The sequence below is a fragment of the Flavivirga sp. 57AJ16 genome, assembly GCF_028736925.1.
GTDB lineage: Bacteria > Bacteroidota > Bacteroidia > Flavobacteriales > Flavobacteriaceae > Flavivirga.
Genome location: NZ_JAQZAT010000012.1, coordinates 57,672 through 115,342, shown reverse-complemented (window position 1 = coordinate 115,342; position 57,671 = coordinate 57,672). Strand labels below are relative to the sequence as shown.

General features: G+C 34.1%; 48 protein-coding genes and 2 tRNA genes (2 of these 50 cut by a window edge). 29 read left to right on the top strand and 21 right to left on the bottom strand.

All coding sequences use genetic code 11. The annotated features are described in order from the left end of the window. The 4 genes from PQO00_RS14375 to PQO00_RS14360 form a co-directional block, all read right to left on the bottom strand. A protein-coding gene (locus PQO00_RS14375; protein WP_274185540.1) for an acyl-ACP desaturase crosses the window boundary here: on the bottom strand, positions 1 to 949 show its 5' portion. 44 nt of this gene lie to the left of the window's left edge; 949 of the gene's 993 nt are visible here — the first part of the coding sequence; the start codon lies at positions 947 to 949; its stop codon lies beyond the left edge, outside the window. 10 nt (positions 950 to 959) lie between these two features. Beyond that, positions 960 to 1,697, bottom strand: a complete 738-nt coding sequence (locus PQO00_RS14370) for a 1-acyl-sn-glycerol-3-phosphate acyltransferase (RefSeq protein ID WP_274185539.1) — start codon at positions 1,695 to 1,697, stop codon at positions 960 to 962. A 26-nt stretch (positions 1,698 to 1,723) separates the two neighbouring features. Next, on the bottom strand, positions 1,724 to 2,125 hold the full coding sequence (locus tag PQO00_RS14365) for a hypothetical protein (protein WP_274185538.1): 402 nt from the start codon (positions 2,123 to 2,125) through the stop codon (positions 1,724 to 1,726). A gap of 124 nt (positions 2,126 to 2,249) precedes the next feature. Further along, on the bottom strand, positions 2,250 to 2,660 hold the full coding sequence (locus PQO00_RS14360; RefSeq protein ID WP_274185537.1) for a BrxA/BrxB family bacilliredoxin: 411 nt from the start codon (positions 2,658 to 2,660) through the stop codon (positions 2,250 to 2,252). 212 nt (positions 2,661 to 2,872) lie between these two features. Here PQO00_RS14360 and PQO00_RS14355 point away from each other — a divergent pair, with 212 nt between their 5' ends. Then, positions 2,873 to 3,652, top strand: a complete 780-nt coding sequence (locus tag PQO00_RS14355; protein WP_274185536.1) for a DnaJ domain-containing protein — start codon at positions 2,873 to 2,875, stop codon at positions 3,650 to 3,652. Positions 3,653 to 3,927: 275 nt separating this feature from the next. Here the strand turns inward: PQO00_RS14355 and PQO00_RS14350 are convergent, their stop codons facing one another. Continuing rightward, on the bottom strand, positions 3,928 to 4,776 hold the full coding sequence (locus PQO00_RS14350) for a helix-turn-helix domain-containing protein (protein ID WP_274185535.1): 849 nt from the start codon (positions 4,774 to 4,776) through the stop codon (positions 3,928 to 3,930). A gap of 125 nt (positions 4,777 to 4,901) precedes the next feature. Here PQO00_RS14350 and PQO00_RS14345 point away from each other — a divergent pair, with 125 nt between their 5' ends. After that, positions 4,902 to 5,480, top strand: coding sequence for a YceI family protein (locus PQO00_RS14345; protein WP_274185534.1), 579 nt, complete (start codon positions 4,902 to 4,904; stop codon positions 5,478 to 5,480). Positions 5,481 to 5,488: 8 nt separating this feature from the next. Here the strand turns inward: PQO00_RS14345 and PQO00_RS14340 are convergent, their stop codons facing one another. Beyond that, entirely contained in the window at positions 5,489 to 6,505 is a 1,017-nt protein-coding gene (locus PQO00_RS14340; protein WP_274185533.1) for an LD-carboxypeptidase, read from the bottom strand. Positions 6,506 to 6,685: 180 nt separating this feature from the next. Here PQO00_RS14340 and metG point away from each other — a divergent pair, with 180 nt between their 5' ends. The 14 genes from metG to PQO00_RS14270 all read left to right on the top strand — a co-directional run bounded on the left by metG (position 6,686) and on the right by PQO00_RS14270 (position 23,008). Continuing rightward, positions 6,686 to 8,785: a methionine--tRNA ligase gene (gene metG, locus PQO00_RS14335; RefSeq protein WP_274185532.1), complete on the top strand. Its 2,100-nt coding sequence runs from the start codon at positions 6,686 to 6,688 to the stop codon at positions 8,783 to 8,785. Positions 8,786 to 8,805: 20 nt separating this feature from the next. Continuing rightward, complete coding sequence (locus PQO00_RS14330) at positions 8,806 to 9,693, top strand: DUF488 family protein (RefSeq protein ID WP_274185531.1); 888 nt, start codon at positions 8,806 to 8,808, stop codon at positions 9,691 to 9,693. A gap of 3 nt (positions 9,694 to 9,696) precedes the next feature. Beyond that, the gene (locus PQO00_RS14325; protein ID WP_274185530.1) at positions 9,697 to 10,515 is read left to right on the top strand and encodes a hypothetical protein; all 819 of its coding nucleotides are present in this window, start codon (positions 9,697 to 9,699) and stop codon (positions 10,513 to 10,515) included. Between the two features lie 56 nt (positions 10,516 to 10,571). Beyond that, on the top strand, positions 10,572 to 11,090 hold the full coding sequence (locus PQO00_RS14320) for a ferritin (protein ID WP_274185529.1): 519 nt from the start codon (positions 10,572 to 10,574) through the stop codon (positions 11,088 to 11,090). Between the two features lie 429 nt (positions 11,091 to 11,519). Beyond that, positions 11,520 to 11,990 carry a lipocalin family protein gene (locus PQO00_RS14315; RefSeq protein WP_274185528.1) on the top strand — a complete coding sequence of 157 codons (471 nt, stop codon included), beginning with the start codon at positions 11,520 to 11,522 and terminating at the stop codon, positions 11,988 to 11,990. Between the two features lie 4 nt (positions 11,991 to 11,994). Next, a complete protein-coding gene (locus PQO00_RS14310; RefSeq protein WP_274185527.1) occupies positions 11,995 to 12,699 on the top strand; it encodes an OmpA family protein in 705 nt (234 codons plus the stop codon). 200 nt (positions 12,700 to 12,899) lie between these two features. Further along, the gene (locus tag PQO00_RS14305; RefSeq protein WP_274185526.1) at positions 12,900 to 15,026 is read left to right on the top strand and encodes a Tex family protein; all 2,127 of its coding nucleotides are present in this window, start codon (positions 12,900 to 12,902) and stop codon (positions 15,024 to 15,026) included. Positions 15,027 to 15,078: 52 nt separating this feature from the next. After that, entirely contained in the window at positions 15,079 to 15,930 is an 852-nt protein-coding gene (locus PQO00_RS14300) for an AraC family transcriptional regulator (protein ID WP_274185525.1), read from the top strand. Between the two features lie 711 nt (positions 15,931 to 16,641). Continuing rightward, a complete protein-coding gene (locus tag PQO00_RS14295; protein WP_274185524.1) occupies positions 16,642 to 17,190 on the top strand; it encodes a carboxymuconolactone decarboxylase family protein in 549 nt (182 codons plus the stop codon). 47 nt (positions 17,191 to 17,237) lie between these two features. Further along, complete coding sequence (locus PQO00_RS14290) at positions 17,238 to 17,618, top strand: cupredoxin domain-containing protein (RefSeq protein WP_274185523.1); 381 nt, start codon at positions 17,238 to 17,240, stop codon at positions 17,616 to 17,618. 134 nt (positions 17,619 to 17,752) lie between these two features. Then, the gene (locus PQO00_RS14285) at positions 17,753 to 18,349 is read left to right on the top strand and encodes a TetR/AcrR family transcriptional regulator (RefSeq protein ID WP_274185522.1); all 597 of its coding nucleotides are present in this window, start codon (positions 17,753 to 17,755) and stop codon (positions 18,347 to 18,349) included. Between the two features lie 159 nt (positions 18,350 to 18,508). Next, the gene (locus PQO00_RS14280) at positions 18,509 to 20,887 is read left to right on the top strand and encodes an RND family transporter (protein WP_274185521.1); all 2,379 of its coding nucleotides are present in this window, start codon (positions 18,509 to 18,511) and stop codon (positions 20,885 to 20,887) included. A gap of 21 nt (positions 20,888 to 20,908) precedes the next feature. Beyond that, positions 20,909 to 21,679, top strand: a complete 771-nt coding sequence (locus PQO00_RS14275) for an outer membrane lipoprotein-sorting protein (RefSeq protein WP_274185520.1) — start codon at positions 20,909 to 20,911, stop codon at positions 21,677 to 21,679. A gap of 117 nt (positions 21,680 to 21,796) precedes the next feature. Beyond that, positions 21,797 to 23,008 (top strand): hypothetical protein, encoded by a 1,212-nt coding sequence (locus PQO00_RS14270; protein ID WP_274185519.1) that lies wholly within the window; start codon positions 21,797 to 21,799, stop codon positions 23,006 to 23,008. Between the two features lie 276 nt (positions 23,009 to 23,284). Here PQO00_RS14270 and PQO00_RS14265 read toward each other — a convergent pair whose 3' ends face one another. Then, positions 23,285 to 23,716 (bottom strand): TerB family tellurite resistance protein, encoded by a 432-nt coding sequence (locus tag PQO00_RS14265; RefSeq protein WP_274185518.1) that lies wholly within the window; start codon positions 23,714 to 23,716, stop codon positions 23,285 to 23,287. A gap of 447 nt (positions 23,717 to 24,163) precedes the next feature. Between PQO00_RS14265 and mfd the strand changes: the two genes are divergently transcribed. After that, entirely contained in the window at positions 24,164 to 27,571 is a 3,408-nt protein-coding gene (gene mfd, locus PQO00_RS14260) for a transcription-repair coupling factor (protein WP_274185517.1), read from the top strand. A 146-nt stretch (positions 27,572 to 27,717) separates the two neighbouring features. Beyond that, positions 27,718 to 29,049, top strand: a complete 1,332-nt coding sequence (locus tag PQO00_RS14255) for a TlpA disulfide reductase family protein (RefSeq protein ID WP_274185516.1) — start codon at positions 27,718 to 27,720, stop codon at positions 29,047 to 29,049. A gap of 170 nt (positions 29,050 to 29,219) precedes the next feature. On the opposite strand, the gene PQO00_RS14250 is transcribed toward PQO00_RS14255, so the two are convergent. From PQO00_RS14250 to PQO00_RS14215, 8 genes are all read right to left on the bottom strand, one after another. Then, positions 29,220 to 29,579, bottom strand: a complete 360-nt coding sequence (locus PQO00_RS14250; RefSeq protein WP_274185597.1) for a YraN family protein — start codon at positions 29,577 to 29,579, stop codon at positions 29,220 to 29,222. A gap of 209 nt (positions 29,580 to 29,788) precedes the next feature. Next, positions 29,789 to 30,022: a GIY-YIG nuclease family protein gene (locus PQO00_RS14245; RefSeq protein WP_337992850.1), complete on the bottom strand. Its 234-nt coding sequence runs from the start codon at positions 30,020 to 30,022 to the stop codon at positions 29,789 to 29,791. A 1,111-nt stretch (positions 30,023 to 31,133) separates the two neighbouring features. Next, complete coding sequence (locus PQO00_RS14240) at positions 31,134 to 32,294, bottom strand: metal ABC transporter permease (protein ID WP_274185515.1); 1,161 nt, start codon at positions 32,292 to 32,294, stop codon at positions 31,134 to 31,136. Further along, positions 32,287 to 33,414: a metal ABC transporter permease gene (locus tag PQO00_RS14235; RefSeq protein WP_274185596.1), complete on the bottom strand. Its 1,128-nt coding sequence runs from the start codon at positions 33,412 to 33,414 to the stop codon at positions 32,287 to 32,289. Before PQO00_RS14235 ends, PQO00_RS14240 begins: the two co-directional genes overlap by 8 nt. Positions 33,415 to 33,422: 8 nt before the next feature. Continuing rightward, positions 33,423 to 35,024, bottom strand: a complete 1,602-nt coding sequence (locus tag PQO00_RS14230) for a DUF3843 family protein (protein ID WP_274185514.1) — start codon at positions 35,022 to 35,024, stop codon at positions 33,423 to 33,425. A 55-nt stretch (positions 35,025 to 35,079) separates the two neighbouring features. After that, positions 35,080 to 35,853: a metal ABC transporter ATP-binding protein gene (locus tag PQO00_RS14225; protein WP_274185595.1), complete on the bottom strand. Its 774-nt coding sequence runs from the start codon at positions 35,851 to 35,853 to the stop codon at positions 35,080 to 35,082. Positions 35,854 to 35,857: 4 nt separating this feature from the next. Continuing rightward, the gene (locus PQO00_RS14220; protein ID WP_274185513.1) at positions 35,858 to 36,769 is read right to left on the bottom strand and encodes a metal ABC transporter solute-binding protein, Zn/Mn family; all 912 of its coding nucleotides are present in this window, start codon (positions 36,767 to 36,769) and stop codon (positions 35,858 to 35,860) included. A 39-nt stretch (positions 36,770 to 36,808) separates the two neighbouring features. Then, positions 36,809 to 39,025 carry a TonB-dependent receptor gene (locus PQO00_RS14215; RefSeq protein ID WP_274185512.1) on the bottom strand — a complete coding sequence of 739 codons (2,217 nt, stop codon included), beginning with the start codon at positions 39,023 to 39,025 and terminating at the stop codon, positions 36,809 to 36,811. A 261-nt stretch (positions 39,026 to 39,286) separates the two neighbouring features. On the opposite strand from PQO00_RS14215, the gene PQO00_RS14210 reads away from it, so the two are divergent. Next, positions 39,287 to 39,943, top strand: coding sequence for a metal-dependent transcriptional regulator (locus PQO00_RS14210; protein WP_274185511.1), 657 nt, complete (start codon positions 39,287 to 39,289; stop codon positions 39,941 to 39,943). A gap of 198 nt (positions 39,944 to 40,141) precedes the next feature. Here PQO00_RS14210 and feoB read toward each other — a convergent pair whose 3' ends face one another. From feoB to PQO00_RS14190, 3 genes are all read right to left on the bottom strand, one after another. Then, positions 40,142 to 42,379, bottom strand: coding sequence for a ferrous iron transport protein B (gene feoB, locus PQO00_RS14200; RefSeq protein ID WP_274185509.1), 2,238 nt, complete (start codon positions 42,377 to 42,379; stop codon positions 40,142 to 40,144). After that, positions 42,372 to 42,608, bottom strand: a complete 237-nt coding sequence (locus tag PQO00_RS14195; protein ID WP_274185508.1) for a FeoA family protein — start codon at positions 42,606 to 42,608, stop codon at positions 42,372 to 42,374. Before PQO00_RS14195 ends, feoB begins: the two co-directional genes overlap by 8 nt. 71 nt (positions 42,609 to 42,679) lie before the next feature. Beyond that, positions 42,680 to 43,354, bottom strand: coding sequence for an SCO family protein (locus PQO00_RS14190; protein ID WP_274185507.1), 675 nt, complete (start codon positions 43,352 to 43,354; stop codon positions 42,680 to 42,682). A 282-nt stretch (positions 43,355 to 43,636) separates the two neighbouring features. On the opposite strand from PQO00_RS14190, the gene rseP reads away from it, so the two are divergent. The 3 genes from rseP (at position 43,637) to PQO00_RS14175 (ending at position 45,254) form a co-directional block, all read left to right on the top strand. Next, positions 43,637 to 44,983 carry an RIP metalloprotease RseP gene (rseP, locus tag PQO00_RS14185; RefSeq protein WP_274185506.1) on the top strand — a complete coding sequence of 449 codons (1,347 nt, stop codon included), beginning with the start codon at positions 43,637 to 43,639 and terminating at the stop codon, positions 44,981 to 44,983. A gap of 73 nt (positions 44,984 to 45,056) precedes the next feature. Then, a tRNA-Asn gene (locus PQO00_RS14180) sits at positions 45,057 to 45,130 on the top strand. A 52-nt stretch (positions 45,131 to 45,182) separates the two neighbouring features. Further along, positions 45,183 to 45,254, top strand: a tRNA-Arg gene (locus PQO00_RS14175). A gap of 8 nt (positions 45,255 to 45,262) precedes the next feature. Here the strand turns inward: PQO00_RS14175 and PQO00_RS14170 are convergent. Next, positions 45,263 to 45,619: an arsenate reductase family protein gene (locus tag PQO00_RS14170; protein WP_274185505.1), complete on the bottom strand. Its 357-nt coding sequence runs from the start codon at positions 45,617 to 45,619 to the stop codon at positions 45,263 to 45,265. A gap of 167 nt (positions 45,620 to 45,786) precedes the next feature. On the opposite strand from PQO00_RS14170, the gene PQO00_RS14165 reads away from it, so the two are divergent. Next, positions 45,787 to 46,251, top strand: coding sequence for a DinB family protein (locus PQO00_RS14165; protein ID WP_274185504.1), 465 nt, complete (start codon positions 45,787 to 45,789; stop codon positions 46,249 to 46,251). Here PQO00_RS14165 and PQO00_RS14160 read toward each other — a convergent pair. Then, entirely contained in the window at positions 46,231 to 46,950 is a 720-nt protein-coding gene (locus PQO00_RS14160; protein WP_274185503.1) for a DUF3298 and DUF4163 domain-containing protein, read from the bottom strand. The two genes, PQO00_RS14165 and PQO00_RS14160, sit on opposite strands and share 21 nt — an antisense overlap. A gap of 300 nt (positions 46,951 to 47,250) precedes the next feature. Here PQO00_RS14160 and PQO00_RS14155 point away from each other — a divergent pair, with 300 nt between their 5' ends. After that, complete coding sequence (locus PQO00_RS14155; protein ID WP_274185502.1) at positions 47,251 to 48,390, top strand: cystathionine gamma-synthase; 1,140 nt, start codon at positions 47,251 to 47,253, stop codon at positions 48,388 to 48,390. A 4-nt stretch (positions 48,391 to 48,394) separates the two neighbouring features. Here PQO00_RS14155 and PQO00_RS14150 read toward each other — a convergent pair whose 3' ends face one another. After that, entirely contained in the window at positions 48,395 to 49,198 is an 804-nt protein-coding gene (locus tag PQO00_RS14150; RefSeq protein ID WP_274185501.1) for a glutamate dehydrogenase, read from the bottom strand. Positions 49,199 to 49,536: 338 nt separating this feature from the next. Here PQO00_RS14150 and gdhA point away from each other — a divergent pair, with 338 nt between their 5' ends. The 5 genes from gdhA to PQO00_RS14125 all read left to right on the top strand — a co-directional run. Beyond that, a complete protein-coding gene (gdhA, locus tag PQO00_RS14145; RefSeq protein ID WP_274185500.1) occupies positions 49,537 to 50,880 on the top strand; it encodes an NADP-specific glutamate dehydrogenase in 1,344 nt (447 codons plus the stop codon). 308 nt (positions 50,881 to 51,188) lie between these two features. Further along, a complete protein-coding gene (locus PQO00_RS14140) occupies positions 51,189 to 52,217 on the top strand; it encodes an acyltransferase (protein ID WP_274185499.1) in 1,029 nt (342 codons plus the stop codon). A 92-nt stretch (positions 52,218 to 52,309) separates the two neighbouring features. Next, entirely contained in the window at positions 52,310 to 54,661 is a 2,352-nt protein-coding gene (locus PQO00_RS14135) for an ABC transporter substrate-binding protein (protein WP_274185498.1), read from the top strand. Further along, positions 54,661 to 55,380, top strand: coding sequence for a DNA repair protein RecO (recO, locus tag PQO00_RS14130; protein ID WP_274185497.1), 720 nt, complete (start codon positions 54,661 to 54,663; stop codon positions 55,378 to 55,380). The genes PQO00_RS14135 and recO overlap by 1 nt, the downstream gene beginning before the upstream one ends. A 4-nt stretch (positions 55,381 to 55,384) precedes the next feature. Then, positions 55,385 to 57,671 carry the 5' portion of a TonB-dependent siderophore receptor gene (locus tag PQO00_RS14125; protein ID WP_274185496.1) on the top strand. 125 nt of this gene lie beyond the right edge of the window, so only the first 2,287 of its 2,412 coding nucleotides appear in the window; the start codon lies at positions 55,385 to 55,387; its stop codon lies beyond the right edge, outside the window.

The window sequence follows — 57,671 nt, the reverse complement described above, 5'->3', positions numbered from 1 at the left end:
TTTCTGGTATTTTAATACGATCTGCTAAACGATACATCCTATCGGGAAGTTTCATTAAGTAATCCCTGGCTTTTTCGGCTTCGTCGGTCAGGTTTGTTATTTTATCAATTTCCCAACGGGCAATTAATTTTTCTAAAATTTCAATATAGTCGTTCGATGTGTAAACACCAATACGTTGCGCGGTATTAGAAAATTCTTCAAAAGCAGTACTGATTTTATTTCCAGACTCTCTTAAAAAATGCGCGGGCATGGTTATTTTTTGTTTCATCATATAATGAAACGCCATCATCATCTGACTTGGGTCCACTTTAAAAATACGCTCGACAAATTCAGAATAAGCATTGTGGTGGCGCATTTCATCCCCAGCAACAATTTTACACATTTTGGCAAGTTGTTTATTATCACTTTTTCTAGCAATTTTAGCAACACGATTGTGTGAAACATAGGTGGCTAACTCTTGAAAGCTGGTATAGACAAAGTTTTTATAGGGGTCTCTATCGGTTCCAATATCAAAACCGTCCGCAATAAGATATTGTGTGGTCTTTTCAATTTCACGCATATTTACACGTCCGGAAAGGTATAAGTACTTATTAAGCACATCACCATGGCGATTCTCTTCGGCCGTCCAATGGCGTACCCATTTGGCCCAAGGATTTTCTCCATCTATTTGATCAACACCTTCAACGTCCATTAGCCAGGATTCGTAGGTAGGCAATGCTTCTTCTGTAATCATATCGCCAACTAAAACCACCCAAAAATCATAAGGTAGTTCTTTAGAAAGTTCTCTTATTTCACGTACTTCCTCAAAAAAAGTATCTCCTTCAGAATTTGGTAAAAAATCGGTTGGCTGCCAAATTTTTTCAATAGGAATTAAGTATTTTTCAATTAAGGATTCAATGTCTTTTTCCAAAAACTTCATCACTTCTAATCTAACATTCTTTAACGACATTTGTAGTTTTTTATGGGTGTATATGTTCTTTTATAGTGGTTTCAATACTATATATAAGCTCTTGCTTATTGGCAAAGGTACTAACTTTTAAAGGCTTGTGTACAGTAAAAGTGATATGAGTTCCCAAACCCATAGGAAATTTTCCGTAACGAACTGTTTTCCAAGAGTTATTTATAGAAACAGGAACGACCAAAGCCGACGGTGCTTTTTTGAATAGAATTTCCAGGCCTTTCGTTTGAAAGGGCTTTGGGCGACCATCTTTGCTTCTTGTTCCTTCTGGGAAAATGACTGCAGCCCGTTTGTTCTTTTCAATGTATTCTCCAAATTTCATAAGGACAGGCAAAGATTGTCGCGGGTTTTTTCTATCGATTAAAACAGAGCCTCCGTGGCGTAAATTATAAGACACGCTAGGAATACCTTTACCTAATTCTATTTTACTAATAAATTTAGGATGGCATTTTCTTAAAAAAACAGCCAGCGGGGAGATATCATACATGCTTTGATGATTGCAAACAACAATGAGTGGCTGATTTGTTTCAATATCATGTGCATTGTTAAATGTAAATCGAGTGCCTAAAATATGAAGGCATCGCATTAAACACATGTTCATTAAATCGACACTTTTTTTATGCCCTTTATAGCCGAAAACATTGAGACCTATCCATTGGATTGGATGAAATATGAGCAATGTTATTAAAAAACAAAGAAAATAAATAATGGTTAATGGGTACGACAACAATTTTTGCATGCGCAAAAATAAGTAAAAACTAAGTCTTAATACATAAGTACGCAGGTGTTATTTTCGCAACTGGCACTTACTGGTCGTAAAGTGAATGTGCAATCTGAAGTGATGCCCCATTTTAAATTAAAGGCGGCTTCCTTTGTATTGTAATCTTTAACAGCTGCTTTTAATTGTTCTACATCAATAGAAGTTGTATATAGTAAATAAGACCATGGTCCTCCACAAGGTTTGCTCCCCAATGCAATGAATTTGCATTCGGTAGTATCATTACAAACAGATGCCTTGGCCAAACCTTCAATATCTGCCTTTAATAAACTAAGTTGTTCTAATTCAATTTTGTATGTAGATGCGTCATTATCGTTAGAGGAGCAGCTAGTAGCAACTAATAAAATAAGATAGGAGAAAACCAATATCATTCTTAAATACAGATTCATATGTCTTTTTTTTATTAAGATGAAGAATTGTTGAATAGGTTGCGTAAATTAGGAATAAAAAAACCACGTATAATCCGTAGATCCGTGGTTTAATTTTAATGGTTATTTCTTGTTGTATAATATGCTAACAATGCTCGTTATAAGCATCTATTAAATTTTCTGCAATAAGCTCTGCCGGGCGGCCTTCGATATGGTGACGTTCTAGCATATGTACTAGTTCCCCATCTTTAAATAATGCCATACTTGGAGAGCTTGGAGGAAATGGTACCATATAACCACGGGCGGTATCGACTGCTTCTTTATCTACACCTGCAAAAACGGTTACAATATTTGTAGGGCGCTTTTCATTTTGCAAACTCATTCTTGCTCCTGGGCGTGCATTGGCTGCTGCACAGCCGCAAACCGAATTTACAACCACTAAAGTTGTTCCTTCTTTCGCTAAAGCAGCATCAACAGCTTCGGGAGTATGCAATTCTTCAAAACCAACATTTGTTAAATCTTCGCGCATTGGTTTTACTAATTCTGCTGGATACATATTTTTAAATTTTTATAATTAACTATTTTATAGTGCAAAGATACCAATTGTGTAACAAAATAGGGAATCAATCAACTAACAAATATTATATTTACTCGGATTATTTTTATTTTAAAAAAAATAGATCAGAGCGAACCCACTTAATATAATTTCTTCTTTCAAAAGAATGAATTTATATGTAGGTTTGGTCATAATTAAAATCTAGAACTTACATGAGTTTTTCAAAATGGATAGGTGGTGCTTTAGGTTGGGCTTTTGGTGGTCCGATAGGAGCTATTATTGGAGTAGCATTAGGGGGCGTTGTTGATTCTTTATCAAACGGAAAAAGCAGTCCTTTTATAGAAGAAGGACAGCCGCAACGCGGTAGAGGAACTACCTATAGAACAGCGTCCAGACAGCGTCCGCAAACACAATCAGGTGATTTTGAAGTGAGCTTGCTCATATTAGCATCTATCATTATAAAAGCGGATGGTATACAAGATCAAAGGGAGTTGGATTTTGTGCGGCAACAGTTTGTGAGTATGTATGGTAAAGAACGCGCCAATCATGCCTTCAAACTATTCAAAAACATTAGTAATCAAAATAATATTCCAACCAGGCAGGTTTGTTTACAGATAAAACAAATGATGGACCATCCATCACGCTTGCAGCTCATACATTTCTTGTTTGGTATTGCCAAGGCAGATGGCATGGTAACGACAGACGAGGAACGACAAATTTATACCATGGCAGGGTATTTGGGGATTAGTTCACGTGATTATGATAGTATTAAAGCCATGTTTTATAACAGTAGTGATAATGCTTATAAAGTTCTTGAGATAGATAAAAGTGCAACGGTCGACGACATTAAAAAAGCGTATCGAAAAATGGCCAAGAAGTATCACCCAGATAAAGTCATTCACTTAGGAAAAGAACACCAAAAGGGTGCAGAAGAAAAGTTTAGGCAGGTGCAAATGGCTTACGAGCAGTTGCAGAAGGAGTTGAGGTTTTAGGCTATTCATTCCTGCGACCTGTGCTGAACTTGTTTCAGTAAGAAAGGAATCTAATTGCTTACAGATAAACAGTGGTGTATCAATCATGCCTCATTATAGATATGGCGGCTTATGTAAACATTAAAATGAGTTTAAATCCACCTTTCTTGATTAGGGCTACCGTGTGTGTATCTTTAAAAAGACACGAATGACACAAATTTTCACTAATTATTCTTTCTATCGACAGATTTTAAGCCTATAAAGCATAAAGATTCAGTTTAAGAATCCCATTTTAACTAACTTCTAACTTCTAACTTATAACCCACGCCATGTACATTCTCAATGTTTATAGAGGGATCGTCTTTAAATTTTTTTCTAAGTTTTGATATAAATGTATCTAAGCTTCTATTTACAAAAACACCATGGTCCTCCCATATTTCTTTTACAAGGATCTCCCGTTTTACTACTTGATTTTGGTTTACACTAAGTATAGACATGAGCTCACATTCCTTAGTAGATAGTTTTATTTCAAGAGCTTCTTTAATGAGCTTGTTTTGGTCTTTATAGAATTTATAATCACCAATTTTTGAATAGGGAATGCCTCCTTCACTAGTTGTCTTCCTTTTTTTAAGATAGAAAAAGCCAAAAATAAATATACAGGCAAAGAGCATAAAAAGCGTCACGTACATTTTAGTGGCTAATCTCCAGTTATCCTCAAAAAACAGGACCTGGATCGTGTAACAATCTGTGGGTAGCTTTCTGCCTAAGCACGGAACAATATTCCTTTCTGTGGTTCCTTTAATCTGGAAACTGTAAAATACTTCGTCATTATTGCAATTAATAACCTCTACAATATATTGTTTTGGGAGGTTGGCCTTTTTTAAACGACTACTTATAGTGGTCACCAAACTATCGGGAGTTATAGATAGTTTATTTTGAAAAGCAAGTTCGTATCTGTTCTCACTTAATTTGGTAATTGGTAGAATCAATGATGTAGAATCATTATTAGCGGTTAAAAGTGTATGGCCTGCATCTCGCAAGGCTACTTTTACTGTTTCAGAAAAATGATTCTGGGGCATATTATCTTTACACCCTGAGTGTGTAAGGAGCCATATGGCCAATAAAGGAAAAACAAGTTTTTTCATTATGGATTTAAAAACGGTTAAATAAGTGAAAATTTTCAACTTTTTGCACCCGTTTCACACTTCTTTCACATTTTTTTTACAAAAATGACATGCCATGTGTTTAGTTTTACTGAAAAATATTAATCATGAGAAAAATCATTTTATTGGTAATAATTGGATGCTTTACGAGCCTTACAAATGCTCAAAAAAAGGTCGAGATAGATACAACTAAGAGTGTTGTAAAATGGACAGGCTCCAATCTATTTAAATTTAGCAAGCATTTTGGGACTGTGAATTTTATAAAAGGACATATCATTAAATCCAATGATGTTATTTTGGGGGGGTATTTCGAAGTAGATATGAATTCCATTATAAATACAGATGGAAAATATAACGAGCAGCTAGTATCACACTTAAAAAATGAGGACTTTTTTGATGTGGAAAAATATCCTATTGCTAAAATAAGGTTTGTTGAAGTTGTTGATAAAAATGTAAATACCATTAAGGTAAAAGCGAATCTCACTATTAAGGATATCACCAATGCCATTGAATTTGATATAACATTTAAAGTTGTGGATGGTCAATATGAAATGAATTCAAAATTTATTATTGATAGAACCAGATGGGGTATTGACTATAAATCGAAAGGTATGTTTGGAAGTGTTAAAGATGGTATTATTTCTGATGCTATTGAATTTGAGGTTGACTTGAAATTAGTAAAGTAAACTGGTTGTTAGTTTTCGAAAATGATCGAAGTCTGATTATTACCTACCGTCAATTTAACAGTTCTCCCCAAAATCATGGCCCGATTGTCCTTTTCGTGCCCTGCAGGCATATTAAATGCAATGGGGAAGCCATAATCGGATAAAGCATCTAAAATAAGCTGTTCAATAGAAGAGCCCCAAAGTGTGGTGTTCTTTCTAAGTTTGGTCATATCGCCAACAATTACCCCTTTACAGTTGTTAAAATAACCAGCACGCTTTAAACTTTGTAGCATACGATCTATATGGTATTTGTATTCGCCAATTTCTTCAATAAACAAGATTTTCCCGGAAGTATCGATGCTTGTTTTAGAGCCTAACATGGTATGTAACATGGTTAAGTTGCCGCCAACAATAGGGCCAGACGCACTACCCGTTTTATTGTATTTAGAACCTGGTAACGTATAGTTTAAAGGGGTTCCGAAAATAGCATCTTTAAATGTTGAAAGTGTCTCTTTAATCGTTCTTAAATCGTCTTGTAGACTAGTGCACATCATCGCATGAATAGATTGCACACCTTGATTATGGACCTGGTTATGGAGTGCCGTGATATCAGAATAACCAATAAGCCATTTTGGATGTTGCTTAAATTTGGTATAATCTAATTTATCCAGGATTCTAACGGTTCCGTAGCCGCCGCGGGCACACCAGATAGCACTTATTTTAGGATTGTCTAAAGCATTTTGAAAATCTTCACAACGTGCATCGTCCGTTCCGGCAAAATGATTGGCCTGATTAAATACATGTTTGCCAACAATGGCATGTAACCCCCAACTTTTTAAAAGCTGTTTGGCTTGTTCTACTTCTTTAGTTCGGTTTTTTAAAACACCCGAAGGCGCCACTATGGCAACCGTATCGCCCGCTTTTAAGTATGGTGGTTGTATCAATGTATTCGTTTTAGTTGCCAATGTATTTTGAGCTGAAAACTGTTTTTCCCAAAAGAAAAAAACAGCACAACATAATGCGGTAATTAATGAGATTTTCGACATAATGTAAATGTACATTTTTTTTCTAAATCGTAGTCAAAATGTGTACTTTTACAGCTTATTAAAAAACAAAACGTCATTCTGGACTTTTTTGGAAAAAAGCGTAAGAATCTGTAAAATTCTAATTGATATTAACAGATTGTCACGTCACTTCTCTCCTCACAATGACAAATATAAAAGCGGATGAACAAACCAAAACGATATACCATTACCACAGCGCTTCCCTATACAAATGGCCCTATTCATATTGGGCATTTGGCAGGCGTTTATGTTCCGGCAGATATTTATGCGCGTTATTTGCGATTAACGGGAAATGACGTTATACTAATTGGTGGAAGTGACGAGCATGGTGTGCCAATCACCATTAAAGCTAAAAATGAGGGCGTGACGCCACAGGATATTGTAGATAAATATCATGCCATTATTAAAAAATCGTTTGAAGATTTTGGAATTACCTTTGATAATTATTCGCGCACTTCTGCGGAGGTTCATCATAAAACAGCTTCAGAATTTTTTACCACTTTAAACGATAAAGGTGAATTTATTGAAGAGGTGACCGAGCAATTGTATGATACCGAGGCCAATCAGTTTTTAGCAGATCGCTTTGTCGTAGGGACTTGCCCTAAATGCGGCAATGAAGAAAGTTACGGCGACCAATGTGAAAACTGTGGCACAAGCCATAATGCCACAGATTTGATAAACCCGAAGTCTGCTTTAACAGGGAATAAACCTACTTTAAAACAAACAAAACACTGGTTTTTACCATTAGATAAGCACGAAGCTTTTTTAAAAGAATGGATTCTTGAAGGGCATAAAAAGGATTGGAAACCTAATGTTTACGGGCAATGTAAATCTTGGATCGACGACGGCTTACGTCCGCGTGCAGTAACCAGGGATTTAAATTGGGGCATTCCTGTACCAGCAAAAGGCGGCGAAGGGAAAGTGCTCTATGTTTGGTTTGATGCTCCCATAGGTTATATTTCATCTACCATAGAATGGGCAGAACGGGAAGGGAAAGATTGGAGGCCCTATTGGAAGGATCAAGACACTAAACTGATCCATTTTATAGGAAAAGATAATATAGTGTTTCACTGTATTATTTTTCCAGCCATGTTAAAAGCCGAAGGTTCTTATATCTTACCAGAAAACGTACCGGCCAATGAGTTTTTAAATTTGGAAGGCAATAAATTATCGACCTCAAAAAATTGGGCGGTTTGGTTACCGGAATATTTAAAGGAATTTCCAGATCAGCAAGATGTGTTACGTTACGCTTTAACAGCTAATGCCCCAGAGACTAAGGATAATGATTTTACCTGGAAAGATTTTCAGGCAAGAAACAATAATGAATTGGTAGCTATTTTTGGGAATTTCATTAATCGTGTTGTGGTACTAACAAACAAGTATTACGATGGTGTGGTTCCTACTCCAAATGCATTATCTCAAGTAGACGAAGAAACATTGGCTGCAGTAAAAGCCTACCCAGATGTCATATCTAGTTCTATTGAACGCTACCGCTTTAGAGAAGCGCAGCAAGAACTTATGAATTTAGCACGACTGGGAAATAAATATTTAGCGGACGAAGAACCTTGGAAAGTTATTAAAATAGATGAAGCACGTACACAAACTATTATGTATGTAGCCCTCCAAATAGCATCGGCCCTGGCTACTTTAAGCGAACCTTTTTTGCCGTTTACTTCTGAAAAATTAAAAAAGATGCTTTGCTTCACTCTGAATGACAAAGGCGAAAATGAATATCATGCTGAGCTTGTCGAAGCATCTCATTGGAACGAAATAACTTCAAAAGAAGTCTTACTTCCAGCTGGTCATAAAATAGGGAAAGCGGAATTGTTATTCTCTAAGATAGAAGACATAACCATCCAAGCACAACTTGATAAATTAGAAGCTAATAAAAAAGCCAATGAAACAGCCAACGCTGTTGCAGAACCACAAAAGGATACCATCACTTTTGAAGATTTTACGAAACTGGATATTCGCGTTGGGACCATTTTGGAAGCAGAAAAAATGCCAAAAGCAAAAAAACTATTAGTTTTAAAAGTCGATACAGGTATTGATGTACGAACGATAGTTTCGGGTATTGCAGAAAGTTTTACAGCCGAAGAGGTCATTGGAAAGCGTGTCACCGTTTTAGTAAATCTGGCACCAAGAGTATTAAGAGGTATTGAAAGTGAAGGTATGATTTTAATGACGGAAACACCTGATGGGAAGTTGGTATTTGTGAATCCAGATAATATTAATGTAGAAAATGGATTACAGATAAGTTAAAATTTAATTATATTTGGTTAATGTATTATAGAAGAAAAATAGTTTTGTCTCTTTTGCAGGTGTTTAATAATGAACTTGATAAAATACAGGTTCAGAAATTATTATTTCTATTTAGTAGATATAAAACAAAGAGAAAAACTTATGATTTTGTTCCTTATAAGTATGGATGCTTTTCTTTTCATGCTAATGCTGATTTATATACGTTAAAAAAATACGGAATTGTTTCAGAATCATCAAAGTCATGGAAAAAGTTAGATGAAACAAATTATTTAATTCAATTAGATAAAGAGGATAAAAAAATAATCTCTGATTTTGGCATTATTTATAAGAATAAGACAAATGACGATTTAATTGATTTGACTTATAAGCGATATCCATATTATGCTATAAATAGTATAATATCAGACAAGTATCTTTCTAATGAAGAAATGAAAAATTTGAACAATTACAGGTCTTTTGAAGATGAAACTATATTGTTTACTATTGGTTATGAAGGGATATCTTTAGAGCATTATCTAAATAAACTTATAAAGAATAACATAAAAGTTTTATGCGATGTTAGGAAGAATGCGTTAAGTATGAAATATGGTTTTAGCAAGAGTCAACTTAATAATGCATGTGAAGGAGTTGGTATTATATATATACATATTCCAGAGGTTGGTATTAATTCAGATAAACGGCGAGAATTAAATACTCAAAAAGATTATGATAAACTATTTCAAGAATATGTTTCTAATGATTTATCTAAAACAAAAAATTATCAAAAAGAGATTCTGAATTTGTTAAAACAAAATAAGCGTGTTGCATTAACTTGTTTTGAAGCAGATGAATGTCAATGTCATAGAGCACATTTAGCTAAAGCTATTTCGAATTTTAAAGAATTTGAATATAAAGTTGAACATTTATAATTTATGGCTGTTAAAAAGATTCTAATTACAGTCACTACTTATCCTCTTCCTTCTAGAAGTTATGATGAACTAGTTTGTACTGCTGGAATCTTAGAAGACGGTTCTTGGATTAGAGTTTATCCAATTCCATTAAGTTTTTTGAATCAGATTAAAAAAGACACAGGTTTTAAAAAGTATACTTGGATTGAATTAGATGTTAAGCCAAGGAATGATGATTTTAGACCAGAAAGCCATTCACCAAATAATTATAATGTTAAGATTATTAGTACTCTTGGCACAAAAGACTATTGGAAAGAGCGAAAATCAATTTGTTTAAAAAATGTTTATACAAGTAAAACTAAATTGCTCAACGACTCCAAAGACCCATTAAATGTATCGTTAGTAACATTTAAACCTACAAAGATTATAAATTTTATTGTAGAAGATGATGAAGAAGAATGGAAAGACGAATGGAAAGAGTTAAGAAAACAGACTGATTTATTTGAAGAAATAGAAAGTGATCCCGAAAAGTTAATCCCAAAAGTCCCTTATAAATTTTCTTATACTTTTGAAGATGAAGAGGGAATACCAAGTACTTTAATGATAGAGGACTGGGAAATATTTCAACTTTATTGGAATTGTCTTCGAAATGCAAAAGGAAATAAAGAAGTAGCTATTCAAAAAGTAAAGGAAAAATATTTTAATATATTTATAAGTAAACACGATGTTTATCTTTTTCTAGGAACAACTATGCAATGGCATAGAAGAAGGGCAAATAACCCTTTTGTTATAATTGGTACTTTTCATCCTTTAATCGAAGAACAATACAGTTTAAATTTATAGAGATTTCATTGACGTGGATTTTAATAATTATGTAACTTTACATAAAAAGAAACATCATGTTATCAAAAACCATAGAAGAAGCATTAAATAACCAAATAAGAATAGAAGCGGAGTCTTCTCAAATTTATTTGGCAATGGCATGTTGGGCAGAGGTGAAGGGCTTAGAAGGGGTCTCTAATTTCATGTATGCACAATCTGATGAAGAACGCGAGCATATGTTAAAATTGGTAAAATTTATTAATGAGCGTGGCGGACATGCAAAAATCTCCCAATTGGCAGCACCAAACGTCACCTTTAAATCCTTTAAGGAAATGTTCGAAAAATTATTTGAGCATGAAGTATACGTATCTCAAAGCATTAACGAATTAGTACACATTAGTTTACAGGAAAAAGATTATGCAACACATAACTTTTTACAATGGTATGTTGCCGAACAAATTGAGGAAGAAGCCGTAGCGCGTACCATTCTTGATAAAATTAATATGATTGGTGACGACAAAGGAGGTCTATATTTATTCGATAGGGATATTGAAAATTTAACCGTTACCACTGCAGCAACCAAAGCTACTGAATAATTTTAACAATTAAACTTATTTAGATTTAATAAAAATAAGCTATTTTTGCCACATTATCTAAATCTTAGATTCTGTTTTGGGCAAAAAAAAGAAGAAAAAGGCAATAAAAAAATTACAGCAACAGGGTATTATTACCACCAATAAGGTGAAAACCAGTTGTTGCAAGAAATTCAAAAAAGGCGAAAATAAGCGTTGTAAAAAATGCCCTTGTTTCGATCTGCTCAAAAAAGTGGCTTAGCTTATTTTTTAACTTCCAGTTTATCTTTTCATTTTATATTTTTATAAGATTGAATTCACTTCTTAAGTGACTCGTTCAATTAATCGGTGTCTAAATAATAACTGAAAACATTTTCAGAAAAATCACATAAAAACATCTGGATACCATAGAAATCCGTAAATACTGTTAGACATTAATTAAATTTTAATCCTATGAAACACACACTTCTTTTTTTAATTGCAATTAGTTTAATATCCTGCGGAACACCAAAAACCGTAAGGGCTTCAAAAAAAGTCATCAAAGGCAATTGGGAGCTAAATTCCATAACCTACAGTGAAAGAGGAACGTATCATGTTAATTTGCTTAATGAAGAGTCGAAAGAATGCTTTGAGGGGAGTACCTGGCAATTTGTTCCTAACAATAATACGGGGACATACAACATTAGTGGTGTAGGTTGTTCAAGTGGCATTCGTAATTTCGTTTTTACGATTCAAGAAATTGATCCACAAACTGGGCTTTATGATTTTCTACTTAAGCCAACCAATGAGAAACATAAATCTGATACCAATCAAGGTTTTAGGTTGAGGTTAACTTCATTGTCCGATACAGTGATGCAATGGGAACAAACTGTTACAGTTAACGGCAACCCTTTTACAATAACAATGAACTTTAATAAACAATAAAATAATGAGGACACTTTTAAATAAAATCGGATTAACCTTTTTAGCACTTGTATTGATTGCAAATCTAACAAATTGTAAAGCAGTGCAAAATGCAAATAACAAACAAAAAGGCGCAGTTATTGGAGCAACAGGTGGTGCTATTTTAGGTGCCATTATAGGCAATAATATAGGCAAAGGCGGTAATGGCGAATTAGGAGCTGTTATTGGTGGAGTTGTTGGAGGAACTGCAGGTGTGCTTATTGGAAATAAAATGGACAAACAGGCCCAGAAAATAGAAGAAGAAATTCCAGGAGCACAAGTAGAGCGTGTAGATGATGGCATTGTAGTGACGTTTGATGAAGGTAGTGGTGTTTATTTTGATACAAATAAATATAATATTAATGCAGCCTCACAAGAGACATTAAACAAATTAACAGGTGTTTTTAGAGAATATCCAGATACAAATATTTTGGTTGTAGGTCACACTGATAATACGGGTGATGCGGACTATAACATGACTTTATCCAAAAACAGGGCTTACGCTGTTACCAATTACCTTAAAAATAAAGGTCTTAGTTCTGGCAGGTTTACTACAAATTGGTTTGGAGAAACACAGCCAATAAACGATAACTCCACGGCAACAGGTAGAGCAAAAAACCGACGTGTTAATGTCGCTATTTTGCCAAATGAAAAAATGATCGAAGAAGCCAAAGCAGAAGCGAATAATTAATCGAAAAGAATTCCTCGACGCTTTGCGTCGGGCCTAAGAGCTGGCAAAGGCAGGGTTTCCGTTTCCGACATAAATTTGCTTATAAGGAAATTTAAATCAGAACTGGAATAAAAGAGCCATTAAACTTGCATAAATCTCGTTTTCAATGTTATTTTTGAAAACGGGATTTTTTTTGCCTCTCAATTAATTAGAACAGATAAATGATAGATATTTTAAAGTTTATAACTTCACAGACACAACTCCCAGAGCAATCTGTAAAAAACACGATAGAATTGCTCAACGAAGATTGTACTATTCCGTTTATTTCACGCTACCGAAAGGAACGAACAGGTAATTTGGATGAGGTACAAATAGGAGACATCGTAAAATATAAAGAACAATTTGAAAGCTTAGAAAAGAGAAAAGAAGCCATTTTAAAAGCTTTGGAAGAACAAGCTGTTTTAACGCCCGAATTAAAACAAAAAATAGCATCCGCCCAAGATTTAACAACGCTTGAGGATATATACTTGCCCTACAAAAAAAGCAGAAAGACCAAAGCGGAAACGGCGCGCAAAAACGGATTGGAGCCTTTGGCAAAAATCATCATGAGCCAGCAAGCAAATGATGTGGAATCGATTGCATTCAAATATATAAAAGGCGACGTTAACTCTGTTGAAGAAGCTTTAGAGGGCGCCAGGCATATTATTGCCGAATGGGTAAACGAACGTGCCGATGTTAGAAATAATATCCGTTATCAATTAGAGCGCTTTGCAATGATTTCCACGAAAGTGGTAAAAGCAAAAGCAGATGATGAAACAGCTCAAAAATTCAGGGATTATTTTGATTGGTCCGAGAGTTTAAGCAGAATCCCGTCACATAGATTATTGGCTATATTAAGAGCGGAAAAAGAAGGCTTTATTCGGGTTAAAATAGAAATTGATAACGATAGGGCTTTAGATAAAATAGAAAGTAGAATAATTCGTAGCAATAATGAGTGTGCAGATCAAATAGAGCTAGCTATTAAAGATGCTTACAAGCGTTTATTACTACCATCGTTAAGTAACGAAGCCTTACAAATAGCTAAAGACAAAGCAGACGAATCTGCTATTCATGTATTTACAAAAAATTTAAAGCAGTTATTACTAGGGTCACCATTGGGTGAAAAACGGGTTTTGGCTATCGATCCTGGATTTAGAACGGGTTGTAAAGTGGTATGCTTAGATGCACAGGGACAATTAAAATATAATGAAACCATTTATCCGCATCCACCAAAAAACGATGCAACGGGCGCTATGAAAAAAATAAGCTCATTGGCAGATGCTTATAAAATTGAAGCTATCGCCATTGGTAATGGAACAGCATCACGAGAAACGGAAGCATTGATTAGAAAGATCCATTTTAAAAATGACATTCAGGTTTTTGTAGTAAGCGAAGCAGGCGCGAGTATTTATTCGGCATCCAAAATTGCACGTGAAGAATTCCCCGATTATGATGTTACAGTAAGGGGTTCGGTGTCTATTGGCCGTCGTTTACAGGATCCCTTAGCGGAATTGGTTAAAATTGATGCAAAATCCATTGGAGTAGGACAATATCAACATGATGTCGACCAAACAAAACTTCAAAAATCGTTGGATGGTGTCGTAGAGCACTGTGTGAACTCCGTTGGCGTAAATATAAATACGGCAAGTAAAAGTTTATTGAGCTATGTGTCTGGGATCGGTCCAAAACTAGCAGAAAACATTTTTAATTTCCGTAATGAAAATGGGGTGTTTACATCAAGAAACGATATTAAAAAAGTACCGCGTTTAGGGGGCAAGGCTTTTGAGCAAGGTGCTGCTTTTTTAAGAATTAAAGGCGCAAAAAACCCGTTAGACGATTCTGCCGTGCATCCGGAAAGTTATACCGTGATTACAAAAATGGCTAAAGATTTAGGAAAAAGCATTCAAGATTTAATAGGTAATGCCGAACTTCTTAAAAAAATAGATTTAAAAAAGTACTGTACAGAATCTGTTGGATTATTAACACTTGAAGATATTATTAAAGAGCTTGAAAAACCAGGGCTGGATATTAGAGAGCAGGCCAAAGTATTCACCTTTAATCAGCATATAAAAACGATATCAGATTTAAAAACAGGTCAATTGCTTCCCGGTATTGTTAACAATATTACCAATTTTGGCTGTTTTGTAGATATTGGGATTAAAGAAAGTGGATTGATTCATGTATCAAACCTGTCGGACGCCTTTGTAAAAGACGTTAATGAGCACGTAAGTTTACATCAACAAATTATAGTCAAAGTGTTAGAGGTCGATATTACGCGAAAGCGTATTCAGTTAAAATTGCATAAATAATTATTTACAGCTCAGTTTGTAATGTTATTGTTTTCTATGAGACCTAGTAAGCATGACACATTTATTTTCTGAATTTTCTACCAATGCTATCTTAAAAGTTGGTAACGAGTCGCTTTTAGAATCCTACAAACACTCTAAACAAGTAGCATTGTTTACATTTATAAGAACCAAAGTTTCGAAAGCAGAAATTATTGTAGACAGTATGCCCTTTACCATGGCGCCCCATAGTGTTTTGGCATTGACCAACATTCAATATTTGCAATTCATTCAGGGCGAAGATTTAGTTGTATATCAATTTAACAGGGAGTTTTATTGCATTAAGGACCACGATCAGGAAGTAGGCTGTGCAGGGTTGCTTTTTTTTGGAAATGAACACCTGTCCCTTATTCATTTAGATGAAAAAGAGCAGGATAAATTTAATACACTCCACGAGGTATTTGTAGATGAATTAGAGACTAAGGATAACATTCAGGCAGAAATGTTGCGGATGCTTATGGCCAGGTTTATTATAAAGAGCACACGCATACTTAAGGCTAAAGGCCGTACAGAAGATGAGACCTTCGCTATTGCAGATTCCAAAATAGACTTATTAAGGAGTTTTAATATGCTGGTAGAATCGCATTTTAGACAAGAGCACAGTGTCCGTTTTTATGCGGATAAGCTCTTTAAATCGCCAAAAACCTTATCCAATACATTTGCCAAATTAAATACCAGTCCGTTAAAAATAATTCACGAACGTTTAGTCCTTGAATCAAAACGCCTCCTAATTTATACCGATAAGACAGCCAAAGAAATTGCTTTTGAAATTGGCTTTGAAGACGCTTCACATTTAAGCAGATTGTTTAAAAAACACACTTCCATATCTCCTTCAGATTTTAAAAAGCAGCTTAAATCCACTTCTTAAACCAAATAGATTTTAAAATAATTTAGAATATAGCGTGCATAGATGAATAATAAAATTTAAGCAAGCCTAAGCTCAATGTCATTAAGTTAAGGCCGTAATGTCAGTCTGAGCGCAGTCGAAGACCTATTGGAGTTCTAGTTTTTATTAGCATTTCGACTGCGCTCAATGTGACAAATAAAGAACAAATTTCCTTAACTTAATGACATTGGCCTAAGCTACGGTTCTATACCCAGTCAAGCTGAGCATATGGTTTTATTATGAAATATGTGCGCGATAGAAATGAATTATTAGTGTTATTTTAAAGTTTATTTGGTATGAGGCAAAATTGACAAGCTTTAGGGAAATACATTCATTTTACAATACCTTCTTGTAACGCATCTTTGTACTGTATAATTTAAACAGTAAAAGTTATGAGATTAAAGCATATATCCATTTTCAACTTAATTGAAATATTTAGGTATAATAGAAACAGGACACTTCACACCATTAGTCCTAAAACGCATTGCGAACAAAAACATATTCACGATTTCTATTGTGATGCAGAGAGACCCCATATTGATGATAATATTTTACCCTAGAAATATAAAAGGGAAAAATTGACAATCATTAAGGAAGAACCTACATGGTATAACCTTTTATATGGTCGCACCTTTGTACCAGAATTACAAACAACAAAATTTAAGAATAATAAATATTAAAAAATTTAAAATTATGAGCACATTTAATGTACCAACAAGAGAAGACGTTAGCGAAAACAATCAAACCATTTTCGATCATTTAAATAAGTCGTTAGGGTTTGTGCCAAATTTATATGCCACTTATGCGCATAGCGATACAGCATTAGAAAATTACTTAAACTTTTCGAATGCAAAAACATCACTATCAATAAAAGAAAAAGAGGTTGTTAGTTTAGCTGTAAGTGAAGTCAATGCATGTGTTTATTGTTTATCCGCACATACTGCTATTGGAAAAATGAATGGATTTACAGACGAACAAATCTTGGAATTAAGAGCTGGTCAAGCTTCATTCGACCCTAAATTAGATGCTTTGGCGCAATTAGCTAAAAATATAACAGAAAACAGAGGAAATACAGAAGAAGCTGTTTTAGAAAATTTCTTTAAGGCAGGATATACCAAAGGGAACTTAATTGATACTATTTCTTTAGTAGGAGACAAAACAATTACTAATTATATACACAAAACAACGCAAGTACCGGTAGATTTTCCAGTGGCGCAACCATTAGAAACTGTAGCTGTATAACAGGTAATAATTAATAGATAATCACAATAATAAATTTTTTAAATATCATGAAAAAAATCATTTCAATTTTAGTAATCACATTAGCATTTACATTGAACACGAATGCTCAAGATGCCATGAACCATGTAAAAACAGTATCCCTGGAGCAAACTAAAGGGGAGTTTACCCAAAAAGCATTAACATTAAGTGAAGGGTCTTATGTTTTTGAAGTAGCAAACAACCATGCTGCCAAAGAAGTAGGCTTGGTACTGGTACCTAAAGGGAAAGATGCAAGCAAGCCAGAAAACCATATTAAAACAGCATACGTAACCACAGTGGTTAAAGAAGGTAAGGTCGAAAAAACAAATGTTACCAAGTTAACAAAAGGAGCGTATGTTTATTTTTGTCCGTTAAACCCAACACCCCAATACACACTTACGGTTAAGTAAGTCGTTTTTTTGATTGATTGATGGTAAAAAAGGTTGCTCATTTGAGTAACCTTTTTTACGTTTATAAAAATTTAACATTTAAAATTTGGATTTACTAGACGAGTGGTCATATTTTTGCACTGAACTTTTAATTTATGCTTAAAACCGTAAAACATGACGCCAAAGCAGATTTCCTTTTAGAAAAGGGAATGGAGATTTTATGGAGTAAAGGGTATAATGGCACGAGTGTAAATGACATTGTTAAGGCAGCCGATGTACCAAAAGGTTCTTTTTATTTTTATTTCGAATCTAAAGAAGATTTTGCGGTAAAGGCCATAGATAAGTATTTTGAAGCACATTTTGCACCTTCTATAGCTATATTAGAAGATAAATCTATAGTGCCCAAAGAACGTCTTTTGGGTTTTTATGAATATAGAGCAGATATTTTAAAAAATGAGATGGCATGTAAACTGGGTTGTTTGGCTTCTAATCTTGGAAGTGAAATGGCAGAACACAATGAAAAGATAAGACATGCTATTTTGGTAAAAGAACAATCAGTTTTATCATTAATAACGAGTGTCATTAAAGAAGCTCAAGAATTAGGAGAAATTAAGAAAACTATAAAAGCAGAAGTTATTGCTGCTTTTATTGAGGATGCAGGAAAGGGGTCTATGATTAGTATGAAAGAAATGAAAAGCTCGGTTCCTATTGATAATTTTATGGTTATGGTTAAAGACATACTTTCATCGTAATTTTTTTTGATGTATTAATAGTTGACTGGTCAACTATTGAGACTGTTAACTTTTTGTCCCCTATATAGATATATAAATCGTCTTAATATTAAAGATCAATTATTAACCACAGACCAGTTCAATATATAATTGACCGGTCAACTTTTATTAAATTACTATATGAATGCAATTAAAAAGGCAGGAAATGCTGCCAATGTTTTTACCAGAAGTTGGGCCAACTTCGTAATTAAATTTAAATGGCCCGTACTATTGGTTACGTTAATATTAGCCATAGGATTAGGTTCTCAAGGGGGTATGGAGTTTGATGGCGACTATCATGTTTTCTTCAGTAAGTCGAATCCAGAGTTGGAAGCCTTTGATGCTTTACAAGAAAAGTATACCAAAGACGATAATGTTATTATTGTGCTTTCCCCATTAAATGGTAATATATTCACCAAAGAGAATCTTACTGCTATAGAAGAATTAACGGCAGAATCATGGAATACACCATATTCGTCTAGGGTCGATGCAGTAACTAATTTCCAACATACAAGTGCCGTTGGCGATGATTTGTATGTGGATGACCTATCTTATGAAACATCTTTAAAAACCGATGCTGAGATTTTAGAGATCAAGGAAAAAGCTTTAAAAGAACCATTGTTGGTCAACAGAATTCTTAATAAGGAAGGCAGCGTGACGGCTATAAACATAACTGTTAGGCTTCCTGGAGAGAATTTAAACGAAATTCCTGGAGAAGTGACCCCTTTTGTTAGAAATATGATTTCCGACTTTAAGGAAAAGCACCCAAATTTTGAAGTACATACTTCTGGTTTAATACCGATGAATACCGCTTTCTTTGAATCTTCAATGAACGATATGGGACTAACTATGATTATGTTGATTATAGTTATTATAACAACATTTATATTGACCAGAAACATTTGGAGTACTTTGGCAACTTTAATTATAGTGATATTTTCTATAATGAGTGCCATTGGTTTTGTTGGGTTAATGGGCATTAAATTAACACCGCCATCCTCCGTATTTCCAACCATGATTCTTACGTTAGCTGTTGCAGATAGTATTCATATACTTGTCACCATGCTTCAAAAAATGCGTAAAGATGGGCTTAATAAAATAGATGCCTTAAAAGAGGCTATACGGTTAAATTTCATGCCCGTATTTATTACAAGCTTAACAACAGTGATCGGGTTTTTAACCATGAACTTTGGAGATGTCCCGCCATTTTGGGATTTAGGAAATATTACAGCTTTTGGTATGGCCATGGCTTTCCTCTACTCTACCACAACGTTACCTGCATTAATGGCTGTTTTACCAGTGAAGTCCAAGGCCAGAAAAGAAGCCACCAAAGCAGGTAAAAATTGGTATGTCGGCTTAGGTAATTACGTCGTGGAACAACCTGTAAGATTAACAATCATCTCTTTTTTAGTTATAGGCGGGCTTACGTATCTAGCTACTAAAAATACATTTAACGATGAGTTTGTAAATTATTTTGATGAAACGGTGCCATTTAGAACAGATACCGATTATATAAGGGATAACCTAACAGGTATTTATAATATAGAATACTCCATAGGAAGTGGTGAAAGTGGCGGCATCAACAATCCAGAATACCTTAAAAATTTAAATGCCTTTGAAGACTGGCTAAATGAACAACCAGAAGTGATACATGTCAATGCCTTTAGTGAAGTAGCCCGACGCGTCAATAGATCGATGCACGGAGACAACGAAAGTTTTTATCGTGTACCGGATAATAGAGATGAGGCAGCGCAATATTTACTGCTCTATGAATTGTCTTTGCCTTTCGGGTTGGATCTAAACAATCAAATTAACGTAGATAAATCTGAAACTCGTGTAACGGTAACAGTCGATAATATTACAAGTGCCGATATGATCGCTTTTTCAAACAAGGGAGAAACCTGGTTAAGAAATAATACACCAGAGGCTATGCATGCCATTGGCGTAAGTCCAACATTAATGTTTTCTAAATTAGGATTTAGACAAGCAGATAGTATGTTTAAAGGTAATATCGTTGCCCTTATATTAATCTCTATAGTGCTCATGTTAGCTTTAAGGAATTTTAAATTGGGCTTGCTAAGTATCATCCCGAATGTTACGCCTGTTTTGGTTGGTTTCGGTATTTGGGCATTATATAAAGCACAAATAAATACGGGAATGGTCATTGTATTTGGGATGACACTAGGGATTATAGTGGACGACACCGTGCATTTTATGAGCAAGTTTTTAAGAGCCAGACGCGAGTTAGGTTACGATGCTAAACAAGCTGTGGTATATGCTTTTGAAACCGTTGGTAAAGCACTTGTAACGACAACCATTGTTTTGCTGGCTGGTTTCTCAGTGCTCTCTACATCATCATTTGCCTTGAATAGCTATATGGCCAGAATAACGGTTATCATCATTTTAGCAGCCTTAATAATAGATTTTATCTTATTACCATCATTATTGATTCTTACAAGCAAAAAAGAAGCAGTCGCAGTAGAAAAAGTAAAAGAAGCACAAATAGCCTTCGATAAATAAATCAATTAAAAACATAAAAAAATGAAAAAAACAATTTTTGTAATAACAGCATTAATCACTTTAGGTATCCAGGCACAAACGCCAGAAGAACTCGGGTTAGAAATTGCTAAAGCTGCAGAACAAGCAGATTTGGGATTTAATAGCTCTACAGTGAACTTAAAAATGACACTTAAAAATAAAAACGGACAAACCAGTGAACGTTCGCTCACAACAAAAACATTAGAACTTCATGAAGATGGTGATAAATCCCTTATCGTTTTTAATAGTCCTAAAGATGTTAAGGGAACATCCACACTCACATTTACACATAAGGTTGGTTCGGACGACCAATGGTTGTTTTTACCATCTATTAAACGAGTGAAAAGAATTTCATCTAACAATAAATCAGGGCCTTTTGTAGGGAGCGAATTCGCATATGAAGATTTATCGTCGCAAGAAGTTGAAAAATATAAATACAAGTTTATTGAAGAAAAAGGAAGCCTTGTCGTTGTTGAGCAAGACCCAGTAGATCCAAAGTCTGGATACACAAGACGCTTAGTAACCTATAATAAAGACAAAGGATATCGTTTTGAAAAAGTGGAGTTTTACGACAGAAAAAATGCACTATTAAAAACATTGGTTTACAGTAATTATAAAATTTATAAGAACAAATTTTGGAGAGCTGGTACGTTTGTTATGAAAAATCACCAAAGTAATAAAGAAACGATCCTCGAGTTTAGCGACTATGATTTTAATGTAAATCTTTCTGACGAAGATTTCACCCAGGTCGCACTAAAAAGAATAGGAGGTTAGACTAACTCAAGTAAAGCAACACCATATAGACTAACTTTTCCCAATGTTCTTTGTTAGTTAGTTGGTTAAAACAGGATTAGCGATTGTCTTTTGGTGTTGCTTTTTTAATGAAACAGAATGAATCAAAAAATAATACTCAATACCATTATTTTCATTTTTTTTACGGGCATTGATATATTACATGCTCAAAATGAAGAAAATAAAATAAATCAGGATTTCGAATTAGAAATTGAGGCAGAATACAGATACTTTTATGATGATGCAGCATTTAATGGTCAAAAACAACATTTTCCTTCTGTAGCTTTTACACCAGAATATTCATTAGATTGGAATAAAGGTTATGAGCAGTTTAATATGACTGGATTTTTTAGATTGGATGTTGATGATGAGCGAACACATTGGGACATTAGGGAACTATATTATCAAAAAGCAAAAAAATCATGGGAATTAAGTATAGGTCTTAAAAAAATATATTGGGGTGTTGCTGAGAGTAACCATTTGGTAGATATTATAAATCAAACGGATGCTGTCGAATCTTTTGATGGCGAAGATAAATTAGGACAGCCAATGGTTCAGTTTACTTATACAACCAAGAATCTAGGTAGTTTCAATTTCTTTTACTTGCCATATCATAGAAAGCGAACCTTTTCTGGAATAAAGGGACGATTAAGGTTTCCAGTAGTTATAGACAAAGATGATCTGCAATACGAAAGCAGTGCCAAGGAATGGCGTCAGGATGTGGCCCTTAGATGGAAACACTATTTTGGAGCTTTTGATGTGGGATTGACCCATTTTTATGGAAACGGAAGAGAACCTTTATTCACTTTTGACCCATTAGGTCATGTTAACGCATTTTATCCAGTAATTAATCAAACCGGGTTAGATTTACAGATTACCCACAATGCTTTTTTATGGAAATTGGAGTCTATTTACAGGTCGTCTAAAGCACAGGATTTCTTTGCCTTGGTGGCAGGTTTAGAGTTTACCTTCAGTAATATTGATGGCAATGGGCTGGATATTGGATTACTAGGAGAATATCTTTATGACGAACGCGACGAATGGGCCTTAAATGCCTTACAGAACGATGTGTTTTTTGGAAGTAGAATTGCTTTTAATGATACGCAGGACACGGCTATTTTAATCGGCGGTATTTTAGATTTAGAATCGAGCAGTAAAATTTTTAGTATCGAAGCGTCCAGACGTTTTGGAAGTAGTTGGACCGCTGAGGTAGAGGCAAGGGTTTTTAGTACTATTGATGCAAACGAATTTATACTATCTAATTTTAAAGAAGATAGTTTTTTAAGATTTAGCTTGTCTAAGTATTTTTGATAATGAGTACAATAAGGGGCCCTAAAAGAAAAACTTTGCCTCTGCGAAATTTCATAAAAAATGCGTTAGTTTTAAACTAACGCATTTTTTTATTATTGAACTCATCTTGACTTTTACTATTTCCTAAAAAATGGCTAAAATCCGTCCATATTTCGTTACTTTTCTTAACCGTAGCGATACTATGCCTTTCAAAAAGTGCCTCATCTGAACAAATTTTATCTCATTTTCGGTTAAACACAAAAAGTCAAGATGAGTTCATTGAGTAGAATAGAATTATTATCTATTCATATGTTTCATTTCATGAATAAAAGTATCTAAGTCTGTACCATTATTTACTAGGGTTAAAGCCTTGTCTATAATATATTTTACATTAACAGCATGAAAACCAAGACCTACACCAATTTTTTTCAACAGTAAATTTTCAGAATCCCCTTTAATCGTATCTACATGTACCATACGTACTAAATCATATAAACGTTCTAAACGGATATCGTAAGATACGGGCGGGTTTATAGGGTGCGATTTATAATTCTTTAAAATAGTTTTATAATCTCCTTCGCCAATCTCTAGCCTCTGTGCTAATCTATCCAAAAAAGCTTGTTCCTCTGGGGTAATAATACCATCATCCATGGCAACTCTTACAATAGCAGCGAAATGGGCCTCATTACGCTTTTTAAATCCACTATCAAATAAATCTGAAAACGACATATCTTGTTCTTTTTGTTTTAAAGTCGTGCAAACCTACATATTTTTTATATAAAATGAAATGAAAATAGCATAAAGTAGATGCTACTTTACTCAATATTAACAAATAAAAATGGACAGAGAAACTATAAATAAAACACAGGTTCTTTTTTAAATTAAAACACAGGGTTTTTTTACATGGCCTCAATATCTTTTTAAACCTTATAAAGAGGAGCGTGCAACGCGATTACCTGTCGATTTTTGGGTCTTGTTATTTCGTAGGGATCTGCAATATTTGCACTTAACTTTATATACATGACATGTGTATAATAGGTATGTGTACATTATAGTTTTTAATAGGCAAGTCCCATGCGAAATCATGATTTATAAAATCTTTTAAATTTCATTTAGATTTAACTTATAAAAAAAACAGTAAATCCTATATTTGTACTATTAAACCATAAAAATTAGGTGAGTAAAATCATGCTTGAACAAACCTACGCACAGACTTTGCAAATGCAAAATCTGCAAACCACTATTGCCCAACCCCAACCTTATGACCCAACTTATTTAGAGAAAAACCGAAAGATTGAAGATAAACCAAAGGTACATTTAACAGGACTCGTAGGATCCTCCTTTTCATTTGTAATTTCTAGCATTTTTAAACAAGCCGACAAGCCCTTTTTAATTGTTTTTAACGACAAAGAAGAAGCGGCATTTTATTTAAATGACTTAGAGCAGCTGTGTAGTGATAAGGATGTATTGTTCTACCCGGGAAGCTACCGCAGACCTTATCAAATAGAAGAAACGGATAATGCCAATGTATTACTACGTGCCGAGGTCTTAAATCGTATTAATTCACGAAAAAAACCAGCTATAATAGTTACCTATCCCGATGCCCTTTTCGAAAAAGTAGTGACTAGAAAAGAACTGGAACGTAATACCTTAAAAGTATCCATTGGCGAAAAGTTGTCTATAGATTTTGTGAACGAAGTATTGTTCGAGTACCAATTTAAACGGGTTGATTTTGTGACCGAACCAGGCGAGTTTTCAGTACGTGGTGGTATTGTAGATGTGTTTTCATTTTCGCATGACGAACCCTATAGGATAGAGTTTTTTGGAGATGAAGTAGATAGCATAAGAACCTTCGATGTAGAAACACAACTCTCGGTAGAACAGATTAAGAAAATTAGTATCATCCCTAATGTTGCCAATAAATTTTTAGAAGAAAAAAGGCAAAGTTTTCTTAAGTACATAGCCCAAAAAACAGTGGTTTGTTTAAAGAATGCCGACTTATTGTTTTCAAGAATTGATGATTTTTACCATAAAGCAGAAGACGCATTTAAAACGCTTTCAACAGCCGTTAAACATGCCGAACCAAGCGAATTGTTTTGTAATTCGGTATTATTGAAAAAGCAATTATTGGATTTTTCAATTATTGAGTTTGGTACACAGAATATCTTTTGCCATTCTGAACATAGTGAAGCCTCTCAAACCATTCAGTATAACACCACACCACAACCATCATTTAATAAACAGTTCCATCTTTTAATAGAAGATCTAAACACCAATTATAACAAAGGCTTTACTAACTATATTGCCTGTGTAAGTGAGCAACAGGCAAAACGTTTTAAGGATATTTTTGATGATGTTGAAGAAGAGGTCTCTTATAAAACTATTGTACTTTCTTTACACCAGGGATTTATTGATCATGATAATAAAATAGTATGCTATACAGACCATCAGATTTTTGAACGTTATCATAAATTTCATCTTAAAAACGGTTATGCGAAGAAGCAGGCCATTACCTTAAAAGAACTCACTAATTTAGATATTGGCGATTATGTTACACATATCGATCATGGTATTGGCCGTTTTGGCGGCTTGCAGAAAATAGATGTAGAGGGTAAAAAGCAAGAGGCTATCAAGTTGGTTTATGGAGAACGTGATGTATTATATTTAAGTATTCACTCGCTGCATAAAATTACCAAGTTTAATGGTAAAGATGGAAAGCCACCTAAAATATATAAACTTGGCAGTACGGCTTGGAAAACCTTAAAACAAAAAACCAAGGCCCGTGTAAAGCACGTGGCATTTAACCTAATAAAGCTTTACGCAAAACGTAAAACAGAAAAGGGCTATCAATACAATCCAGATAGTTATATGCAGCACGAGTTGGAAGCCTCTTTTATTTATGAAGATACGCCAGACCAAAGCACGGCAACTGCAGATATTAAGGCAGATATGGAAAGCGAACGCCCCATGGATAGATTGATCTGTGGTGATGTTGGTTTTGGAAAGACCGAAGTCGCCATTCGAGCAGCATTTAAAGCCGTAGATAATGGTAAACAAGTAGCCGTTTTAGTGCCGACTACTATTTTGGCATACCAACATTACAGAACATTTAGGGAACGATTAAAAGATTTCCCTGTTACTGTCGATTATATAAATCGTTTTAGAACAGCTAAAGAAAAACGTGAAACCCTTGAAGGCTTAGAAAAAGGACATGTAGATATTATTATAGGCACGCATCAACTTGTTAATAAAAATGTAAAATTTAACGATTTAGGGTTATTGATTGTGGATGAAGAGCAAAAATTTGGCGTCGCAGTAAAGGAAAAATTAAAAACATTAAAAGAGAATGTTGATGTATTGACGCTCACGGCAACGCCAATACCCAGAACGCTTCAGTTTAGTTTAATGGCAGCGCGTGATTTATCGGTTATTACAACACCACCACCAAATCGTTACCCTATTGAAAGCCATGTGATTCGTTTTAGTGAAGACACGATTAGGGATGCGGTGAGCTATGAAATTGAACGCGGCGGACAGATATTTTTCATTCATAACCGTATTGAAAATATTAAGGAAGTCGCGGGGATGATTCAACGTTTAGTACCAGATGCTAAAATTGGTATTGGACATGGGCAGATGGATGGAAAAAAACTAGAACAGCTTATGTTGGCATTTATGGATGGTGCGTTTGATGTTTTGGTAAGCACTACTATTGTTGAAAGTGGCCTTGATGTGCCAAATGCGAATACCATTTTTATCAATAATGCCAATAACTTTGGATTGAGTGATTTACACCAAATGCGAGGCCGCGTAGGGAGAAGTAATAAAAAAGCGTTCTGTTATTTTATTACACCGGAATATTCTGCCATGACAGATGATGCACGAAAGCGTATCACGGCCTTAGAGCAGTTTACAGAGCTAGGAAGTGGTTTTAATATAGCTATGAAAGATCTAGAAATTCGTGGTGCTGGTGATTTGTTAGGAGGGGAACAAAGTGGTTTTATAAATGAAATAGGCTTCGATACCTACCAAAAAATATTAAATGAGGCCATTGAAGAACTTAAAGAGAATGAATTTAAAGATTTGTACAGTGACCCTGGCGAAGATAAAGTTTATGTAAAAGAAGTGACTATCGATACCGATTTCGAATTGCTTTTTCCAGATAATTATGTTAATAATATTGCAGAGCGATTAAGTCTATACACACAGCTTAATAACTTAAAAACCGAAGAAGAATTAAGTGCTTTCGAGGCCGAATTATTGGATCGTTTTGGAGCATTGCCAGAACAAGTGACCGACTTGTTAAGTAGTGTCCAAGTTAAGTGGTTGGCTACCAAGATAGGTTTTGAAAAAGTGATCATGAAAAAAGGAAAATTTATTGGTTATTTTATTAACGATCAACAAAGTAATTTCTACCAAAGTAGTAACTTTACAAAAGTATTGCAGTTTGTACAAACACATTCAAATAATTGTAAAATGAAAGAAAAACAAACTCGGAACGGATTGCGTTTAATGCTTACATTCGATAATATAAAATCCGTAAAACAAGCATTAAAAGCATTGAAGCCTATTATTGTGGCTTAATTATTGTTTAATTAAAAAGAGCCTTGATGTAAAGTTTCAAGGTTTATTTAAAAATACTATTCTCGCACCTGTGCTGAGTTTGCCTGTGCTGAATTTGTTTCAGTATCTCAGTATTTCAGTAACAAGTGGAAATCTAAATAAGTATAATGTTGAACCGCTTATTCTTTTTAATAGTTTTATTACCTAGTATTCTTATTGCCCAACATGCCATTAATGGTAAGTTTTCACCAGCAGAAGATTACAATGTTGCTTTGTTGTATAAAGTGACTCCAACACTGTCTAAGTATATTGCGAATGCCGAAGTAAAAGAGGATGGGAGCTTTCAATTTAAATTAGACTCTTCTGCGACTAAAGGAATGTACCGAGTGGTGTATGCAGTACCACAAGAAGATTATAATTTTGATGTTATCTACAATGGGAAAGAAGATATAGACCTAACTTTTAATTCTGAAACAGGGGTCACTTTTCAAAACTCAATAGAGAATAAATTATTAGCAGCCTACACCAATAGTATGTCTATGGTTACTCAAAGCCTTGGGAATTATTTCAAACAAAAAAACGAAGATATATTGGCGTTAAAGGCTATTTTTAAAGCCCAAGCAGAAACCCAGTCTAGTTTTGAGGCTGCTGGAAAAAATACGATTGCACTTTCTTTTATTAAGGCCAACAAACCGTACATCCCTAAAAAATTTATAGATGTTAACACTTACGTTGATAGTTTAAAGGCCCACTATTTTGATTTTGTGGATTTTAGTAATAAAACACTTCAAAGCTCTAGCTTTTTAGAAGAGCGTATGTTAAATTACGTGTTTGGAATGTCGTTTAAATCGGAAGACGAAATAACTGGTTATAAGAATAATATTGATGTGTTTTGCGAGGCTATGAAGCATGCTCCAATAAAAGTTAAAAGAATTTTGTTGGTCGATTTATGGCAGCAGATGGTAGACTTAAACCATGAGAGTGTCGCTAATTATATTGCTGAAACCTATTTAATGGATATTGCAGTATCGTTAAATGACCAAGAACTTTTACATGGGTTAATTTTATTTAAAAATCTTTCTATAGGTAGCGTAGCTCCCGATTTTTCTCTTGAAATAGTAAAAGATAAAAAGACGATCACTAAAAAGTTAAGTAAGTTGGACGGCGCCGAGCATTATGTTGTTTTATTTTGGAGTAGTACGTGTTCGCATTGTTTAGATGAAGTGCCGCAACTATACACCTACATGCAATCTAAAGAAAAAGGTCAAGTAAAAGTTGTTGCTGTTGCCTTGGAAAAAGATGCTACTGAGTGGAAAGGCTTAATATCCAGTTATCCAGAATTCATACATGTTTATGGGGCAGGGAAATGGGATAATGAGATTGGCAATGATTATGGAGTCACTGCAACACCAACCTATTTTGTATTAGACAAAGAGAAACATATCGTTTCAAAACCCGAAAATTTTGAAGCTTTAAAGCTGTTTTTTGAAAAAGAATAGCTTATGTCATAATGAGGAGTATTACGATATGGTTGTTTGTTGAATTGATAATGCCATCTTGAATATTGCCGAGAAATAAAATATGTTTTGTTTCGAAGGTAGAAGCGAAGCTATAAAGAACCTTATCATGTTTTAAGTTTTATTTCCTAAGATTCCCTCCTTCGAGGGCATTAGAAATGATAAAAAGCATTTTCTAAATGCTCAATGTAAAAACCTTCTTTTTCTTTTACGATGGCTATAATATCAAAACGGACTTCAACATCTAAACTATTTTCATTTACGTAGTGGTCAACGGCTTTTACTAAACGCTGAATTTGTTTTGGTTTTAAAAAATCTTGCGGATTTCCAAAATCGGTTGTCGAACGGGTCTTTACTTCAATAATGGCCAGTGTCTCTTTTTGTTGCGCCATAATATCGACTTCAGCTTTATCATAACGATAATTGCGTGCTATAATGCCGTAACCGTTCTTTAGTAGAAAATCGACTGCTAGTTGTTCCCCTTTTTTTCCGAGTTCGTTATGTTTTGCCATACATACTTCCTGCACAGGCAGGAATCTTATCAGGTTAAGGTTACAATTTAATTAATCGAATTGACTTTCAAGCCAAAAAAGGAATTATTCTTCTTAACTATAGTATTATTACCTCCTAAACGAAAAGAAGTCGCTATGTCATTCAGAAGGAGGAACGACTGAAGAATCTTTATATCTTTTCATTTAAAAACGACCATGAAGTATTAAAGCTATTTATAATTTTCTTTTTTAGCTCTACTCCAACCCTTAATTTGTTCTTCTCTTGCTATCGCATCTTCAATTTCGAAAAAGTGCTCATAATAGATCAAATAATAACATCTATATTTAGCTGTAAATGTTTTAGAAAAGGGTGTCGGATTTTTATGAAAGTACAATCTTTCTTTAAGGTTATTTGTAACTCCAGTATAAAGAACGGTTTTCCCTTTATACCAAATAAACTTCAAAACAACTGGTTAAATCCGTTTAGCTCACTATCATTTATTTTTATAATAAGGAGTTCATGAATCTTCGATTACTATTTCCTTTATATTTCAATAAAAAACATAACCATAACTAGGCTATGCATATGTTTTTTATCACATCTAAAGAAAAAATAATTCAAATTTATTACCAATCATTTTAAAATTCATTTGGTATTATTGGTTAATATATAAACATAATAGTTATGATTACCAATTGATTTCACATGATGAATTTAATGAAAAAAATAAAGATAGATTCTTCGCTGCGCTCTGAATGACATGCTGCGCTCTGAATGACATGCTGCGCTCTGAATGACATGCTTCGTTTGAAGCAAAATAGACATCATGTCATTCAGAAGCCTGCCTGTCAGCAGCTACGGAGTACCCACAAATCATGATCTTCTGTCGCGGCCACAGATAAAAAGAACTCGCCCTATGTCCCTTGCTTTCAGTATAGGTTTGCCGTACCAGCCTCGCATACCGCTTTTTATAGAGCGCTCAGGTCTCTCTGCTAGCTGTTGGAAAAATACCATAGGGCTGTCCCCGACCTTTCGGAAGGGGACCGAGCGTTTAAAAATAGTCCGGGGGACTATTTTAGCGTAGGTGCCAGACTGCGCGAAGGACTAAAAAGCTTCGAGGAACAGGAGCATTGGCGTTGGACATTGCGGTGGAGCGACGCGAAGTTTTGGGCCCGGTTCTTCTCTGGCGATAGCATGAGAAGAAATCCCTCTCGAAAGGGCGTCTTTTCTCCTGCCTGCCGGCAGGCAGGTTTGTTACTTTTCTTTGGACGGGCAAAGAAATCGAAGATTCACGAACACCTATTTATCAAATAAGATCAGTGAGCTAAATCGAAGATTCACGAACACCTATTTATCAAATAAAATCAGTGAGCTAAAAGTAAGTAAAAAAGGAAATAAGCTTTTGTTCTTTATATTGAAAAAAGATGTGGGTAACACCGTAGCTGTCAGCAGACAGGCGGGAACGACAGAAGAATCTAAAAAACGTATTATTAATAAGTAAACGTCTAGTATAAATATATAGAGATTCTTCACTATAGCCTGTACTGAACGTAGGCGAAGTATTCTGAATGACACTAGCCCCTAAACAAAAAGAAGTCGTCTTTCATATGTTCTATTTTGGAATCTTCATTGGTAATAATATAATCAATAGCTTGGGAAGTGAAATCTTCTCCTTTTTCCGTTAATGACACAATCTTATTTTCAATAACGATCATATTATTTTTAAGTGCTAATTCCAAAACAGTTTTACTCCGTACTTTTTGCCAATTAATATGTTCGTTAAGGTGGTTTACATGGCGTTCTTCTTCTTCGATATGATTTCTTAAATGCAGTAAAAAGGTGAGTAACGAAACTTCTGTACGTTGTTGTTTTTCTCTGTAAAGCACTGCAATAACACCTTTGTTGGGAGCAAACAAATAAATGACTAAAAATAATAGGCCTAACATGGTCGTAATAGAGCCTGCAATGGAGGCATCTAACCAATGGGCCAGCCAATAACCGGATATGGCACTAAATACGCCAAAACAAATAGCGTATACAAGCATACGTTTTAAGTTGGTAGTAAGCAAATAAGCGGTAGCAGCAGGGGCAATCATTAAAGCGACTACTAAAATAGCGCCAACGGCATCAAAAGCGCCTACAGTGGTGATAGAAGAAACCGTCATAAGACCGTAATGAATAACGGCAGGCGAAAACCCTAAAGATGCTGCTAAACCTGCATCAAATGTGCTTATTTTCAGTTCTTTAAAAAACGCAAATAATAACCCAATCGTAATCAATAAAATACTACCAATAACCCATAACGATTTTGGGCCAACATCCACTCCTGAAATTAATAACCTATCAAAAGGCGCAAAGGCCAATTCACCCAATAAAACAGCATCTACATCTAAATGGACATCGTTGGCATTTTTAGCAATTAAGATAACACCAATACTAAACAGTATCGGGAAAACCAAACCAATGGCCGTATCTTCTTTTACTAAGCCCGTTTTTTGAATGTATTCAACCAAAATGACCGTGATAATACCTGTTATTGCTGCTAAAAGAATCAATAAAGGAGAGTTTAAGTCCTGAGTGATAAAAAAACCAATAACAATGCCAGGTAAAATAGAGTGACTTATGGCATCGCTGATCATTGCCATTTTACGAAGCACTAAAAAAGTGCCCGGAATGGCGCAAGCGATAGCAACCAAACTGGCTATAAGCTGTATTTCTATTTGAGCACTACCCATTATTTTCGGTTTGTTGGTTGTACAAATTAGAAGCCGTTTTAAAACCTTCTTCTGTTAAGCTCCACATACTACCATTAAGGTTTACGTAATTTTTTCGAACTAATTTTTGAAGGGTCCCTTTTGTATACCCTTGAAAATTATTTAAGATCTTAATAGCGTGAGGGTGCGAAATATTTTCATGTGTTTTAGCAATGTGGTACATAAACGACAATGTTTTGTGAAGCTGTAAATCACGACGGTTTTTGATGAATCGTATTTGTTTAAAAAGTAATCCGCGATTTGGAGAAAAAATAAAGGAAATGAGTACAAATATACCGGCAACGATAACGATTACCGGTCCCGTTGACAGGTTGTTCTGACTTGCACTAATGGCTGTTCCAAAAACACCTGAAAATGCTCCGAACGTGGCAGCCAGGAGAACCATAATCCCCAGGTTATTGGTCCACTGTCTTGCTGCTGCGGCAGGCGCTAATAACATAGCGCTCATAAGAACAACACCTACGGTTTGTAAACCTAGCACAATAGCTAGCACAATAAAAGTGGTAATTAAAATATCTATGAACCTCGTATTGAATCCAAGTGTTTTTGTATAGTCGGCATCAAAAAGAAGGATTTTAAACTCTTTCCAAAAAAGTAGTAAAACAATAAGGCAAATACCAGTTACAATAGCCATAAGCCAAACATCACTTTCAACTAAAGTGGCGGCCTGCCCGAATAAATATTTATCCAAACCCGCCTGATTGGCATTGGGCTGTTTTTGAATAAAAGTTAAGAGGAGCATTCCGAAACCAAAAAACAGGGACAAAATAAGGCCCAAAGCGGTATCTGATTTTAAATGTGTTTTACTAATAATGCCGCGTATCCAAAAAGTACCAATAAGCCCACTTATTAAAGCCCCTAATAATAATACATTACTGTCTTTTGCGCCTGTAATTAAAAAGGCAATGGCAATCCCAGGGAGTGCCGCATGTGAAATAGCATCGCCCAAAAGGCTTTGTTTTCGCAATACAGCAAAGCTTCCCAACATACCGGTTACAGCACCTAGAATTGCCGTACCAAGGGTGATGGTTCTTAAGGTGTAATCTGTAAAGACGAGTTGTATGTATTCCTGTAAGTCTATGATTGCCTTTATTTATCTATTAGTGTTATTGCTGATTTTGTGAAATAATTATCTTTTTTCCAAAACCTAAGAAGAAAATCTAAATCGTCTAAATAGCTTTTGTACGGTTCTTTTTTAAAAAAAGACAATTTATTTTTGTAAGTCTCCACAAAATATAAAACCAATTCTACAGAATAATCTGGAGATATTAGTAAATGCATAATGTCGTCATTATCTTCATGAGTGAAAAATGGATTGTTTTCATCTGGAAAAGCATTTATAATATCAAAATAAATTTCCACCCCTTTTTTTGAATTGAAAAAGATGATAGCTTCTTCCTCTGAATTAAAATCTTCAGGGTTATTTTTATTGTAAGAATAGCCATCATCTTTTATTCGTTGTAAAGCTTCTTTTTGTTGTTTGTTAGAAAGATTAAGGGTTTTTATATAATGAGAAATATAGTTTGATAGAAACGTTTCAACTTCATTAGCTTTTAAAAAAGCAATTGGACTATTATTGTTGAAGCTTAAAAATGCTTTTTCCTTTTTTCTTAGAATATCATCTATTTTTTTAGGGTCATTTAAAAAGTTAACTTCAGACCTTGCCTCTAATGAGTTTTTTTGATCTAAAATAACATCTGCATCAAAATCAGAAATACTAAAATTTCCAGAAAACCACCATTCTTTATTCCATTTTACTAATCCAATATATAAAATATCATTCTCGTCTAGATTTTCATAATGGTCAAAAGATTTCTTGGTCATTTCAAAAGTCATGCCCGAAGCAATATGTTCTATATTAACATTATTTTCATTCTGACTTTTATAAAAAAATAAGCCAAAAATTTTATCGGAAATACTTTCTATTCTTTCATATTCAGAATGTGTTTTTTCTAAAAGATTTTTTGCCCAGTCTTTTGCATTTAAAGCTAAAAGCGAACTGGTTGTGTTAAAGGTGAAATCTTCTGTAATTTCTCGAATATAGCCCATTACCATACTTGGGTCTTCTTCTTTGTTTTCTTCTATAATATCTAAAACATTAAGATCTAATTGCAGTTTAATATCGGTATAAAATAAGTAGGACTCGAAGAAGACAAATTGTAAAAACGTTCTTGTTTGGTAAAAATCCACATTAGTATCTTCAAATGCATATAGTTTTTTTAGTTTTTCGTTTTCTGGAGCATATTCATATTCGTCATCAAATATTTGCATGGTTGTTGTTGCAATATCTAGAATAAAATCATTGTAAGGATTTATAAATTTATCCTGCTGAATGGTGTTTAAAAAATACCAAGTTAAAAAAGCGACGTCTTCGAAATTAATTTCTTCATCAATGTAGTCATCTTCAATAATATAAAAAGGAAGCTTTTTATTATAAAGATCTTTATACATTGATTTGAAAGTGTACCATATATTGGTTTGTGAAATAACATCTTCAAAATAACAAGTTAAAAAACAGCTTAGTAATAATATATCTTCTTTTTCGATAAATTGAGAAAGCATAAAACTTGATGACGGTATGAAGTTTGAATGAACGTTATTAGCTACTTTAAGATAGTATAAATCTGTGTTTGCACTATAATTTTCAGGTTTTAATGCCAACCAATGTTTCAAATATATTTTACTTTTCATTTTAATATTTGCTTTGTTCTAAATGTAAACTGCCACTGCAAACCGTTAACTTTTTCTATTCCTGTATACTCACTTTATAATTAATACCATAGGTCTTTGTTAAATTATCATCATTAAAAATATCCTTGACCGGGCCTGTTGCGATTTTCTTTACATTTAAAAAGGTGACCCAGTCGAAATATTCTGGAACCGTTTGTAAATCGTGATGTACAACGATAACCGTTTTATTTGCTTTTCTTAATTCTTTTAAAATATTGATGATGGCAATTTCGGTAGTGGCATCAACCCCTTGAAACGGTTCGTCCATAAAATAGATGGATGCATCTTGCACCAAAGCTCTTGCCAGAAAAATACGTTGCTGCTGTCCGCCGGAAAGCTGACTTATTTGCCTATTCTTAAAAGGCAGCATGCCTACCTTCTCTAAGGCTTCAAGAGCCATTTTCTTTTCTTTTTGACCTGGGCGCTTTATCCAGCCCAGACTGCCATATGTTCCCATCATGACAACGTCTAAAGCTGTTGTTGGGAAATCCCAGTCTACACTTCCTTTTTGTGGTACGTAGGCAACTAACGCCCGTTGTTTTTCATAAGATTTACCATAAATACTAACACTGCCCGCAATGGGGTTTAAAATACCAAGAATTGATTTTATAAGGGTCGATTTTCCCGCACCATTGGGGCCAACAATAGCCATAAGGACCCCTTCGGGTATTTCTAAATCGATATCCCAAAGCACGGGTTTGTAGTTATATGCTACGGTTAAATCGTCTACTTTTACGGCAATGCTTCCTGCGAAGGCAGGAGTCTCATCGTTATTTTTATCTTGGGTCATCATTTTATTTAAGCGCATTAACAATCGTGTTTACATTATACTCAAACATACCAATATATGTGCCTTCCGCAGTACCTGCGTTTCCCAAAGCATCAGAGTATAAAGAACCTCCAATAATAACGTCATGTCCTTTAGATTTTACAGCAGCTTGTAGTGCTTCAATGGTACGTTTAGGTACTGAACTCTCTACAAAAATAGCTTTTACATTTTTCTCTATAATAAACGCCGATAATTTTTGAACATCTTGTACGCCTGCTTCTGTAGCGGTCGATAGCCCTTGTAAACCAACTACTTCGAAATGAAATGATTTTCCGAAATAATTAAAGGCGTCGTGTGCTGTTACCAAAATACGTTTTTCTTCTGGAAGGGTATCAATAATCGAGGTTAATTTGATTTTTAATGCTTCCAATTGTTTCATGTAATTTGCACCATGTGCTTCGAATGTTGTTTTTTGTTCTGGAATGGCTTCTGAAAGTTTATCAACTATAAATTGAGTGGCTTGCATCCAGTAGTCTACATTAAACCAAATATGGGGATCGTAATTGGAGGCAAAATACTCAGAGCCAATCAATGTTTTTTCATCTAAAGCATCAGAAATGGCAATCGTTTTGGTTTTTTGATTGTGCATTTTTTCGAATACTTCTACCAGTTTTCCTTCTAGATGAAGTCCGTTGTAAAAAATAATATCGGCATTGGCTAATTTAGTGACATCGCCTTCACTGGCTTTGTATAAATGTGGATCGACACCGCTTCCCATTAAGCCTTGTAAGTTAATATGCTCTCCACCTATATGCTTTACCAGATCGGTAATCATGGTCGTTGTAGTGACGACATTTAATTTGTTGTTGGCCTTTTTTTCGTTTTTACAATTTAAGAAAACTAAAGCGATAACGATTATATAGAGTTGTTTTTGCATATATTTAATTTGTTGCGAAATTACTAAAAAGCACTTAAATTATTTAAAAGAATACCTCATACCAAAAAAGGCACGAATCCCTTGGTTTGGTCCATATACATAGGATGGGTCGAATGGTAAATCTGTGGGGTCGTTCTCATCCAGAGTTTTGTCAAAGGGATCATAGGTCCTTGAAATAATAAAAGGGTTTCCTTTATTTGGGGTCCAGTTTAACAGATTTTTCACGCCTCCGTAAATTTCAAAATTGGTTAACCCATCATAGGTTAGTTGTATATTTTGTATACTCCATACGGGCGAATTTTCTTTTCGGGGGTCAAATTCCCCTAAAGTAGGTAGCCTCATGGGACCGTATATATTGCCAGTATAATCCAGGGTTAAATTGTATTTATAACTTTTATAAGAGGCAGCCCATGTCCCTGTAAAGCGCTCTGTTAAAATTTGACGCTGTTTTATACCATTTTCAGTTTGGGACACATCTTGAAACGTTCCCCCTATTAAAACTTTAACGCCGCTGGCAATAATAGCATCTAAATTTACGCTTACCCCTTTTGTAATGGCTTTGCCATTTAAATTATCGTATATAATTTGGTTGGGGTTTGTATCGTAGTCCGGTGTAATCAAATTTGTAAAATGTGTATACCAAGCAGAGGCATCCAGTCCTATAATAGCTCCAGATTTGGTATAAAACTTTTTAAGGTAATTTATGTTGACATTATAAGAGCGTTCTGGTTTTAATTTTTCTGTAATGATAACATCTCTCGCACCGGTAAGGGCTGCATGCTCTTCGGTAAAAATGTTAACCACTCTAAACCCTGTACCGGCATTTACACGAAAAATATCATCACTAGTAGGCTTGAATTTGTAGGCAATTCTTGGTGTGAATATATTGCCATGCCTTTTATCATAGTCATAGCGTGCACCTAATAGTAGGGTGTGTTTATCGTTAAGTTTAATTTCATCTTGTGCAAAAAGGGAAGGGATAACAACTTCGTCGGCTGTTACTGTGGCTGGCGTATTATCATTATAGTAATTGTATCTGGCAGCAATACCAAATAGCAAATCGTGGTTTTTAAGCGGTTTGTCCCAGGTAAGTTGCCCAAAACCAATACGTTGTTGTGCTAAGTATGGCACATTACCGTATACCGAATTTTGATCATGGTCTGTATAAGAGAATTGAAATAGAAATTTCTCGGTCACCGGTAATTGGTATTTTCCTAAAAATTCAAAACGAGAGGTGTAAATACTTTCGCCGTAAACCTGATCACCACCTCTATAAGATGGATTCCATTGCATTTCTCCGCCCCATCTATCTTCATAAAAATAGCGACCAGCCAAAGAAAACAGCCTATTTTTGTCACGTTTAAAATCCCATTTCTGAAAAACAGAAATTCTATTTTGAAGGGTCAGATCAGTAAAATTGTCTCCGTTATTATCTATCGGATTATTGTAGTTGAAATAATTAGTGCCAAAAAGTAAATTGGCTTTATTACCTATTTTGGTTTTAAAACCTAAGTCCAGATTAATCTCTCCCCAACCTGTTGCATAGCTGTCGGCAAAAAAACGGGGTGCGTTTTCTGGAAGTTTTGTTATGATATTAATTAAACCTCCAACGGCTTCACTTCCGTAAAGGGAAGAAGCAGGCCCTTTTACAATTTCAATTTGTTCGATCAAGGAGTTAGGAATTCCCGAAAGGCCATAAACGGTAGATAATCCACTTACAATGGGCATACCATCAATAAGCACAAGGGTGTATGGGCCTTCTAAACCATTAATATGAATGTCTCCCGTATTGCAAACATTACAATTAATCTGTGGACGGACACCATTTACATTTTGCAAGGCTTCAAAAATATTGGGAGTTGGATTCTTTTTTAAAAATGTAGGAGAATAAACTTCAACCGGTACTGGGCTTTCCAAACGAGATACTGCCTTTAAAGTTCCTGTAACGACAACTTCATCAAGTAATTCAGATTCAGGTAAATCAAAATCTACAACAACATCATTTGAAGAAATGGTCACTTTTTTTTTCTGGGTTTGGTATCCGGTGAACGAAGCAACAATAGTATATGTGCCAGCATCAATATTGTTTATTTTAAACGAGCCATCATCATTGGATACGGCTCCTTTTCGTGTGCTTTTTAAATAAATATTTACATAAGGCAATGCACTACCGTCCGATATTGTTTTGCCAGTTATACTTTGGGCGTTTGCTGAAAAAGATAATACACTTAACAGGAGTATTATTAGGGGTTTCATAAGATATTTTTTATGCAAATATAAAATAATTTTTAGATTAATCTAAAAATTATTTTGATATTATAATTATTCTATCTTTGTTATGAGCTCATTTAAACTTTTTGGATTGAAGCGAAAATTAGTCGTTTTGTGTCCAGTTGAAGACTTTTTTGAGTTGCATAGCATCGCTATGGAATAAAAAAAGACAAAAAATGGTTGCAAAAGGGCAATTTTTTAGCCAATTATAAAAGTTTAAATGAGTTCTATATCTAAATAATAGTTATGATAACCCTTACGGAAGAAAATTATATAAAAGCTATTTATCATCTGGGAAAGTATGGTGTTAATAATGTAAGCACGAATGCTATTGCCAAGGAAATGGAAACCAAAGCGTCGTCTGTGACCGATATGGTTAAGAAACTTTCTGAAAAGAGCTATGTCGATTATAAGAAATATCAGGGCGTTACCTTAACTGGGAAGGGAAAGGAAGTTGCTGTTAACATTGTTAGAAAACACAGGCTTTGGGAAGTGTTTTTGGTTGAGAAGCTAAATTTTTCATGGGATGAAGTCCATGAGGTAGCGGAGCAGCTAGAACATATAAAGTCTAAGAAATTAATTAGTCAGTTAGATGCCTTTTTGGAATTCCCAACGCACGATCCACACGGCGACCCTATTCCAGATAAAACAGGTAAGATTAAAAAGATTGATAAAATTTTACTTTCCGAGGCAAAAATAGGAGATGATTGTATCTGTGTTGGAGTTCAGGATTCTTCCTCGGATTTTTTAAAGTATCTAGACAAAAATAATATTGCTTTGGGAACGGAATTGAAAGTTTGTCACCGTGAACCTTTTGATAATTCTGTTACAATAAGGATAAAAACAAAGGAGCTTATTATATCTAATATGATTGCAAATAATCTATTTGTAAAGGTTTCTTAAAGTTAATTCTTTAAAAGGGCATCAAATTAATGACAACCGCAACCGTTATCTCCGCCACAAGCTTTTTTGGATTTTGATTTTTTCCAGAAGAATTTTTTAATCAAAAACATGACAGCTAAAGTTAATGCTGAAAAAACTAATATGTTTTGAATAATGGTATTCATGTCTATTTTGTCGTAACCGATCTAGTAACTTTACTTATTTTAAGAGTTGAAATGCAATTAATGCTACTATATACGCAAAGGTAGTCATAATGACCAATTGTAAAACGGGCCATTTCCAGCTATTGGTTTCTTTTTTAACAATAGCCAAGGTACTCATACATTGCATGGCGAAAGCATAAAATAACAACAAGGAAATACCAGAGGCAAAAGTGAAAACAGCTTTGTTTGTTGATTGGTGTCTTTCAGATTGCATTTTGGCACGGATTGTTTTGTTTTCGTCATCTTCAATTTCGCTTCCAACACTATAAATAGTGGATAAAGTACCAATAAATACTTCTCTTGCTGCAAACGAACTCACAATGGCGATGCCTATTTTCCAATCATAGCCTAAAGGTCTGATTGCCGGTTCAACGACTTTTCCAATATACCCTAAAACAGAGTTCTCCAATTTAAGGGATGCTATTTCGTCATTAATAACCGCTTTCTTGAAAAGGGGCGTTTTATAATTTATGGAATCAGAAATTTGAGTTTCTGTGATATTATCGTAATCTTCGATCAAACTGTTCTTATAACGTTCCTGCTTATTCTGTAAAGAAAATGCTTGAATTTTACTGAAGCCATTTTCGTTAATTTTACGATTAACGATCTCTTTTGCATTGCTATAGTTCGAGTTAAGACCTATAGAACCTAATACCCAAATGACTATAGATATGGCTAGAATAATTTTCCCGGCACCAAAAATAAAAGCTTTTGTTTTTTCAATAACCGTAAAGATTACGTTTTTGAATAGGGGAAGTTTGTAGTTGGGCATTTCGACCACAAAAAAAGTTTTGCTTCTTATTTTTAGGACTTTGTTGAGTAAATAAGCTGAAAAAACGGCGGATCCAAATCCAATTAAGTAAAGTAACATGAGTGTTAAAGGCTGGTATCCAAGGCCAAAGAAACGTTCTTTGGGGATTACTAATTCTATGATGATCAAATAAACAGGAAGCCTGGCAGAGCAGGTTGTGAAGGGTGTCACTAAAATAGTGATTAAGCGTTCTTTCCAACTTTCAATATTCCTTGTGGCCATAATTGCAGGAATAGCACAAGCAGTACCGGAAATTAATGGGACAACACTTTTACCGCTTAAACCAAAACGCCGCATCACCCGATCCATTAAAAATACCACACGGCTCATATAGCCACTTTCTTCAAGTACAGCTATAAATAAGAACAAAAAAGCGATTTGTGGAATGAAAATAATGATACCACCAAGACCGGGAATAATACCTTCTGCCAATAAATTAGTGAAAGCACCATTTGGTAGTATGTTTTTAATCCCTTCGCTTAAGGATGCAAAAACGTTATCGATAAAATCCATTGGCACACTGGACCAGTCATAAATTGCCTGGAAGATAGTGAGCAGAATAATAAAGAAAATAGCATACCCCCATACTTTATGAGTTAAAATACGATCTAGTTTTGTTCGTAAATCCTTGGCCTGCGAAACATCGATGGTTTGTCCTTTTTTAAGAGCATTATTTATAAATTGGTAGCGTTTAATGGTTTCTCTTTGCTGTAAACGCTTTAAATCGCCTTTGCTTTTAGTTTTAAAATCGGCAACAGCATCAATTTCATTTCTATCTGTTTTTCCGAAGTTAACATCTTGGGTAATTACCAACCAAAGTTTATATAAAAGTTGATTGGGAAATGCTTTACGTAAATTATCAAAATAGTCCTTGTCTATATCTGAAGCATTTAAGCAAGGAGATATGGGAAGATCTTTAAAGTTAGCAATGAGGTTTTTTAAGTTGTCGATACCTTCATTCTTTCTTGTGCTAATTAAAGCGATTTTGGTTTGAAGGTGTTTTTCTAAGTAATCAATATCTAATGAAATACCCTTGTAGCTCATCCTATCTGCCATATTAATAACAAGAAGTGTAGGGATTTCTAAATCTTTAATTTGTGTAAACAATAAAAGATTTCGTTTTAAGTTCTCTACATCACTTACAACAACGGCTATATCTGGAAAATCTTTATCGTTTTTATTTAAGAGGAGCTCTATGACCACATTTTCATCAAGAGAAGAAGCATTCAAGCTGTAAGTTCCAGGTAAATCGATAATATGGGCTTTAACACCTCGCGGGAGTTTACATATGCCTTCTTTTTTTTCGACCGTAATCCCTGGATAATTACCAACTTTTTGATTTAACCCCGTTAATGCATTGAAAACGGATGTTTTTCCTGTATTTGGATTACCTATTAAGGCGACGTTTATTTGCTTACCCATGCGTTATTTTTTCAATTAAGATATGAGAAGCCGTTTCCTTTCTAATGGCTAAATGGGTGCCATTAATATTTAAATACATGGGATCTTGAAAGGGAGCAAGTTGCAGAAGTTGCACCAAATTACCCGGTAAGCATCCCATTTCTAAGAGTTTTAATGGGATATGAATAGATGAAACATCGGTAATAATGCCCTTTTCACCACGTTTAAGATGTGCTAAAGTATCTTGCAAGCTTATTTAGATTGATTTTAAAGAAGCAAAAGTAGTATAAAAAAGTAGCCTAAAAAAATGGTTGATAAAAACTATTTTAGATATTCTTCTTTTAGGATTTTAATATCGTTAAGTAAACGGTCGATTTCTTCTTTATCTGTACCATCATAAAAGCCTCTTATTTGACGCTTTTTATCAATAAGCATAAAGTTTTCGGTATGCACCATATCAAAAGGACCGCCATCTCCATGGTCCTTAACTGCCAGATAGCTTTTTCTTGCAAGTTGATATATTTGTTTTTTATCCCCGGTAACTAAATGCCATTTATTATCATTTACTCCTTTTTGTTTCGCATAACGTTTTAGTTGGGCAACCGTATCGATCTCGGGAGTTACCGAGTGTGAAAGTAGCATGACATCGTTGTCATTAATAATTTCTTGTTGTATTAGCTCCATATGACCGGTCATAATAGGGCAAATGGTCTGACACGTAGTAAAAAAGAAATCGGCCACGTATATTTTGTCTTTATAATCGTTTTGTGTGATCGTTTTACCGTTTTGATCGATGAGCGAAAAATCGGCTATTTTATGGTACTTTTTTTTATATTGAATAGTGCTGTCTACCAGTTCGGTACTTACCATAGCGGGTTGATAAATGGGTAAGGGTTGGTAAACATTTAAAGTGTTATAGATTATTGAGACTATAATAATAGAAATAATGGCAAAAACAATGGCGAACCCTCTATAATTCTTGAAAAATGATAACATTTTTATTGGTTAAATTGAATATATGCAAAAATACAATGAAACATCGATGACGAAAAATTTAATCGAAAAGAATTCCTCGACGCTTTACGTCGGACCTGCCGGCAAGGACAGGGTTCGTTTCAAGGAATTCTTTATTTAAAGAAAGAAATGACCTTATAGGTGTTATATTCGATCTTTTTTAAGTTTAAATTCTTGTTAAAAAAACCTACATCTTATAATTGTCTTTTTAAAGTTGGTTTAAAAGCGTACTTTTGTGCGATTAAAAAATCTGATTGAAGTTATATGGAGTTTGTTATTAAAATATCTCAGTTTTTATTAAGTCTTTCGTTGCTTATTATTTTGCACGAATTAGGGCATTTTATCCCTGCCAAGGCTTTTAAAACACGAGTAGAAAAGTTTTATTTATTTTTTGATGTTAAATTTTCATTGTTCAAGAAGAAAATAGGAGAAACTGTTTACGGCATAGGTTGGTTGCCATTAGGGGGCTATGTGAAGATTGCCGGAATGATAGATGAGAGTATGGATACCGAGCAAATGGCCAAAGAACCACAACCTTGGGAATTTAGATCTAAACCAGCTTGGCAACGCTTAATTATTATGTTAGGTGGTGTCACTGTGAATTTTTTATTGGCGATCCTTATCTATATAGGAATGAGTTATTTTTATGGCGATCGATTTTTACCAAATGAAAATATTAAAGATGGCCTTTTAGTTGAAAGTACCATTGCCAATAAGGCAGGATTATATACGGGTGATAAAATTATTTCTGTAGATGGTGATAAGATTGAGACATTTTCTGAAATTTCTGAAAAAGTCCTGTTTGGTAAGGAAATTGTTATCGAAAGAAACGGGGTGCAATCAACGGTAAATATGCCCGAGGATTTTTTATCACAATTAATTGATTCTAAGGAAAAGGGCTTTATAAAATTAAGAGAACCTTTTGTTATAGTTCAGGTTCCCGATACGTCTTATAATAAGAATAGTAGTATTAGAAAAGGCGATATTATTGTTGGGTTAAACGATTTTAAAACAAAGTATATCGATCAGGTAAAATTGGGATTGGAAAAATTCAAAGGACAAGAAGTCAGCGCCACGGTTTTAAGGGACCATGCCGAAGTTACGCTACCATTAAAAATAAGTGAGGAAGGTAAATTGGGATTGGTTTATGCATCAGGAACCACGCCTGAAACTTTAGAAGCTTTAGGATATTATCAATTTGAAACCAAGGAATACGGCTTTTTTGAATCCTTCCCAGTAGGAATAAAGAAAGCAGGGGATAAAGTATCATCTTATATAACCCAGTTTAAAGCTATTTTCACACCAAGTACAGGAGCATACAAAGGTGTAGGGGGATTCAAAGCTATTTACGATATATTCCCAAGTTTTTGGAGCTGGCAAGTATTTTGGAGCATTACGGCCTTTTTATCGATCATGTTAGGCGTTTTAAATTTATTGCCAATACCTGCTTTAGATGGTGGTCATGTCATGTTTTTACTATATGAAATGGTGTCTGGTAAAAAGCCAGGAGATAAATTTATGGAATATGCACAAATGGTTGGGTTCTTTATTTTAATAGCTTTAGTTTTGTTTGCTAATGGAAATGATATTTATAAAGCCATTTTTGGGTAAAATTTTTAAAATTTTTATTTGCAGTAACTAAAAATATATATATATTTGCGCTCGCTAAGACAAAAAGATACACTCCTTCTTAGCTCAGTTGGTTAGAGCATCTGACTGTTAATCAGAGGGTCCTTGGTTCGAGCCCAAGAGAAGGAGCTTCATAACAAAAAAGCCTTTACATGACTGTAAAGGCTTTTTTATTAAAAATGGCTCCATAGTTCAAGGGATAGAACAAAAGTTTCCTAAACTTTAGATCCAGGTTCGAATCCTGGTGGAGTCACTGGTTTTTTATTTAGCACGAATAACCTCTTTTGCCGCTGCAACAGTGTTTTTAGAATTACCAATAAAAATCTGATCCCCATTTATTATAACAGGCCTGCTTAAAAAAGTGTAATGTTCCAGAATATAATGTTTGTAGTCGCGCTCTTCTAATTTTTGGTTTTTTAAATCCATTTCTTTGTAGAGTTTGGAACGTTTACTAAAAAGGGATTCATAACTGCCCGAGAGTTCTTTCATTTGCTCCAATTGCTTTACCGTTATTTCTTCTGTTTTAATGTCCTGTAAAACAAATTCGGAAGGCAGATTGAGCTCTTTTAATATTCTAATGCAGGTACTACAGGTTTTTAGATAATATACTTTTTTCATGTGCTCGTATTTGTTTTTTAATTGCTTATATAACTTCTATAGTAGGGTAGGATAGCCTATTTACAATAAGATTTTATTATAAAAAATGATTTTTTTTAGAAAACTATTTCCAACAAAATAAAAGTAAATATATCATTTCGAACTATATTTATCCAAAAATAAATAATATGAAATTTACATTCGAAGTATTAGTCAATACAAGAAACGCTCTTAAAAATATTTTGGAAAAAACAAGCTTAGAGGATTTAAATAAAATCCCTAAAGGTTTTAATAATAACATTATATGGAATGTTGCCCATATAATCGTGAGCGAGCAGCTTTTAGTTTATAAGCTATCGGGTTTGCCAACGATACTATCTAATGAAATGATCGATAAATATAGGAAAGATACCAAACCAGAAGCTTTTGTTGCACAAGACGAGGTTGATGAGATAAAGGAACTATTATTTTCAACTATGGAAAAAACAAAAGCGGATTATAAAAATAGAATCTTTAAAGAGTATCATACATATACCGTCTCTACAACAGGTAATACTTTAACAAATGTAGATAAGGCGTTGCAATTTGCGTTTTTTCATGAAGGACTGCATATTGGATATATTTTAGCGCTTTTAAAAGCTATTAAAATGTAAAAACGAACTAACATCTTTAACAGGGATTGTAAACTCAATAATGCCTGTTGAATATGGTGCTATTTCATAAGTATTGTAAAGTAAAACAATGCCTTCTTCGTTATAAGCTATATTAGCAGGTAATTTGAAGGTATCAACATTTAAAACGACATCTTCGTCATTAATGGTTTTACCAAAATAAGTTCTAGCGACTTTTTTGAATCCTTCAATATCTTTAAATAATCTATCATTAGGAATTAAGTTTCCGGTGTCGGTTTCAAAGTTTAAGAAAGCAATGTTTAATATTCCGTGCGCACCACCTGTATTTACATAGGACGTTATAGCAATACTTACAATTTCTAAAGATTGAAACATAACTTCTCCATCTATTTGTGCCTCCCATGGCATGACGGTCTCCGGAGCATCGGTTTTAAATGTTTGAAATTCTTTGTTGAATGACGTTATACTTTCTTCAATGGATTTTGAAGTGATACTATCTGGTTCTCCAATATGTAATGATGCAATAACATTTTTAGCTATTATTGAATTTATTTGATCAGCTATGTTCTTATTTCCTTCGGCACTTGGAATATTTACTTCAACAAGATCATTGTTGCTGGTTGAAATTTTAATTTCTGAAAAGGATAGTTTTAGTTCATCCTTACAAGCTATAAAAATGAAAAAAAGACATACCATTAAAAGCGGCTTTTTATAAAACATATTTGAACTATTAAGTAGCATTAAAGATAATTATTGCATTTGAATTGAAGCATAATTCCTCAATATAAAATATTGAGGTTTTCTTTTTAAGTCGTCATTCCCTTGAAATCGTAAGATTCATGAATTCCTTAATATAAAATAGAAAACAATGAATAAAATGGGACGCTAAGTAAATAGGTACCTATACATAAACCAAACCTGTTTATGCTAATTCTTAATGGGTAATTTAAAAACTACATTTATAAATATCTTTTTGCTTCACCGAATTAAAACCTACCTTTGTACAAAGGTTTTTTGAAAATGAAATTTAATACAAAAGTAATACACGGTGGTCAAGAACATGATGCGGCTTTTGGTGCTGTAATGCCTCCAATTTATCAAACGTCCACCTATGCTCAGACAACTCCAGGAGGGCATAAGGGATATGAATATTCTAGAACACATAACCCCACTCGGAATGCTTTAGAAAATGCTTTCGCGAGTATTGAGAATGGAAAATACGGATTGGCTTTTGGTTCGGGATTGGCAGCGATTGATGCTATTATTAAGCTTCTAAAGCCAGGAGACGAAGTAGTCTCTACTAACGATTTATACGGAGGTTCTTTTCGTTTGTTTACAAAGATTTTTCAGGATTTTGGAATAAAGTTTCATTTTATAGGCATGCAAGATGCTTTAAATATTGAGTCTTATATTAATAAAAATACGAAACTAATTTGGGTTGAGACGCCAACCAATCCAATGATGAATATTATTGATGTTAAAGCGGTTTCTATTATTGCGAAAAAGCATAAGATATTACTCGCTGTAGATAATACATTTGCTACGCCATACTTACAACAACCTTTGGATTTTGGTGCAGATATAGTGATGCATTCTGCAACTAAATATTTGGGAGGCCATAGTGATGTTGTTATGGGGGCCTTAGTGGTTAAAAATAAAGAGCTCGCTGATAAACTATACTTTATACAAAACGCGAGTGGTGCCATTTGTGGTCCTCAGGATAGCTTTTTAGTGTTAAGAGGTCTAAAAACATTACATATTAGAATGCAGCGTCATTGTGAAAATGGTAGGGCTGTTGCCAAGTTTTTAGCAAATCACCCAAAAATAGAGCATGTATATTGGCCTGGTTTTGAAAGTCACCCTAATCATGAAATTGCTAAATCTCAAATGAGGGATTTTGGAGGGATGATCTCTTTTACAACTAAAGGAAATAATATGAAGGAATCTATCAAAATTCTTGAGAATTTAAAGATTTTCACTTTAGCTGAATCTTTGGGAGGTGTCGAATCGCTTTCTGGTCATCCAGCTAGTATGACACATGCTAGCATTCCAAAAGAAGAAAGAGAAAAAACAGGGGTTGTAGATTCTTTAATCAGGTTAAGTGTGGGAATAGAGGATATTGATGATTTAATTGCTGATTTAGAGCAGGCTTTAGTGTAATTTTTTAATTTAAATAGTAAATATATCCAATATTAAACCATAATAGCCAATCATCACTTTTGTTGAAATCTAACTGGTGGTTAAGACCGTCAACCCAATCACTAAAATAATATTGCCACCTTAAATCAAGCATTAAATCCGAAAGCTTATTAAGCTTATATCTTACACCAACACTAGAAACCATAGACCATGTGCTGCCTGGAGAAGCATCTACCGACCCTGGGTCCCAATGCGAATAAAAATTGCTAGGTTCGAGAACGTTTCCAGTTAAAAGCGGGTTTGGGTTTTCGTATGTAGTACTAACTTCTGGAGAAAAAGAGGTATAATGTACTCCTAAACTTATAAAAGGGGCTAGTTTATAGCCAAAAGATTGAAAGGAACGAATGCTTAAAGGATAGAATTCAAGTTGTGTACCTATATCTAAATTTTTAGCAACACCTTTATGGCCCCTTAATCTATCTGAATCTACACTAACTTTACTGGGGTCAACAAGCCTGCCATGGTGTTCAAGATTGGTTTTATTCCAAGATATTTCGTTTCGTAATTTAAAATGGTCATTAAAGTAAGTATCAGTGGTATAACAGTTGCAATCTGCTCGGTAAGAAAAATTTAAATAATGGACCACTCCTATTCCAAATCCTGAATTCCCAAAATTCGTTTTGGTATCTTCCCGGTTGCCAAAATCTGACCTAAATTGTAAAGGACCCGTAATAACCCCAATTTCATGAGAGAAGCCTAGTTGAGCACTGGCTGTTTGAAAAATAACAAACAGGCAACAAGCAAAAACTGAATGTTTTATGTTAAGCATAGGGATTTTATTTTTTTTGAGGCATTATATCGACAGCAAATATATAAAAACTCGTTGAACTAACAAATTTTATCGTTGAAATACCAAATTGATCATAGGCTTTACTAAACATCTCTAAATTAGTTACTGTATAGTTTCTTGAAATCTTGTTAAGAATAAACGTGTAAAACGTGGTCAAAAAATAAATATGGTTGGTAAAAAATCAAATAATAAGTTTCTTCAAAAATATATTGAAATTATTTATTGCGAATTTCAAAAAAAAACAATCTTTTTTTTAAAGATACCGTATATTTGCATCCTTAAATTACCTATTTAATAAATTAATACAATTTGTGTATATGAAAAGTAATATTGAATCATTTTTGGACATAGTAAAAGAAAGAAATGGTCATGAACCAGAATTTTTACAGGCTGTAGAGGAAGTTGCAGAAACTGTTATTCCATATATTATTAAGAATGATATATATTATGGTAAAAATATTCTTTTAAGAATGGTCGAGCCAGAACGTGTTATAACATTTAGAGTATGTTGGGTGGATGATAAAGGAGAAATACAGGTTAACAGAGGATATAGGATCCAAATGAGTTCGGCCATTGGCCCTTATAAAGGAGGGTTGCGTTTTCATCCGACTGTTAATATGAGTATTTTGAAATTTTTAGCATTTGAACAAGTGTTTAAAAACAGTCTTACAACTTTACCTATGGGAGGTGGTAAAGGGGGAAGCGATTTTGATCCTAAAGGAAAGAGTGATAACGAAATTATGCGTTTTTGTCATGCATTTATGAGTGAATTGTTTAGACATATTGGTCATAATACAGATGTGCCAGCTGGCGATATTGGTGTTGGCGCAAGGGAAATCGGTTTTCTTTTTGGCATGTATAAAAAGATAAGTAATGGCTTTACTGGTGTTTTAACAGGTAAAGGGATGTCTTGGGGCGGATCGTTAATTAGACCAGAAGCAACTGGTTACGGTACTGTATATTTTGCACAGAACATGTTGGAAACTAAAGGAGATAGTTTTAAAGGGAAAAATGTTGTAATATCAGGTTCTGGAAATGTTGCGCAATATGCAGCAGAGAAAGTAATACAATTAGGAGGTAAAGTTTTAACGCTTTCTGATTCTTCAGGCTATATTTATGACGAAAATGGTATAGACGTAGAGAAATTGGCATACGTGATGCAACTTAAAAATGTAAAAAGAGGTAGAATCAGTGAATATATAGAAGTATATCCTCATGCGAAGTTTATCAAAGGAAAGACGCCTTGGGAAGTTAAATGTGATATAGCATTGCCATGTGCAACCCAAAATGAGCTTAATGAAAACGATGCGAATACCCTTTTAGGTAATGGTTGCATTTGTGTCAGTGAGGGAGCCAATATGCCTTCAACTAAGGAAGCTGTTAGTGCATTCCATAAAGCTAAAATATTATTTGCGCCTGGAAAAGCATCAAATGCAGGTGGTGTAGCTACCTCTGGTTTGGAAATGACCCAAAACTCATTAAGGTTCAATTGGACTAGAGAGGAAGTCGATTTAAAATTAAAAGATATTATGGCCAACATTCATAATGCCTGTATTGAATACGGAAAGGAAGAAGATGGGTATATAGATTATGTTAAAGGCGCTAATATTGCTGGATTTGTTAAAGTAGCTGATGCTATGTTGGCACAGGGTATTGTGTAATTAATTGCCTTATAAATAAAAGAGGGGGTCTAAAAAGTCTTTTTAATTTGATTTGCCAGATTGAGCCTGTCGAAACCGATATTGATTATCGGTAGGTTAAAAATATTTCGACAAAGCCTGTGCTGAGTTTATCAAATTTACTTTTTAGATCCCCTCTTTTCATTTAAAATATATTATTTTAAAGTAAAATCCGTTAGTTATAAATATATTTGAACATCTAAACTAAATAGGATGGATATATGTTAAAAGGATAGTTGTTTTTATTGTTATAATCAGACATTTAGTTTTGGCGTTTAATTATAAGACTATTGAATAAAATAAATATTAATAATTTTGATTTTTTAAGAGTTGTTTTTGCTACAACTGTTGCTTTATCACATTTGATAAGATTAAGTGAAGTTGAGATGTTTCAGTCTTATGGAATGCTTTTCAATGCCCGTTTAGCTATAGATGGTTTTTTTGTTATTAGTGGTTTTTTAATTGCTAAAAGCTATGAAAATAGCAAAACACCCAAAGAGTATATTTTTAAAAGGGTTAGAAGAATAGTACCAGCTTACGCTTTTTTAGTGCTTTTTTGTGCCGTTTCTTTTTGTTTAATATCGAAAAACTCTGTTGAAAATTATTTTCTTAGTGGTCAATTTTGGAAGTATTTAGGGGCAAATTTGACATTTCAAAACTATATAGAGCCTTGCTTGCCAGGAGTGTTTGAGAATAACGCAATATGTGCTGTCAATGGAGCTCTCTGGACTATCAAAGTTGAAGAAGCTTTTTATTTATTGGTCCCTTTTTTTTACTTTATAATTAAGTTTAAAAAAAGTAATATTTATGTTTTGAGTATTATAGTCTATTTAATTTCTATAACCTATTTCAATTATTTTGTTTCAATAGATATGTATAGAATAGCTAAACAATTACCTGGAGCTTTGGCTTTTTTCGTTATGGGAATTATGTTATATAAAAACTTTGACTTTTTTCAAAAGTGGAAGCATTATATTATTTTGCCATGTCTAGTGTTGTTTTTTATTGAACAATATCTATTTAAAACATATATTTTGAAACCTATAGTATTTGGGTTTATGGTTTTTTACATTGCTTATAATTTTAAATGGCTAAATAATTTCGGGAAATATGGTGATTTTACATACGGTATTTATATCTATCACTTTCCTGTAATACAAATATTTGTATATTTTAAATTGTTTAATAAATATGACCCAATCATTATAAGTTTAGTAGTTTTTTTAATCGTATTAATTTTAGCGGTTTTATCATGGTACATATTGGAATTGCGTTATTTATCCAAAAGTAGAAGAGAAAGACAAAAAATCATCATTTAACTAATAATATTTAAATTTCCCATTCTAAAATGGAGTATATTATTAAAAAAGCGCTATGTGTTAACATATTTTAAAGTATAAAAAACATTTATATGTTAAAAAAAATATTAGTATTTATAATTTGTCTAACTCCATTGCTGCAATTCTCTCAAGATTTTTCGGCTCTTTGGGAAGGTCATTTCTCGTATTATAATATAAAAGATGTAGTAAAAGGAAATAATAAAATTTATGCGGCGGCAGAAAATGCTGTTTTTAGTCTAGATATACAGACAAACGAAATCGAAAAACTTTCTACGGTAAACGGATTATCAGGAGAAACAATTTCGACGATTTATTATAGTGAAGTATATGAATTATTAGTTATTGGGTATGAGAATGGTTTAATAGAGATCGCCTTTGATAATGATGATGATATTCTTTCTGTGGTTGATATTATTGATAAGCCTACTGTTCCTCCAACTGATAAAAGGATAAATCATTTTAATGCCTATCAAAATGTGATGTATATTTCAACAAATTATGGTATTTCGGTTTTTGATTTAGAAAGGCTAGAGTTTGGAGACACCTATTTTATTGGTAATGGAGGCAGTCAAATACAAGTCAATCAAACAGCTGTTTTTGGGGATTATATTTATGCTGCTTGTCTAGATGGGAATGGGGTAAAAAAGGCTCTTGTGTCTAGTCCAAACCTTATAGACTATCAAAATTGGCAATTAGTTAATTCAGGTAATTGGTTATCAATAGAATCCCAGACAGATAAACTATATGCTATAGGAACTAATAGAAGAATTTATCAAATAACTAATGATGTTTTTACAGAAATGTTTTTATACACAGATACTCCGTTGGATATGAGATCTGTTGATGAAAATTTAATAGTGACTACACAAAAAAATGTATTTGTTTATGATGCCAATTTTAATGTAACTTCCCAAGTTTCAATAGACCCTTCTTTTGATACTCCATATAGTTCTGCTATTATAGATTCGGAAAATATTTATATAGGCACTAAAGATTTTGGAATTTTAAAAACGCCATTATTAAATTCGGTAACTTTTGAGGAGATACACCCGGACGGCCCTTTATTGAATATTCCATTTTCAATCGAAGCCGAGCCGAATGGTTTATGGGTGACTTTTGGTGAGTACAATTTATTTTACAACCCTTATCCGTTAAATAATCGTGGGTTTAGTCATTTAAATGATGGTATTTGGACAAATAATCGGTATAATGCCGTTTTGGGAGCTAAGTGTCTAAATAACATCGCTATAAATCCGTTTAACCCTAATCAAGTATTTATAAGTTCGTTTTTTAGTGGGTTATTAGAGGTTAATGAAGATGTTCCGACAGTTCTTTATAATGAAACGAATAGTGGTTTAGAATCTTTGGTTTTACCAAATGACCCAAATTATATTGATATACGAGTAGGGGCTTCCCTGTTTGATATAAATGGATTGTTATGGACAATAACTACATTGGTAGATAACCCTTTAAAGTCATATAACCCAGGAACGAATCAATGGAAGTCTTATAGTTTTACAGATCTTATTTCTGATGGGTTTTCTGGTGGGAATTTAGGTTTTGCAGACATAGTAATTGGACCTGATGAAACGAAATGGATTGCGAGTTATAAGTTTGGACTTATCGGGTTTAATGAAAATGGCAATTCTCAATTAATTAAAAGTATCAGTAAAGAAGATGAAAACATGCCAACAGAGTTTACTACAGCTTTGGCACTAGATAAACGGAATCACTTGTGGATAGGGAATTTTAGAGGCTTACGGGTGCTATATAATACATCGAACTTTTTTGATGACGACAACGTTCGAGTGGAAGAAATCATTATTGAAGAAGATGGCATTGCAAAAGAGCTATTATTTCAGCAATTTATTACAGATATAAAAGTTGACGGCTCAAATAATAAATGGATTGGTACTTCAGACTCTGGATTATTTTATTTTTCTTCAGATGGACAGAAAACGATATTCCATTTTACTAAAGATAATTCGCCACTGCCTTCTAATACTATTAATGATGTCTCTTTAGATGATACAAACGGTATTGTTTATATAGCTACAAGTAAAGGGCTCGTGTCTTTCCGTTCGGGCGGATCCAGTCCATTTGAAAATTTAGAAAATGCTTATGTATATCCAAATCCGGTGAGGCCAACTTTTAATATAGTAGAAGAAAAAGTTAAGATTAAGGATGTCTCGGAAAACGTAAATATTAAAATAACGGACATTGAAGGCAATTTAGTAGCCGAAGCCCAATCTAGAACGAATCAAAGATATAGTGGATACAATCTGGAAATAGATGGAGGAACAGCTTATTGGAACGGAAAAAATATGGCAAATAATGTAGTTGCCTCTGGCGTTTACTTGATCATGCTTTCCGATTTGGATTCGTATGAAACCAAAGTTCTAAAATTAATGGTTGTTAGGTAATGTTAACGACGACTAATGCCATAGTTCTATCCAAACTAAAATATAGGGATAACGACTTAATTGTTAAATGCTATACACAACAACTAGGGGTGGTTAGTTTTTTATTAAGAGGTGTTTTAAAAAGTAAAAAAGGGCACTCTAGGGCGGCTTATTTTCAATTACTCTCACAGTTGCAATTAATTATTGAATACAAGAACAATAGATCATTGCAGGCTATAAAAGATACTAAGTTGAGCACTATTTATACAAGCCTGCACTCTCATGTTTTAAAGAGTTCTATTGTCATGTTTTTATCTGAAGTATTGTCGAATACGCTAAAAGAAGAAGAAAAAAACGAAACACTTTATAGTTATATTGAAACCACACTCATGTGGCTTGATACGCATTCAGAATATTCAAATTTTCATTTACTGTTTTTACTTAATTTAACGAGGTATTTAGGGTTTTATCCAGATACAAAAAATATAGACCAGCCTTTTTTTAATTTGAGAGAAGGGAGGTTTGAAGCAAAATCACAAGATAGATATTCTTTATCTGGAAAAAACTTAACACTTTTAAAGCAACTGTTAGGCACAACATTTGATGCATTGTCTACTGTTGAAATTAATGCAAAACAAAGACAGTCGTTTTTAAGTATGATTTTGCTATATTTTGAGTTACATTTGGGGAGTTTTAAAACACCAAAATCATTACTGATATTTAATCAGGTTTTTAATTAAAAGCATGAAGTTTTTTTATACCATTTTCTTCTTTTTACTTGTTTCTATATCTTCTCGGGCACAGACAATAAAGGTTCTTAGCGAGCTTACAAGGGAACCTGTTTTTGGAGTGGCCATTTATAATGTCGATAAATCAGAAAGTGTTGTTACTAATTTTAGAGGCGAAGCAGACTTAAGTGGGTTTTCGGATACAGAAACGATTTACTTTAAACATTTGTCTCACGTTTTAAAAAAAATAACGAAACTTCAGTTATGGGACTCAAACAAAGTATATTTAGTTTCCAATACCCAAGGCTTAGAGGAGATTGTTATTTCTGCTTCAAAGTTTGAACAAAGTAAAAGAGATATTCCACAAAAGATAATTAGTGTAAATAGTGCAAGGATTCAATTTTCAAACCCGCAAACAAGTGCCGATTTGTTAGAGAATACGGGGAAGGTCTATATTCAAAAAAGCCAGTTAGGAGGAGGAAGCCCGATGATTAGAGGGTTTGCCACCAATAGATTATTAATTACGGTTGATGGTGTAAGAATGAACAATGCTATTTTTAGAGGCGGAAATTTACAAAATGTTATTGCTATCGATCCGTTTTCTGTCCAAAATACCGAAGTTACTTTGGGTTCGGGTTCTGTTATTTATGGAAGTGATGCCATTGGGGGGGTCATGAGTTTTTACACCCAAAAACCAAAATTGTCCTATTCGGATTCGTTATTGTTTAAATCAAATATTATTGCCAGATATGCATCGGCCAGTAATGAAAAAACGGGGCATTTTGATTTTAATTTGGGATATAAAAAATGGGGATTTATAACCAATGCGAGCTATACAAGTTTTGGGGATTTAAAAATGGGTAAGAATGGGCCTAGTGACTATTTAAGACCTGAATTTGTTTTGACAACTGATACAGGTGATATTATTGTTGAAAATAATGATCCACGGGTTCAAAAATTTTCAGGATATGACCAGTTGAATATGATGCAAAAAGTACGTTATGAGCCTTATAAAAATTTAAGTTTTGATTTAGGTCTGTATTATACCAGAACGTCAAATGTGCCCCGGTACGATCGCTTAATAAGATATAGAAATAATGTTTTGCGTTCAGCAGAGTGGAATTATGGACCGCAAAAATGGTTTATGTCCAATTTGCAAATTACTAAATTAAGTAGTAATTCTAGTTTATATGATAAAATTAAAGCGACTTTGGCATATCAAAACTTTCAAGAAAGCAGATTAGATAGAGGCTTCCAATCTAATACAAGAAATATTAGAGAAGAAGCAGTGGATGCATATTCCTTTAATATAGACTTAGAAAAAACATTGAGCCCTAATACACAGTTTTTTTATGGTCTGGAATATGTGTACAATAAAGTACTGTCTCTTGGAAAGGAAGAAAATATATCGAACAATATGACTCAGCTCACTGTTTCCAGATATCCAAACGGAGCCAGTTGGCAATCTGCGGCGATATATTCCAGTATAAAATATAAACCAAACTCAAAATTTGTTTTTCAATCAGGTTTGCGCTTTAACCATGTTATCTCCAAAGCCAATTTTGAAGAGAATAATGTCTTTTTAAATTTGCCATTTAAATCATCTAAAAACAAAGCAGGGGCTCTTACTGGCACTGCAGGTATTAGATGGTCTCCAAATAGAACGATACAATGGAAGCTCAATACCTCTTCTGCTTTTAGAGCGCCTAATATTGATGATATAGGTAAGGTATTCGATTCCGAACCAGGATCGGTAGTCGTTCCTAATGAAAACCTAAAGCCAGAGTATGCTTATGGCGGTGAATTGGGTGTGGAATTAGACTTCGATAAAAAAATAGTACTGGATATAAGTACCTATTATACGTATTTAAACAATGCTCTAGTACGTAGGGATTACAGCTTAAATGGCAATACAGAGATTGTTTATGATGGTGAGTTAAGTAACGTGCAAGCTATACAAAATGCTTCAAAAGCTTGGATTTATGGTTTTGAAGTCGGTTTAAAAGCCGTCATTACGAATCACATAGATTTAACATCCCAATATAGTATCATTGGAGGCACAGAAGAGGAAGGTGAAATAGAAGTGCCTATTCGCCACGTCGCACCTAGTTTTGGAAATACACATTTAACCTGGACATCTAAAGGGTTAAAGCTAGATGTATTTGCAAATTATAACAACGAACTTTCCTTTAATCAATTGGCGCCTTCAGAAGCTGAAAAAGATTATATCTATGCACTGGATGCTAATGGGAATCCATATAGCCCTTCTTGGTATACGTTCAATTTTAGGGCACAATGTCAAA

Excerpts from the sequence above, each read along its gene's own strand:
- PQO00_RS14370 (WP_274185539.1), bottom strand. The coding sequence starts at position 1,697 with ATGCAAAAATTGTTGTCGTACCCATTAACCATTATTTATTTTCTTTGT.
- PQO00_RS14365 (WP_274185538.1), bottom strand. The coding sequence starts at position 2,125 with ATGAATCTGTATTTAAGAATGATATTGGTTTTCTCCTATCTTATTTTA.
- PQO00_RS14360 (WP_274185537.1), bottom strand. The coding sequence starts at position 2,660 with ATGTATCCAGCAGAATTAGTAAAACCAATGCGCGAAGATTTAACAAAT.
- PQO00_RS14355 (WP_274185536.1), top strand. The coding sequence starts at position 2,873 with ATGAGTTTTTCAAAATGGATAGGTGGTGCTTTAGGTTGGGCTTTTGGT.
- PQO00_RS14350 (WP_274185535.1), bottom strand. The coding sequence starts at position 4,776 with ATGAAAAAACTTGTTTTTCCTTTATTGGCCATATGGCTCCTTACACAC.
- PQO00_RS14345 (WP_274185534.1), top strand. The coding sequence starts at position 4,902 with ATGAGAAAAATCATTTTATTGGTAATAATTGGATGCTTTACGAGCCTT.
- PQO00_RS14340 (WP_274185533.1), bottom strand. The coding sequence starts at position 6,505 with ATGTCGAAAATCTCATTAATTACCGCATTATGTTGTGCTGTTTTTTTC.
- metG (WP_274185532.1), top strand. The coding sequence starts at position 6,686 with ATGAACAAACCAAAACGATATACCATTACCACAGCGCTTCCCTATACA.
- PQO00_RS14330 (WP_274185531.1), top strand. The coding sequence starts at position 8,806 with ATGTATTATAGAAGAAAAATAGTTTTGTCTCTTTTGCAGGTGTTTAAT.
- PQO00_RS14325 (WP_274185530.1), top strand. The coding sequence starts at position 9,697 with ATGGCTGTTAAAAAGATTCTAATTACAGTCACTACTTATCCTCTTCCT.
- PQO00_RS14320 (WP_274185529.1), top strand. The coding sequence starts at position 10,572 with ATGTTATCAAAAACCATAGAAGAAGCATTAAATAACCAAATAAGAATA.
- PQO00_RS14315 (WP_274185528.1), top strand. The coding sequence starts at position 11,520 with ATGAAACACACACTTCTTTTTTTAATTGCAATTAGTTTAATATCCTGC.
- PQO00_RS14310 (WP_274185527.1), top strand. The coding sequence starts at position 11,995 with ATGAGGACACTTTTAAATAAAATCGGATTAACCTTTTTAGCACTTGTA.
- PQO00_RS14305 (WP_274185526.1), top strand. The coding sequence starts at position 12,900 with ATGATAGATATTTTAAAGTTTATAACTTCACAGACACAACTCCCAGAG.
- PQO00_RS14300 (WP_274185525.1), top strand. The coding sequence starts at position 15,079 with ATGACACATTTATTTTCTGAATTTTCTACCAATGCTATCTTAAAAGTT.
- PQO00_RS14295 (WP_274185524.1), top strand. The coding sequence starts at position 16,642 with ATGAGCACATTTAATGTACCAACAAGAGAAGACGTTAGCGAAAACAAT.
- PQO00_RS14290 (WP_274185523.1), top strand. The coding sequence starts at position 17,238 with ATGAAAAAAATCATTTCAATTTTAGTAATCACATTAGCATTTACATTG.
- PQO00_RS14285 (WP_274185522.1), top strand. The coding sequence starts at position 17,753 with ATGCTTAAAACCGTAAAACATGACGCCAAAGCAGATTTCCTTTTAGAA.
- PQO00_RS14280 (WP_274185521.1), top strand. The coding sequence starts at position 18,509 with ATGAATGCAATTAAAAAGGCAGGAAATGCTGCCAATGTTTTTACCAGA.
- PQO00_RS14275 (WP_274185520.1), top strand. The coding sequence starts at position 20,909 with ATGAAAAAAACAATTTTTGTAATAACAGCATTAATCACTTTAGGTATC.
- PQO00_RS14270 (WP_274185519.1), top strand. The coding sequence starts at position 21,797 with ATGAATCAAAAAATAATACTCAATACCATTATTTTCATTTTTTTTACG.
- PQO00_RS14265 (WP_274185518.1), bottom strand. The coding sequence starts at position 23,716 with ATGTCGTTTTCAGATTTATTTGATAGTGGATTTAAAAAGCGTAATGAG.
- PQO00_RS14255 (WP_274185516.1), top strand. The coding sequence starts at position 27,718 with ATGTTGAACCGCTTATTCTTTTTAATAGTTTTATTACCTAGTATTCTT.
- PQO00_RS14250 (WP_274185597.1), bottom strand. The coding sequence starts at position 29,579 with ATGGCAAAACATAACGAACTCGGAAAAAAAGGGGAACAACTAGCAGTC.
- PQO00_RS14240 (WP_274185515.1), bottom strand. The coding sequence starts at position 32,294 with ATGGGTAGTGCTCAAATAGAAATACAGCTTATAGCCAGTTTGGTTGCT.
- PQO00_RS14230 (WP_274185514.1), bottom strand. The coding sequence starts at position 35,024 with ATGAAAAGTAAAATATATTTGAAACATTGGTTGGCATTAAAACCTGAA.
- PQO00_RS14225 (WP_274185595.1), bottom strand. The coding sequence starts at position 35,853 with ATGACCCAAGATAAAAATAACGATGAGACTCCTGCCTTCGCAGGAAGC.
- PQO00_RS14220 (WP_274185513.1), bottom strand. The coding sequence starts at position 36,769 with ATGCAAAAACAACTCTATATAATCGTTATCGCTTTAGTTTTCTTAAAT.
- PQO00_RS14215 (WP_274185512.1), bottom strand. The coding sequence starts at position 39,025 with ATGAAACCCCTAATAATACTCCTGTTAAGTGTATTATCTTTTTCAGCA.
- PQO00_RS14210 (WP_274185511.1), top strand. The coding sequence starts at position 39,287 with ATGATAACCCTTACGGAAGAAAATTATATAAAAGCTATTTATCATCTG.
- feoB (WP_274185509.1), bottom strand. The coding sequence starts at position 42,379 with ATGGGTAAGCAAATAAACGTCGCCTTAATAGGTAATCCAAATACAGGA.
- PQO00_RS14190 (WP_274185507.1), bottom strand. The coding sequence starts at position 43,354 with ATGTTATCATTTTTCAAGAATTATAGAGGGTTCGCCATTGTTTTTGCC.
- rseP (WP_274185506.1), top strand. The coding sequence starts at position 43,637 with ATGGAGTTTGTTATTAAAATATCTCAGTTTTTATTAAGTCTTTCGTTG.
- PQO00_RS14170 (WP_274185505.1), bottom strand. The coding sequence starts at position 45,619 with ATGAAAAAAGTATATTATCTAAAAACCTGTAGTACCTGCATTAGAATA.
- PQO00_RS14165 (WP_274185504.1), top strand. The coding sequence starts at position 45,787 with ATGAAATTTACATTCGAAGTATTAGTCAATACAAGAAACGCTCTTAAA.
- PQO00_RS14160 (WP_274185503.1), bottom strand. The coding sequence starts at position 46,950 with ATGTTTTATAAAAAGCCGCTTTTAATGGTATGTCTTTTTTTCATTTTT.
- PQO00_RS14155 (WP_274185502.1), top strand. The coding sequence starts at position 47,251 with ATGAAATTTAATACAAAAGTAATACACGGTGGTCAAGAACATGATGCG.
- PQO00_RS14150 (WP_274185501.1), bottom strand. The coding sequence starts at position 49,198 with ATGCTTAACATAAAACATTCAGTTTTTGCTTGTTGCCTGTTTGTTATT.
- gdhA (WP_274185500.1), top strand. The coding sequence starts at position 49,537 with ATGAAAAGTAATATTGAATCATTTTTGGACATAGTAAAAGAAAGAAAT.
- PQO00_RS14135 (WP_274185498.1), top strand. The coding sequence starts at position 52,310 with ATGTTAAAAAAAATATTAGTATTTATAATTTGTCTAACTCCATTGCTG.
- recO (WP_274185497.1), top strand. The coding sequence starts at position 54,661 with ATGTTAACGACGACTAATGCCATAGTTCTATCCAAACTAAAATATAGG.